This is a genomic window from Halovulum sp. GXIMD14794 (genome assembly GCF_054457455.1).
Map to the genome: position 1 here is coordinate 57036 of NZ_JBTLNF010000009.1, position 55412 is coordinate 112447.

The following is a 55412-nucleotide window of genomic DNA, read 5'->3' on the forward strand; positions in this document are numbered from 1 at the left end:
CCGAACCGCAAGAGTCACGGCAGTTGACATTCCCCCGCGCAACGGCGTCAAAGGGCGGATATTTCTCGGAGTCATTCCATTCCCGACCGTTCCATCACGCCGACCGTTCCGGCGCGAGGTCCAAGCCGCTCGGAAAGCGGCAAGGGCATCGCGGTCATGGCGCTTGGCATGTTCCTCTTCGCCGCGGTCGACACGATCGCGAAACTGCTGACCGACAGCCTGCACCCGGTGCAGATTGTCTGGGTCCGGCAATCCGGTCTGCTGATCGGCGTTCTCTGCCTGCTGGCATTGCGCGGACCCAAACTGTTGCGCAGCCGCAGTCCCGGTTTGCAGATGGCGCGCGGGGTATTGGCCGCGGGGTCGGCAACGATCTTTACCCTCGCGCTTGGGTTCGTCCCGTTGGCAGACGCGGCCGCCGTGGCCTTCGTCGCCCCTTTCATTGTCACGGTTTTGGGGGCGATCCTGCTGGGAGAGCCGGTAGGACCTCGGCGCTGGACTGCAGTGACCATCGGCTTTCTGGGGACGCTCGTCATTATCCGCCCGGGAATGGGCGTGATGCACCCGGCGGTCCTTCTGGTGCTGATCTCGGCGTTGTTCTTCGCGCTGCGCCAGGTATTGTCGCGCGTCCTCGCCAATGGGGATTCGATCGAGACGACGATCGCCTATACCGCGCTCACCGCGAGTGCCGTTCTGACCGTTCCACTGGCGTTTGTCTGGCAATGGCCGACGACAGGGCAGGAGGTTGCGCTGCTCTGCGGGATCGCGCTGCTCGCGGCGCTGGGCGAGATCTGCGTGATCAAGGCGCTGCAACTTGCGAATGCGGTGATCGTGGCGCCGTTGCAGTACTCGCTCATCATCTGGGTGACGAGCTACGGCTATTTCGTGTTCGGAGACTTCCCGGATCTGTGGACCTGGGTGGGCGCGACCATCATCGTGGTGTCGGGCCTCTACACGTTCTGGCGGGAAACGGTCGTCGCCCGCCAGAAGAAAAAAACGGGCAAGGCCTAGGCCAGCGCGGCGTCGACCTCTTCGCGGCTGGGCATCGAGGCCCCGGCGCCGGGGCGCGTGACCGAGATACCTGCCGCCGCGCAGCCCTGTCGGACCGCATCGAGCGGCGCAAGACCGGCGGCCAGTCCGGTGGCGAATGCGCCGTTGAACGCGTCTCCCGCGCCAGTCGTCTCGACCACCGGTCCGGCGGCGCGGGCAGGGATCACCTCGCTGGTCGTGGCGTCATGGTAGAGCGCGCCGCGTTCGCCCAGGGTCATCACCACTGCGCCGACGCCCTTGGCAAGCAGCGCGTCCGCCGCGCGGCGGGCGTCTTCAAGCGAGGCTACGGGCAAGCCGCTCAACGCCTCCGCTTCGGTCTCGTTCGGAGTCAGGTAGCTGCAAAGCGGCAGCATGCCCTCGGGCAGGTCCGCGGCAGGGGCGGGGTTCAGGATCGTCGTCACACCGGCCTCCCGCGCCAGGGAAAGCCCGTGCATCGCCGCGTCCAAAGGCTGTTCCAGCTGGGTCATGAAGACCGCGGCGCTCTCAATCTGGTCGCGTACAGCGTCGAGATCCGAAGGCGCGATCCGCCCCGCCGCGCCGGGCGTGACGATGATCGCATTGTCGCCGGTGCCCTCCTCGACAAAGATAAAGGCGGCGCCCGTGAAACTGTCCGGGTCCTCGGTCACCAGCGGCGTTACCCCGGCGTCGGCCCAGGTCCGGCGCGCGATCTCGGCAAAGTTGTCACGGCCGAGCCGGGTGACCAGGCGCACGTCTGCGCCCAGCCGGGCTGCCGCTATCGCCTGGTTCGAGCCCTTGCCGCCCGGACCCAGCGCGAAGCCCTTGCCGAGGATCGTCTCGCCCATGCGCGGCTGCCGATCCGCACGATAAGCAGTGTCTGCCACGAAGACACCGAGAACGATAATGTGGCCCATCTCAGTCCGCCGGTGGGATGACGCCCTTGCGCAGGGCGAAATTGCCGTAGAACCGCGTTTCCTGCGTCTGGATCACCGCGAAAGCGGCGCGGGAGCGGTCGTAGAAGGCGAACCGTTCGATCGGCAGCAGAGGCCAGGACTTGCCCTCGGCGGCGTCGATCACGGCCTGCACTTCCTGGTGGACCGGCGGGTTGGCGTTCGGGTCGTCGCCCACCTGCATTGTGGCGGCGGCGTCATCGACGAAACTGTCAAGCGGGTAGACCGATAGCACGGCCCGCGCGACGCGCGGCGCCGGCATGTCGATACGCAACAACTCACCCCACATGCTGTCGCGCGCAACCGATTCCGCCGGAAAGTTCGTGTCGCACAGGATCAGGTCGTCGCCGTGCCCCATCGCGCAGAGCGCATGAAGAACCTCGGCATTCAGAAGCGGGTCCAAACCCTTGAGCATTCGTTTTCCTCCCCTTTTTCGGAGGCGACAGTAGGGGGCGGCCTCGTTCCGCGCAACCAGTGCGGATAACCGCTCTACCCGAACGGCCAGCGGCCTATCCGAAAGGATAGGTGCATCATCCCATTGCCCGATTTCCTTCGCAGCGACTTCGACTATTTTCAGGGCAAGCCCCGGTTGGATGCAGCCATTTATCCGGGCGAAACGTCCAGGCTTCCCGACGTACCCCCCAAGGCGGACGGGACAGCAAGGGCGGAGTGAAACGGGCCTTCGGGTCCGTTTCACGCACCTGCCCGGTCGGCGCGTACGGGCCTCTTGCGTTGTCGAGGTCCATGCACGCCGGCCGGGGCTTTCCTTTCCCGGCCACGCCCTTACACTCCGCCCCAAAATCATAGGGGGGATTCATGACATTCGCGTCACGGGACTGGGACCGCATCGGAAATGGCGGGGTGAAGCTGACGGAACTTGGGTTCGGGACTGCGCCCTTGGGCAATCTCTACAAGGCTATCAGCGACACCGAGTCGGATGCCATCCTTGAGGCCGCCTGGAACGGCGGTGTGCGGTATTACGACACCGCGCCGCTCTACGGTTTCGGTCTGGCCGAAACGCGGCTCAACCGGTTCCTGCGGGACAAGCCGCGGGATGAATATGTTCTGTCGACCAAGGTCGGGCGTTTGCTGCGGGCCTGCCCACCGGACCAGCGCGACGGGAACGGCAAGTTCTTTGACGTGCCCTCCCGCCAGGAGATCTACGACTTCACCTATGACGGGGTGATGCGCTCGTTCGAACTGAGCCTGGAGCGGCTGGGCGTGGAGCGGATCGACATCCTCTATGTCCACGATCTTGATGTGCGAAACCAAGGCTCGCAGGCCGAGGTGAACGCCAAGATCGACCAGCTGATGGCGGGCGGCTACCACGCTTTGCGCACGTTGCGCGACGAGGGGGTGATCAAGGCCTTCGGTGCTGGCGTCAACGAATGGCCGGTCTGCCAGCAGATGGCCGAGCGCGGCGATTTCGACTTGTTCCTGCTGGCCGGCCGCTACACGCTGCTGGAGCAGGAGGCGCTCGAGAGCTTCCTGCCGCTCTGCGATGCACGCGGCATCGGCATCGTGATCGGCGGCCCCTACAATTCCGGCATCCTGGCGACCGGTCCGGTCGAGGGGGCGTACTACGACTACACCGCCGCGCCGCCCGAAATCCTAGACCGCGTCGCCCGCATCCAGAAAGTCTGCGAGGCGCACGATACGCCGCTTATCCGTGCCGCCTATCATTTCCCGCTGAGCCATCCGTGCGTGCTGTCGGTGATCCCCGGCGGGCAGAGCGTCGCGCAGATGCAGCAGAACCTCGAGATCGCCGGTGCTTCCGTGCCCCGCGAACTCTGGTCAGCGCTCAAGGCCGAGGGCTTGATGCGCGATGACGCCCCGACGGAGTAATCCTCATGCAGATCGACGCCCACCAGCACTTCTGGCACCCCGCCCGCGGCGATCACGACTGGATGCCCAAAGGCCATCCGATCCTCGACCGACCCTATGGGCCCGCCGACCTCGCGCCGCTGCTTGCAAGGCACGGGATCGACCGCAGCGTGATCGTGCAGGCCGCCGCCACGGTCGAAGAGACCAATTACATGCTAGGGCTGGCCGACGCGACGCCGTCGGTCGCCGGGGTGGTCGGCTGGATCGATTTCGAGGATCCCTCGCACCGGGTTTACCTGGAGCGGCTAGCCTCGCATCCGAAGTTCCTTGGCGTGCGTCCGATGATCCAGGACATCCCCGATACCGACTGGATGCTGCGCGACGATATCGCCTGGGCCTATGACGCGCTCGCCGACCTGGGCCTGACCTTCGATGCACTGGGCTTCCCGCGTCATCTGGCCAATTTCGCGACGATCATGGCGCGGCATCCGAAGCTGAAGGTGGTGGTCGACCACTGCATGAAGCCGCAGATCCGTGATCACTCCGAGGCCAACCTCTCCACGTGGTCCGAGGGCATGGCCCGGTTGGCGCATGCCGGGGCCTACGTGAAGCTCTCCGGCATCGTGACCGAAGCGAACGAGGCCTGGACTGTCGAAGACCTGCGTCCCTACGTCGCCGAAGTGCTTAGGCTCTTCGGTCCCGAGCGGGTGATGTGGGGCAGCGATTGGCCGGTGTGCCTGAACGCGGGCAGCTACTCGGACTGGCGCGAGGCGGCAGAGACGCTGACAGCCGATCTGGACGCGGAGGCGCGGGCCGCCGTTTTCGGCGGCACCGCGGCCCGGTTCTACGGTATCTAGTCGTCGAACCGGCTGACCGGCGCGCCCGCCACAGGAGAGGGCATGGCGAAGACACCGCCCGAGTCCGGCGCGGCGGCCAGGACCTCGTCGCTGAGGTTCACCCGGATCGAGGTGAAGTAGATCGTCTTCAGATCCTCGCCGCCGAAACAGACCATGGTCGGGCGGGGCACCGGGACAGGCAGTTGCTCCAGCAACTCGCCCTGCGGCGACCAGCGGTTCAGGACGCCCGCCGAGACGCCCGCCGACCAGTAGTTGCCGTCGATATCGCAGGCCCCGCCGTCCGGGCGGCCCTGCTGTTCGGTCGGCTCGGCGATGCGGGTGCGGTTCTTCATGCTGCCCGAGGCAGGATCGAAGTCCCAGCGCTCGATCCACTGGCTCTTGCTGTCGGCGTGGTACATGGTCATGCCGTCCGCTGACCAGGCGAGGCCGTTGGTGGTTCGCAGACCCTCGATCCGTTTCTCGACACTGCCGTCCGCGCCGACGCGGAACAGCGCGCCCATCGGACGGTCGAAGTCGGCATTCTCCTGCATGGTTCCGACCCAGAACGCGCCGTCGGGACCGACCTTGCCGTCATTCGCGCGGCTGCCGGGGGCCGCATCCAGCGTGGCGATCACTGTGCGCGCGCCAGTGGCGCGGTCGAAGATCATCACCTCCAGCCCGGCGGCGACGATCAGCTTGCCGCTGCGCGTCAGCCCCATGCTGCCGGTAGGGCCGTCGAAGGTCCACTCGTGCAGTGCGCCGGTCACGGTCTCGAGCGCGTGGACCTTGTTTGCCGGAATATCGCACCAGTAGAGGGTGCCTGTGTCCCCGTCCCACACGGGGCTTTCGGACAGGGCGAAGGGGCCTTTGGCCACGCAGTCGATCGTCATCGTTCGGTTCCTGGAAAGTCTGAAGGAGGGGAAAAAGGCTGGTTGTTCGATCTTGGAAGTGGCGGGCGCGGTTCACACCCCGATATCGGGGCCATCGCAGGCCAACGGGGCAGGGGTCTTGCTGGCAAGCCGCAGCTCCGAGGGATCGCCCGCCGAGGCTCCGGCCACACGTGCGAAGAAATTGTTGCCCCGCCGGCTGAACAGCCAGCATTGCGGCCCGGGGGCGTCGTCATAGACGAAGCACAGCGTGTCGCCCTGCGGATACCAGAAGCCGTTCACGCAGCTGCCGTCCGAATATTGCCAGATGACCTGCCGGTCCTCGAGATACTGCTCGGCGCCGTAGACCGCGCCGCCCTGGCTGAAGCGCAGGGTCAGGCCCTCGCTCATGTCCTCGAAACTCTCGGCGCTCAGCAGGTCCTCGGCCAACACAGGCGAGGCGATGGCCAGAACCAGCGCTGTCAGGACCGCGCGCATCAGCTGGTCAGTTCCGGCCCGCAGGAGGCCGGGACGTCCGAGATCTGCGTCACCGTCTGGATCGTGCCGAGCCCGGTGCCGTCCTCGAGCACCGGGATCACCAGGATCGAGCCTTGCGAGCGGACGTGGCGGAAGCAGCTGAACTCGCCGCTCGACCAGGCGTAGCAGTAGACGCCGTCGTTCCAGGTCCAGACGCCGTCCATACAGGTGCCGTCAGCCAGCCGGATCCAGACCGTGTCGCTGCCGGTGTCATAGGTCTCGCGCGCCCAGACATCGCCGCCGATGCTGTATGTCACGGTGCGCCCGCGCACCATCTCGCGCCAGTCCTCGAAGGGAATGTCCTGCATGCCGATGGCATCGTCGCCGGGCACCTCGTCCAGAAGACCGCCGTCGCCGATGTCGGCATCGGGCGTGGTCTCGGCCGGCAGGATCTGCGCCAAGGGCTTGGCGGGCGCGAGGCCCGGCAGGGCCAGCAGCAGGATGAATGGCAGGATGAAGCGCATCGGTCCCCCTTCGATGTCGTTCATATGTCCGCTCTTGTGCGCCGCAGGTCAAGCCACGTGGCGGTTTCCGATCGTGACAGGCGGGCGCGGATCGGGGCGGGCGGTTCACGGCGCAGGTCCGAAGCGGGCAATGGGGCGTCGCTTTGGGGCTAGGAACCCGGGCGCCGCGCGGCCTAGTGTGCCCCAGACAAAAGCGGAAAGACGGCGACGATGGCACCACTCGACGAAAAGCAGGGCGTCTGGAAACAGGGGCGTGGCAAGGGCCGCCCCACGCCGAAGGGCCGTCAGCTGCAGGACGAGGCGCTGGCCGAGGTCCGCCGCCTGCTGGGCGATCGTCCGCGCCGGCGCGACCTGCTGATCGAGCATCTGCACCTGATCCAGGACGCGCACGGCCACCTGTCGGCGACGCACCTCGCCGCGCTGGCCGACGAGATGCGCCTCGCGCAGGCCGAGGTCTACGAGGTCGCGACGTTCTACGCCCATTTCGACGTGGTGAAGGAAGGCGAGACCCCGCCGCCCGCGCTGACAATCCGGGTTTGCGATTCGCTATCTTGTGAACTCGCCGGGGCGCAGGCGCTGAAGTCGGCGCTGGAGACGGGCGTGGATCCGGCGCAGGTGCGCGTGGTCCGCGCGCCCTGCATGGGCCATTGCGACACCGCCCCAGTGGCCGAGGTCGGGCATCACTTCGTTGACCACGCGACCCCCGAGTCGGTGTTGGAGGCGGTGGCCGAGGGGCGCACGCACGCGCAGGTGCCCGAGTACGAGCGGCTCGACGCCTATCGTGCCGGCGGTGGCTACGACGTGCTGATCGAGTTGCGCGGCGGCGGCGATCCAGAGGCGGTGCAGGACAAGGTTCTCGCCTCGGGCCTGCGCGGGCTTGGCGGTGCAGGGTTCCCATCGGGAAAGAAGTGGAGCTTCGTGCGCGCCGCCGAGGGGCCGCGGTACCTCGCCGTGAACGGCGACGAAGGCGAACCGGGCACGTTCAAGGATCGGTACAACCTGGAGCGACAGCCGCATCTGATGCTGGAAGGCATGCTCGTCGCCGCCTGGGCCGTCGCTGCAGAGCGTTGCTACATCTACATGCGCGACGAATATCCCGGCGTAATGGAAATCCTGCGCCGCGAGATTGCCGCGCTTGAGGCTGCGGGCCTCGCCCAGCCCGGCTACATTGACCTGCGCCGCGGCGCGGGCGCCTATATCTGCGGCGAGGAAAGCGCGATGATCGAGTCGATCGAGGGCAAGCGCGGCCTGCCGCGCCATCGACCGCCCTACGTCGCGCAGGTCGGGCTCTTCGACCGACCGACGCTTGTCCACAATGTCGAGACGCTCCACTGGGTCACGCGCGTTCTGAGGGAAGGGCCCGGGGTGCTGTCCTCGGTCGAGAAGAACGGTCGGAAGGGGCTGCGCAGTTTCTCGGTCTCGGGGCGGGTGGCGAAGCCGGGTGTCTACACGCTGCCGGCGGGGTCGACGATCACGGATGTCATCGAAGCGGCGGGCGGCATGGCCGAGGGCCATGTCTTCAAGGCGTTTCAGCCGGGCGGCCCGTCCTCGGGTCTCCTGCCGGCGAGCTTCGACGACGTGCCGTTGGATTTCGACATGCTGCAGCCGCATGGGACGTTCATCGGCTCGGCCGCCGTCGTGGTGCTGTCGGACCAGGACAGCGCCAAGGCAGCGGCCCTGAACATGCTGCGCTTCTTCGAGGACGAAAGCTGCGGCCAGTGCACACCGTGCCGGGTCGGCTGCGAGAAGGCGGTGAAGCTGATGCAGGCGGACGTGTGGGATAGCGAATTGCTGGAAGACCTGTGCCATGCGATGGCCGACGCCTCGATCTGCGGCTTGGGGCAGGCGGCGCCGAACCCGATCCGGCTGGTGCTCGCGCATTTCCCGGACGAAGTCTGAGGGATCCGGCGGAGCGCCGCTGCGCGGCGCAAGTCTTTTGCTGGAGCGGCTGCGGCCTGACACGCGAATGGTCGGAGGTCTCGGGGCCTCCGGGCTTCCATCTTGCACGCCGGCGTATTAGGTGGTTCGGGATTGGATAAGGGGCGCGTGCGATGGCGTTTTTCAGCAAGCTCAAGGACCGGCTGTTCAAATCCTCGACGAAGCTCGAGGAGGGTATCGATGCGCTGGTCGAGGAGGCACTGGCCGCGCCTGAGACGGAGCCCGAAGCGCCTGCCGTCGATGTGCCTGCGCCTGCCGGTCCGGCTGCCGCGCCGCGTTCGGGGTTGCTGGGGCGGCTGACCGGGCGCGCGCCTGCCGAGCCGCAACGGGTGCTGGACGACGCCATGCTCGAAAGCCTCGAGGAGCTGCTGATCAGCGCAGACATGGGGGTCGAAACCGCGCTGAAGGTCTCGTCGAACATGGCCGAAGGGCGGTTCGGGCGGAAGCTGGGCGCGTCCGAGATCAAGCGGCTGCTGGGCGACGAGATCGCCGCGATCCTCGAACCGGTCGCCCGGCCCATGCCGCTGTTCCCGAAGAAGCCGCAGGTCGTGCTGGTCGTGGGCGTGAACGGCTCGGGCAAGACGACGACCATCGGCAAGCTGGCGAGCCAGTTTCGCGACGCGGGCAAGAAGGTGGTGATCGCCGCGGGTGACACGTTTCGCGCCGCCGCCGTCGAGCAGCTTCAGGTCTGGGGCGAGCGCGCGGGGGTGCCGGTGATGACCGCGCCCGAGGGATCGGACCCGGCAAGCCTCGCGTTCGACGCGCTGGCCCGAGCCGAGGCCGAGGGCGCGGACCTGCTGATGATCGACACCGCCGGGCGCCTGCAGAACCGCAAGGACCTGATGGAGGAACTGGCCAAGATCGTCCGGGTTCTGCGCAAGCGCGACCCGGAGGCGCCGCACAACACGCTGCTGGTGCTGGACGCGACCACCGGGCAGAACGCGCTGGAGCAGGTGCGGATCTTCCGTGAGGTGGCCGATGTGACGGGGCTGGTGATGACCAAGCTCGACGGCACCGCCAAGGGCGGGGTTCTGGTGGCGCTCGCCGACCGGTTCCGGCTACCGATCCATGCCATCGGCGTGGGCGAGCAGATCGACGATCTGCAGCCCTTCGATCCGGCCGAATTTGCCGCCGCGCTGACCGGGCAGGATGCGCAGCCCGGGGCCGCCGGCTAATCCCAGCCGAACTGGTGTTTCATCCAGCGCAGCGCGGCCAGCACGATAAGCACCAGGACCGCGGCGATGGCGCCGAGGACGAGGTTGCCCGAGCCGCACGCCAGCCCGATCGCACCCGCGAGCCACATGCTGGCCCCTGTGGTCAGCCCCTTGACCTTTCCCCCAGACGTGATGATCGACCCCGCCGCAAGGAAGGCGACGCCCGAGGTCACGGCCTCGATCAGGCGCAGCGGGTCGATCCTCAGGCGGCCGTCGCCGTCGACTGGCTCGGGCATCGCAAGCATTTCGAAGGCGATCAGCGTGAACAGACAGGCCGCGAGGCTGATCGAGATATGTGTCCGAAGCCCGGCGGGACGGTCCCGGGCTTCGCGCTCGAATCCGATGACGCCGCCGAGAATCATCGCGGCGAACATGCGCAGCACCACCACCTCGAGGGGCAGGCCGCTGTAAGGCATGAAGAAATCCTGGCTCAACATGCCGGATCAGTATGGATCGGCGCGGGCGCGCTTCAAGGGAGCGGCGGACAATGGCCGAGCTGATCCAGGGTCTGGAGGGCACACCGGACGGCGCGACGCTGGCGATGGCCCTGGCGCTGCTGTCGGCGTTCTCGCACGCGATTTTCGGCGCGCTGCAGAAATGGCGCTTCGATCCCTGGGTCACGCGGGGCGCGATCGACGGGTTCTACGCGCTGGGCGCGCTGCCGGTGGCGCTGTTCGTGGTGCCGCGCCCGGAGCCGGCGGTCTGGGGCATCCTGGCCGGGGCTTTCGTGATCCACACCGCCTACAAATACGTGCTGGCGATGGCCTACGAGCGGGCGGCCTACACCGTGGTCTACCCGGTCGTGCGCGGCACCGGGCCGCTGATAACCGTGCTGGGCGCCTGGGTTGTCTTCGGCGAGGCGTTCACACTGACGCAATGGGGCGGGGTGCTGCTGCTTTCGGGCGGAATCTTCGGGCTGGCGGCCTGGAACCTTTCGCGGGCGCAGGTCGACCTGCCGGCCCTGCGGGCGGCGCTGGCGCTGGCGTTCGGGACCGGAATCATCGTCGCGGCCTACACGGTCTATGACGCCTGGGGGATACGCTCGACGGCGAATCCCTTCACCTTTCTGGCGTGGTTCTTCGTTGTGGACGGGCTGGCCTTCCCGTTCCTGGCGATGCGCCGCTGGCGGCGGATGGCCGACCGGCCCTCGCCGGGGCCGCTGCTGGCGCGGGGTTTTCTGGGCGCGCTGATCGCCTATGTCAGCTTCGGCTCGGTGATGCTGGCGACGCGTCTCGACAAGGTGGGCGAAGCCGCGGTACTGCGCGAGACCTCGGCGGTGTTCGCCGCGCTGATCGGCTGGCTGTTCCTGAAAGAGACGGTCGGCCCGGTGCGCGCGCTGCTGATGGCGCTGATCGCGCTGGGCGCAGTGGTGGTGGAATTCGGCGGAAGCTGAGAAGACGGAGGACGCATGGCGGTCAAGGAACTGAACCCGCTGATGAAGATGGCGCTCGAGCTGGGGCCGGTCGCGGTCTATTTCCTGGCCTACCAGTATTTCCAGGACCGCCCTGTGGAGTTCGGCGGGCAGACCTACGGCGCCGTCGTCGCTGCGACCGCGGTTTTCGTGCCGCTGATGCTGGCGAGCCTTGGGGTCAGCTGGGCGCTGACCCGGAGCCTGCCGCGGATGTCGGTCTTTACCGCGATCGTCGTGGTGCTGTTCGGGGGACTGACCGTCTGGCTGAACGACGACACGTTCACCAAGATGCGGCCGACGGTGGTCTATGGCCTGTTCGCGCTGATCCTCGGCGTTGGGCTGTGGGGGCAGGGACGGTCCTATCTGCAGTACCTGATGGGCCCGGTCATGCCGCTCAGCGACGAGGGCTGGATCGCCTTCACCCGCAACTGGGTGCTCTTCTTCGTGTTCATGTCGGTCTTCAACGAGTTCGTCTGGCGCGTGCTGGGCGAGGAGGCTTGGATCTGGCTCGACACCTTTGGGCAGTTCATCCTGACCGTGGGGTTCCTGGCGACGCAGTACCCGCTGCTGCGCCGGCATATGCCCGAGGAAGACTGAAGCGGGCGCGGCGCTGACGCGCCGCGTGCCTCCGGCGGGGATATTTGAGGAAAGTGGAAGGCGGGGCGTGCCGCCTTCGGGTCAGTCGAGCGCGACGTTCAGCAGCGGGGCGAAGCGCTTTTCGTAGATGTCGCGGGTGATCGGGCCGGGGTGGCGCAACAGCACCTTTCCTTCCGAGTCGATCACGAAGGTTTCGGGGACGCCGTAGAGGCCCCAGTCGATGCCGGTGCGGCCGGTATCGTCGACACCGACCGACGCGTAGGGGTTCCCGAGTTCCCGCAGGAAGCCGCGCGCGTCGCCGGGCTGATCCTTGTAGTTCACGCCGATGATCGGAACGCCCACGTCCGCCATCGCTTCGAGCGTGGGATGCTCGGCGCGGCAGGGACCGCACCAGCTGGCCCAGAAGTTCACCAGCTTGATGCCGTCGGCGGTCAGCGCCTCGGGCCCCGGTGCGGGGCTGTCGAGGCCTTCGAGCGGCGGCAGATCAAGCGCGGGCGCCTGCCGCCCGGCAAGCGCGGAGGGCAGCTCGTCCGGGGCTTCGCGTCCGAGGCCCAGCAGCAGCACGCCGGCGAAGGCCAGGAAGGCCAGGGGCGGGATCAGCAGCAGCCAGTTGAAGCCGCGGCGGGTCGGTTCGGTCTGCTGTTCAGACATGGGTTCGTCCTTCCTTCGCCTCGGCACGGCGCAGGGCGGCGCGGACCCGGCGTGCGCGCAGCACGCTCAGCACCACCAGCCCGCCGATCAGCACGCCCGAGGCGGCATAGGCGCCCAGAACGGCGCCGGCATAATCTCCGAGATCCGGCATCAGGCGGCTCCTTCCGCGACGCGGCCGGCGCGCAGCTCCAGCGCACGCAGGCGGCGCAAGCGGATCTCGGTCCTTGTACGCAGCAGCACCAGCGTCACGAACAAAAGAACGAAGCCCGCCATCGACACCAGAAGCGGCAGGTAGAACACGTCTGCGACGTTCTCTTCCTTGTCGAGCGACAGTGACGCGCCCTGGTGCAGGCCCTGGTTCCAGAACAGGACCGCGTAACGCGAGAGCAGCGCGAAGACCGATCCGACCATGGCCAGCGCGGCGGTCAGGTCAGCGGCCTTTTCCGGGTCCTCGACGGCCTCCCACAAGGCCATATAGCCGAGGTAGAAGACGAAGAGGATCAGGAAGCTGGTCAGCCGCGGGTCCCAGGCCCACCAGGTGCCCCACATCGGCTGGCCCCAAAGCGCGCCGGTCACCAGCGCGACGAGCGTGAACGTCGCACCGACCGGGGCCGCCGCCCGCGCCGCAAGCGCCGAAACGTGGTGCCGCCGGATCGCCCAGATCAGCGAGGCGACGAGCATCATGATCCAGGCGTTGATCGCCATCAGTGCCGCCGGAACATGCAGGTAGATGATCTTGACCGTGGAGCCCTGGCGGAAATCGTCGGGGGTGAAGAAGAAGCCCCAGACCAGCCCGATGCCCAGGCACGCCGCCGTCAGCGCCCAGAGCACGGGCATCGCCCGCCCGGACAGGCGCATGAACTCGACGGGATTGGCGTATCTCCACAACGACATGGCCAAGAGGTAGTCCGAGCGTTCGCCGCGCGCAATGCGGCATGGCTCACCTTGCGGCGATTTGCGCGCCCGGCCCGGAAGCCGGGCGCGCCCGGCTCATTCCTGAATGGACTCCAGGTAGTAGGCGAGCGACAGCACACGGCCGCGGATCGCGAGTTCGGCGCCATACGGGCCCGCACTCTCGCCGATCTCGACGGCATAGCGGTCGCCCCAGAGCGGCATCGGTCCGCCGTGACCGCGCACACCGGTGCGGCCATCGATGATCTGGATCACCTCGAGCATCGGAAACTCGCCGTCGTTGCGCGCGGCAATCGTGGTCAGGTCCGGGATGTCGACCGTAAGCAGTTCGGAGATCTCTCCACCGCCCTTGCCTCCGGCGCCGTGGCAGGCCACGCAGGAGTTCATGTACTCCCGCTCGCCCAGTTGCTCGGCCGAGGCGGCCCCGGCGATCGCCACCATGGCGATGCCCAGAAGTGCAGTTCTTTTCACGAGTAGTCCCTCCCACAACGGCGGCCCGTGCGGTGGACCGCAAGGAAAGTCTGGGCGCGACATGGCCTGCGCGCCTTGATCCCCGTCAAGGCAGGGTCAGCGGATCTGGATGCGCAGGATACGGGCGGTGGCGAAGGGAGCGAGGGCGAGAATGCCCAGGGTGAGCGCCGCTGTCAGCGCCAGCGCGGGGATCGGGTCCTGACCTTCGGCGGCTGCGACGACCGTGCGCGCGCCGAAGATCAGCGTCGGGATATAGAGCGGCAGCGTCAGCACGCCGGTCAGCAGCCCGCCGCGCCTCAGGCCCAGGGTTAGCGCCGCGCCGATCCCGCCGAGGAAGCTCAGCGCCGGGGTGCCCACGGCAAGTGCAGCGATAAGCCACGGATATGCGGGCCCCGGCAGTTGCAGGGTCAGCGCGAGCAGAGGTGCGATCACCGTCAGCGGGAGGCCGGTCGTCAGCCAGTGCGCTGCCGCCTTGACCCCGGCCACGGCTTCCAGCGGCAGCGGCGAGAGCGCCAGCGCATCCAGGCTGCCGTCCTCGAAATCGGTCTGGAACAGGCGATCCAGCGTCACCAGGCACGACAGCAGCGCCGCGATCCAGAGCGTGCCGGGGGCGACGGTGGACAGCGCGCCGGGCTCCGGCCCGACGCCGAACGGGACCAGCAGTATCACGATCAGGAAGAAGACCAGCCCCTGCGCCGCGCCGCCTCCGGCGCGCAGGGCAAGCACGAGTTCGCGGCTCAGCAGCGCGCTCATGTCTCAAGCTCCGCCAGAAAGGGGTCGGCCTCGTGGCCTGGCTCCATCATTGGGGCGAGCGGCTCCAGCCGAAGCGTCGCCGCTTCGACCGGGACCGGCAGGTGGGTCGCGATCAGCGCCATGCCGCCCCGCGCCTGATGATCGGAGATCACGCGCCCCAGCGCCTCGGTGTTCTCGGCATCCAGCGAGACCGTCGGCTCGTCCAGCAGCCACAGCCGCGCGCCGTCCACCGCAAGCCGCGCCAGACCCAGTCGCCGCTTCTGCCCGGCCGATAGCCGCCCCGCCAGCCGGTCGCGGAAACTGCCGAGCCCGAAGGTCTCCAGCGCAGCGCCGACCGCCTCGGGGCGGCCGTGTAGCGCAGCCCAGAAGCCAAGGTTCTCGGCAACGGTCAGGCCAGGTTTGATCGCGTCGAGATGGCCGGTGAGCGCGACGGCGCCGTCCTGTTCCCACGGCGCGGCGCCGTCGATCGCGATTCGCCCCTCGGGCCGCGCGCCCAATCCCGCGATGGCCCGCAGCAGCGTCGTCTTGCCCGCACCGTTTGGGCCCTGGAGCAGCAGCGCCCCGCCATCCTCGAGCACGAAAGAGACGGGCGCGAACAGGCGGTCCGCACCACGGCGGCAGGTCAGATCTTCGGCCGTCAGGGTCATTGCGCCAGCCATACCCGGAACGCGGCGCTTGGCAAGGGCTGGACGGCAAGTGCGATTTTCTGTATGCAATCGTACACAAATTGTTTCGCCCGCCTTGCTAGGCCCCCGTGAAAGGGGATAGAGAGGCGCCGAGCCAGCCTTACACCAGCCATCCAGCCAGAGAGGGGTGTCCAATGCCGATTACCGTCGGGACCGACAGCGCCAACACCCGCCGCACGCTCAGCGTCGGCGGCAAGGAAATCGCCTATTACTCGATTGAAGCCGCCGAGAAGGCCGGCCTGGGCGACTTCAGCCGCCTGCCCGCCGCACTCAAGGTGGTACTGGAGAACATGCTGCGCTTCGAGGACGGCAAGACCGTCTCGACGGACGACATCAAGGCATTCTCGGAGTGGGCCGAAAAGGGCGGCAAAAACCCGCGCGAGATCGCCTATCGTCCGGCCCGCGTGCTGATGCAGGACTTCACCGGCGTTCCCGCTGTGGTCGACCTTGCCGCGATGCGCGACGGCATCGTGGCCCTGGGCGGCGATCCCGAGAAAATCAACCCGCTGAACCCGGTCGACCTGGTCATCGACCACTCGGTGATGATCGACGAGTTCGGCAACCCGCGCGCCTTCCAGATGAACGTGGACCGCGAGTACGAGCGGAACATGGAGCGCTACACCTTCCTCAAGTGGGGGCAGAAGGCGTTCAACAACTTCCGCGTCGTGCCGCCGGGGACCGGCATCTGCCACCAGGTGAACTTGGAATACCTCGCGCAGACCGTCTGGACCGATGCGGACCAGAACGGCGTTGAAGTCGCCTATCCCGATACGCTGGTCGGCACCGACTCGCACACCACCATGGTCAACGGCGCAGCCGTTCTGGGCTGGGGCGTGGGCGGTATCGAGGCTGAGGCCGCCATGCTGGGCCAGCCGATCTCGATGCTTATCCCCGAGGTCGTCGGTTTCGAGCTGACCGGCGCGATGGTCGAGGGCACCACCGGCACCGACCTGGTGCTGAAGGTCGTCGAGATGCTGCGCGAGAAGGGCGTTGTCGGCAAGTTCGTCGAATTCTACGGCGCCGGCCTCGATCACCTGCCGTTGGCGGATCGTGCCACCATTGCCAACATGGCCCCCGAATATGGCGCGACCTGTGGCTTCTTCCCGATCGACGACGAGACGCTGCGCTACCTGCGCAACACCGGCCGCGACGAGGACCGCGTGGCGCTGGTTGAGGCCTATGCCAAGGAGAACGGCTTTTGGCGCGGCGCGGATTATGCCCCGGTCTACACCGACACGCTGCACCTCGACATGGGCACCATCGTGCCCGCGATCTCGGGTCCGAAGCGCCCGCAGGACTACATCGCGCTCGACAATGCCGCCAAGGCGTTCGGCGAGTACGTGAAGGGCCAGCGCGCGGGCAAGGACGCCTCCGAAAGCGCCGAGGTCCGCTGGGAAGGCGAGGGCGGCCAGCCCGAGCCGGTCGACATCCCCGGTGACGAGGGCCACCACAAACGTGGTTTCGTCGCGACCGAGGAGCACGGCTACCAGATGCACGACGGCTCGATCGTGATCGCCTCGATCACCTCGTGCACCAACACCTCGAACCCCTATGTGATGATCGGCGCCGGCCTCGTCGCCCGCAAGGCGCACGAGCTTGGCCTGACCCGCAAGCCCTGGGTGAAGACCTCGCTGGCGCCAGGCTCGCAGGTCGTGTCCGCCTACCTCGAGGCCGCCGGTCTTCAGGACGATCTGGACGCCATCGGCTTCAACCTGGTCGGCTATGGCTGCACCACCTGCATCGGCAACTCGGGCCCGCTGGCGCCCGAGATATCGAAGTGCATCAACGACAACGACCTGATCGGCGTCTCGGTGCTGTCGGGCAACCGCAACTTCGAGGGCCGGATCAGCCCCGACGTGCGCGCCAACTACCTGGCCTCGCCGCCGCTTGTCGTTGCCTACTCGCTGGTGGGCGACATGAACGTCGATATCACCACCGCGTCGCTGGGCAAGGACAAGAACGGAAACGACGTCTACCTCAAGGACATCTGGCCGTCGCAGGCTGAAATCGCGGAACTGGTCGAGAAGACCGTGACGCGCGAGGCCTTCCAGTCCAAGTACGCCGACGTCTTCAAGGGCGACGAGAAGTGGCAGGGCGTCGAGACCACCGACCAGAAGACCTACGACTGGCCGGCTGCCTCGACCTATGTGCAGAACCCGCCGTACTTCCAGGGCATCACGATGGAGACCAAGTCCATCGAGAACATCGAGGGGGCGCGGATGCTGGCCCTTCTGGGTGACATGATCACGACGGACCACATCTCGCCCGCCGGGTCGTTCAAGGACACCACGCCCGCCGGCAAGTACCTGACCGAGCGCCAAGTGCCGGTGCGCGACTTCAACTCCTACGGCTCGCGTCGCGGCAACCACGAGATCATGATGCGCGGCACCTTCGCCAACATCCGCATCAAGAACGAGATGCTGGATGGCGTCGAGGGCGGCTACACCAAGGCTCCGTCGGGCGAGCAGGCGGCGATCTTCGATGCGGCGATGGAGTACCAGAAACAGGGCACCCCGCTGGTCGTGATCGGCGGCGAGCAGTACGGCGCCGGGTCGTCCCGCGACTGGGCGGCGAAGGGCACCGCGCTGCTGGGCGTCAAGGCCGTGATCGCCGAGAGCTTCGAGCGTATCCACCGCTCGAACCTGGTGGGCATGGGTGTGATCCCGTTCGAGTTCACCGGCGGCGACACCCGCAAGACGCTGAACCTGACCGGCGCGGAGACCTTCGACATCAAGGGGCTCGATACCGTCAAGCCGCTGTCGGAAGTGCCCTGCACGATCACCTATGCGGACGGCACTAAGAAGGAGATCACCCTCAAGTGCCGGATCGATACCGCGGTCGAGATCGAGTACATCGAGAACGGCGGCGTGTTGCACTATGTGCTTCGGAACCTGGCCAAGGCGGCCTGATTTACGCCAGCCGAAAGCATCGGAAAGGCCGGGCCTAGCGCCCGGCCTTTTCGTTTTCGGGGCGACGGTTTCATCGTGAAAACTGGCGATTTCATCGTGAAAACCCCCTTAAGCCTTTGATTTTAAAGCGTGTTAGTTCCTTAAAACTTCATGAACGGCGCATTTGGGGCCGGAATCTGTTAGGGTGGCTTTCTGGGAAAGGAGTTTGCGCCATGCCCGAAGCCGCCCGTTTCCACCCGCAGGAGCCCGGCCTTCTCTATCTCGCCGAGGGCGGGACCGAGACCGAGATGATGTACCGCCACGGCCACCCCTTGCGGGAGTTCGCCATGTTCGAGCTGGTCGACGTCGCACAGGCGATGGAGGACCTGCGGGGCATGTACCGCCGCTATCTCGACCAGGCGGCGGAGCACGGATTCGCTGCGCTGATGGCGGGGCTGGACTATCGCGCCAGCCCGGATTGGGGCAGGAAGCTGGGCTATTCCGACGAAGCGCTCGCCGACATGCAGGTTCGCTGCATCGACTTCCTGCGCGAGGTGGCGCGGCCCTACGAGGGGCATCTGCCGCGGATCGCGATCTGCGGCAGCGTCGGGCCACGCGGCGATGCCTATGCGCTGAACCGTGACATCACCGAGGAAAGCGCCGAGGAATACCACGCGACCCAGTTGGAGACCCTGCGCGCCTGTGGCGTCGACCTGGTCTGGGCCGCGACCTTCAACAACATCCCCGAAGCGGTGGGCCTGAGCCGCGCCGCGGCCTCGGCCGGGCTTCCGGTGAACCTGTCGTTCACGCTGACCGGGGACTCGCGCCTGCGCTCGGGGCCGTCGCTGCGCGAGGCGATCGAGGAAACCGACGCTCGGGCCGGAGAGGCGGCGCCGGAGTCCTACGGGATCAACTGCTCGCACCCGCTGGAGTTCGAACCGGCGCTGGAGCCGGGAGACTGGAGCCGGCGGCTTCGCTCTCTGCGGCCGAACGCGGCGAAGATGGAGAAGGTGGCGCTGTGCAAGCTGGGCCATATCGAGGAGGGCGACCCCGAGGAGCTGGCCGCGATGATGGGGGATCTCGCCCGGCGCTATCCGCAGGTCGACATCTGGGGCGGCTGTTGCGGCAGCTGGGACCGGCACCTTGGCCTGATCGCCGAGGCGGTACGGGCGGCGCGGCTGGAGGCTGTCGACTGATCCGGCGGGCGCGGCGCGGCCGGGCCATCGGGGGCCTCCGGCGGGAGTATTTTGGAGGATAGAGAAAGCGGGATCACCGCCGGGCGGACGTCTCGGCGCGCAGTTCGGCGAGAAACTGTTCGGTGCAGGGCAGCATGGTGCGGCCCGCGTGGCGGATCACCCCGGCCTTGCGCGACCAGCCGAGCCAGTCGGCGTTGAGGCGCACCAGCCCCTCGGGCAGGGCGTCAAGCGCGAGGTCCGGCATGATCGAGACCATGTCCGAGCCACGCAGCAGATCGAACACCAGGTGGCGCGAGAGCGCCTCGACGCGCGGCTCGGGCGGTTCGAGGTCGAAATCGGTGAAGGCGTAGCGCACCGTCGGGTCCGGGCTGGGCGGCAGGATCCAACCGTAGTCGTGCAGTTCCGCGCGGCTGGGATCGCGGCCAAGCCGGGTCAACGGGTGATCCTTTCTGGCAATCAGGTACATGCCGACGCGGGCGACCGACTCGCCGACCAGCCCGTCGGGCAAATCGTCGGTGATCCGCCCCAGCATCAGATCGGTGTCGCCGTCGCGCAGGTGCTGGATCAATTCCTCGCGCGGGCCGGTGCGAATGCGGACCTGCACACCCGGCGCGCTGGCGGTCAGGCGCAGGATCACGTTCGGCAGGATGCGCCCCAGCCAGAACTGCCCGACGCCGACCGAGACGGTGCCGGTCAGGCCCTGCTTGCGCGACCGGATCTCGGCTGAGAGGGCCTGCATCTCGTCCTCGACGCGCTCCATTCTGGCGAGGAACAGCTCTCCGAACGGGGTCAGCGTGACGCCGCGCGGGTTGCGGTCGAAGAGCTTGGCGCCCATCAGGTCCTCGACGCGGGAGACGATCTTGGTCAGCGCCGGCTGCGTCAGCCCGAGGCTGCGCGCGGCGCCCGAGATGTTGCCATGCTCGGCGATGGTGCGGACGAGGGCGATGTGCTGGGTTTCCATGCCGCGAGCATAGGCGGGGACGCGGCGGGCGAAAAGCCCGGTATTCCGGTTCGGCATGTGATGCGGCGACAAAGCCGGTAACGGTGGATGGGTCTTGGATCTAGGCTGGAGCCATATCGAAGGAGGATTGTCCGTGCCCGAGCCGCGCCCGCAGAACCTGTTGTTCATCCTGTCCGACGAGCATCACCCTCGGGTGCTGGGCCGCGCCGGGCATCTTGTTCGGACGCCCAACCTGGATGCGCTGGCGGCGCGCGGTACGCGGTTCACCAGCGCCTATTGCAACAGCCCGATCTGCGTGCCCTCGCGCGCCTCGCTGGCGACCGGGCGCTATGTTCACGAGGTCCGCTGCTGGGACAATGCGACCCCCTATACCGGCACGCCGGAAAGCTGGCATGCGGCGCTGGGCCGGCAGGGCGTCGACGTCGGGCTGGTGGGCAAGCTGCATTACCGGGGCGGCGACGACTACGGGTTCTCGGACGAGTTGCTGGCGCTGCATGTCGTTGACGGCAAGGGCGATCTGAAGGCGCTGTTCCGCGAAGAGCTGCCGCCCAAGGCCGGAAATGCCGACATGGCGCGAATGGCGGGGCGCGGGAGCAGCAGCTACTCGGAGTATGACACGCGGATCGCGGCGCGTGCGGCGGAGTGGCTGCGGGCCCGCGCGGCCTCGGGCGATGCGCGGCCTTTTGTGCTCTGCGTGCATTTCGTGATGCCGCATTTCCCGCTGATCGCGCCGGAGGCTTGCTACGACCTTTACGAGGGCGTCCCGCTGGCGGAATTGCGCGCCGGGCTGGATGCGCCGCCCGCGGACCATCCGACGCTGAACCGGATGCGTGGCTTCATGGACTACGACCGGTATTTCGACGACGAGCGGCGGGCCGTCGCACTGCGGGCCTATTTCGGCATGGTGACGCGGATCGACCAGTTGATCGGCGATCTGCTGCGCGTGCTGGAGGAGACCGGGCAGGCGGGCGGCACGCGGGTGCTTTATAGCTCGGATCACGGCGATAACCTTGGCAGCCGGGGGATGTGGGGCAAGTCGGTGATGTACGACGATTCCTGCGGCGTGCCGATGATCCTGACCGGAGCGGATGTGCCCGAGGGTGCAGTCGTTGACACGCCCGTGTCGCTGGTGGACGTGGCGCCGACGGCGGCGCAGGGGACTGGTTGCGCCGGGGACGGGGCCTGGGTCGGGCGGTCGCTGATCGAGTTGGCTCGGGGCGCGGACCCGGACCGGGCGGTATTCGCCGAGTATCACGCGGCCGGCGCGGATACTGGTGTGTTCATGCTGCGCAAGGGGAAGTGGAAGCTGGTGTACTATGTCGGGCAGCGGGCTCAGCTGTTCGATCTGGAGGCGGATCCGGGCGAGCGCGCCGACCTGGGGGCCGATCCCGGGTTCGAACGGGTGCGCGCCGCTATGGAGGCGGAGTTGCGCGCGATCTGCGATCCCGAAGAGGTCAACGCCCGTGCATTCGCCGACCAGGCGCAGGTGATTGCGGCCAATGGCGGGCGCGAGGGGATCCAGGGCAGTGCCGATATCCCGTTCACGCCCGCGCCTGCCTAGCGGGTGAGAAGGCCTCCATCGACCGGGATCGAGGTGCCGTTCAGGAAGGCCGATGCGTCCGACAGCAGGAAGGCGATGATCGAGGCGATGTCGCCGGTCTCGGCGAAGCGGCCGAGGGGGATGCGGGCGAGCATCGGCTCGGACTTGGCCGGGTCGCTCCACGCTTCGGCGGCGAGGTCGGTCCAGGTGACCGTGGGGTTGATGCAGTTGACGCGGATGCCGTGGGGGCCAAGCTCGTTGGCCATGACCCGTGATAGACCGTCGAGCCCGGCTTTCGACGCGCAATAGGCGGCGTGGTCCGCGAATCCCACCAGCGCCGACATGGACGAGACGTTGACGATCGCCCCGCCGCCGCCCGCCGCGATGCGGGCGCGGGCGTATTCCTGCGCGACGATATAGGCGGCGCGGGTGTTGACGGCGTAGACCCGGTCGAACGCCTCGTCGGTCATCTCGAGGAAGGGCTCGAGGATGTTCATGCCCGCGCAGTTGACCAGCAGGTCGGCGGGCAGAGCGTCCTTCGCGGCCCGGCGGGCCTGCGCGGGATCGCCGAGGTCGGCGGCGATGGTGCGCGCACCGGTTTCGGCCGCCAGCGCATCGAGGTCGGCTTGCGTGCGGGCGATGGCGACGATCTGCGCGCCTTGCGCGGCGAGGTGGCGGGCGGTCTCCAGCCCAATTCCCTTGCCGGCGCCGGTGATGATAACTGTCTTGCCGGTGAAGCTCATGTCCGCCGCCGGGTGCCGCTCACGCGGCTCTGGATCAGGATCACCACGAACAGGAAGGCGCCCCGGATCACCATCTGCCAATAGGCCGAGAGGCTGATCGTGCCGCGTCCGTTTTCGAAATTGAGCAGATTGAAGACGAGACCCAGCACCAGCGCCCCCGCCACCGTGGCGGGGACCGAGCCCATGCCGCCCGTTAGCAGCGTGCCGCCGACGACCACCGAGGCGATGGCCGAGAGCTCCCAGCCGATGCCTTCGAGCGGTTGACCCGCGCCATAGCCCGAGGCGAGGAACACGCCCGCAAGCCCGGCGCAGCCGCCAGAGAACATGTAGACGAAGGCCTTGGCGCGGTTCACGCGCAGGCCCATCAGGTCCGAGGCTTCCTCGGAGCCGCCGATGGCCAGGATCGTGCGGCCGAGCGAGGTCTGCTCCAGCAGGATCCAGGCGGCGAGGGTGACTGCGATGACGATCAGGATCGTCCACGGCAGCAGGCCAAAGGCGCTGCCCATGCCCATCTTGGTGAAGTTCGACGTCCAGTCGACCGAGATCGTCTGCGCCCCGGACAGCACCAGCGCACCGCCTTTGGCGCCCAGCATCGCCGCGAGTGTCGCGATAAAGGGTGGCACCCTGAGCACGATGATGATGAAGGCGTTCACCGCGCCGATGGCGACACCGGCCGCCACGCCTGCGGGCAGGGCGATCTGGATGCCGTAGGGCGACATGTAGGCCGCGACGACCGAGGTGAAGGCCGCGACCGATCCGACCGAAAGGTCGATGCCGCCGGTCATGATGACGAAGCACATGCCGATGGCGATCAGCACGAACATCGAGTTGTAGTTCAGGAACGAGACGATGTTGTAGCTGCCGCCGAAGTTCTCGTAGCGGAACAGGCCGAAGGCGATCAGCAGGGCCAGCGCGATCCAGATGCCGATGGATTGCGGGTTGCGGCCTATATGGCGGCGCAGGTCGATGGCGTAAGCGTCCATGTCAGTCCCTTCCGGCCTGCTGGATGGCGACGGCGGCGACGATGATCGCGGCCTTGGCGATCAGCGCGACCTCGTCCTCGACCCCGTTGGCGAGCAGGGTGTATTTCACCAGCTGGATGATGACCGCGCCCAGCACCGCACCGAAGATCGGCGCGCGGCCGCCCTGAAGCACCGCGCCTCCGACGACGGCGGCGGCGATGGCGTCAAGCTCCATCAGGTTGCCGTTGCGCCCCGCGTCCGAGGCCGAGTTGATCGCGACCACGATCAGCCCCGCCAGCCCGGCGAGGGTGGCGCAGAGCATGTAGGCGCCGATCTTGACGCGGCGCACCGGGGAGCCGGACAGTTTCGCCGCCTTCTCGTTGCCGCCGATGGCCAGCAGGTAGCGTCCGAAGAGCGTGCGGTTCACGGCCCAGAACACGGCGATGGCGATGACCAGCGTCAGCCAGCCCTGAAAGGGCAGGCCGAGGATCCGCCCGGTTCCGAGGTAGTCGAACATCGGGTTGGAAAAGGTCTGCAGGTTGCCGTTGGTCAGCACTTGCGCGACGCCCCGCCCCGAGATGAACAGGATCAACGTCGCGATGATCGGCTGCACGCCGACATAGCTGACCAGCGCGCCGTTCATCGCGCCGCACGCTGCGGCGACCAGCAGCGGGATCAGGATTGCGGCGGCGACGCCCAGCACCGGGTAGGCGAGGCCGAAGCTGGACCCGAAGATCAGCGGGGCGAGCGCGCCGGCCAGCGCCATGACCGCGCCGACGCTGAGGTCGATCCCGCCGGTAGCGATCACGACCGTCATGCCGATGGCGACGATGGCGATGGTCGCGACCTGGCTGATGTTCACGAACAGCGTCTGCAGTTCCAGGAAGTTGGGCGTTACCGCGATGTTGAAGACCAGCAGCACGGCCAGCGCGATCAGCCCGGCGTTGTTGCGCAGCCATGGGCCCGAGAACACGGGGCTTCGGCGCGCGGCGGGGCCGGGGGCGGCTTCGATGCTCATTGCGCGGGCTCCTCTGCGGGATCCGTTTCGGGGTCGTAGTGGTGGGCGATGGCGTGGACCAGCTCGTTCTCGGTCAGGCCGGGGTTCTCGAGCACGGCGACCGAGCGGCCCTCTTGCAGGACCACGATGCGGTCGGCGCCCTCGATCAGTTCCTCGAACTCGGACGAGATCAGCAGCACGCCGCGGCCCTGTTCGACGAATTCGCGGATGATCGCCTGGATCTCCAGTTTCGCGCCCACGTCCACGCCGCGCGTGGGTTCATCGAGGATCAGCAGGTCCGGCTCGGTCGCCAGCCAGCGGGCGAACAGCACCTTCTGCTGGTTGCCGCCCGACAGTTCCTTGATTGGCTGCTCCATGTCGGCGGTCTTGATGCCGAGCGTCTCGATGAAGCGGGCGACGATCTCGCGTTCCTGCGCGCGGTCTATGGTGACGCCGTTGGTCAGTTTGGGCAGCAGCGCGAGCGTCAGGTTCTCGCGCACGGACATGTCCGGGATGATGCCCTCGGCCTTCCGGTCCTCGGTCAGGAAGCCCATGTGCGCGGCGATGGCCTTGGCGGGGGCGGCGGGGGGCTGGTCGGTGCCCTTCACGCGCACCTCTCCGGCGGTCAGCGGGTCGATCCCGAAGAGCGCGCGTGCGGCCTCGGTCCGGCCCGAGCCGAGCAGCCCGCCAAGCGCGACGATCTCTCCCCGGCGCACGTCGAGGTCGACGCGGCGCAGGCGCGGACCCGAGGCGATGCCCTTGGCCTCGATCAGCGTCTCGCCCAGTTCCAGCGCCTGGCCGCCGAGGTCGGTCAGACCCGAGGCGCGGACGTCCTCGATCTTGCGGCCCAGCATGTCGGCGATCAGCTCGATCTTGCTGGTGGTGCCGAGGTCGCGGCAGGCCACGTCGCGTCCATCGCGCATGACCGTGACGCGGTCGCAGACGCGGAACAGCTCGTCCAGGAAATGCGAGACGTAAAGGACCGAAACGCCCGAGGTCTTGAGGTCGTGGATCACCGAAAACAGCACCTCGGTCTCGCGTTCGTCGAGCGAGGAAGTCGGCTCGTCCATGATGACCAGTTTCGCATCCAGCGAGACCGCGCGGGCGATGGCGACAAGCTGCTGGATGGCGGTGGAATAGCTGCCCAATTGGGCGGTCACGTCGATGTCTATGCCGAAGCGGGCGAGGATCTCGCGGGTGCGCCGGTTCGCCTCGGGCCAGTGGACGAGCCCGCCCCAGCGGCGCGGCTCGTAGCCCATGACGACGTTTTCGGTGACGCTGCGCTGCGGGACCAGGTTCAGTTCCTGGTAGATGGTCGAGATGCCGTTCTCCTGCGCCTCACGCGTGCCGGAGATGGTCGAGGGCTGACCGCGGAAGGTGATCTGCCCGCCGTCGCGGCGGTAGACGCCGGTCAGGATCTTGATGAGCGTGGATTTGCCCGCGCCGTTCTGGCCGATCAGCGCGTGGACCTCGCCCTCGGCGACGGAAAGGTTCGCGTCGGCAAGCGCGGTCACGCCGGCGAACGCCTTGGTGACGTTCTGAATGTCGAGTAGGGGCCGCATCTGGGTCCTGGTGGCGGGCGCGCGAGAGGCCGCGCGCCCGGCCGTGCCTCAGTAGGCTTCGTCGATGTGGTCGGCGGCGTTTTCGGCCGTGAAGATCCGGTCCTCGACCTTCACCCAGGGCTCGATCTCCTCGCCGGCGGCGTAGCGCTTCATCACGTCACAGGCGAGCGGGCCGAAGAAGGGCGAGCTTTCGACCGTGACGCCCATCTTGCCGTCGATGATCGCCTGCAGCGCGTCGCGGGTGCCGTCGATCGAGACGATTGTTACGTCCTCGCCGGGCTTGCGGCCGGCAAGCTCCAGCGCCTGGATCGCGCCGATCGCCATCTCGTCGTTGTGGGCATAGACCACGTTCACGTCCGGGTGCGCCTGAAGCAGCGTCTCCATGACCTGACGGCCCAGGTCGCGGGCAAAGTCGCCGGACTGGCTGGCGACGATCTCGAACCGGTCATCCTGCAGGATGCGGTCGTCGAAGCCCTTCTTGCGGTCGTTCGCGGGCGAGGAGCCGGTGGTGCCCTCAAGCTCGACGATCACGCCCTTGTCGCCCTCGAAGTTCTCGATCAGCCACTCGGCGGCGCGGTTGCCCTGCTCGATGAAGTCCGAGCCGAGGAAGGCGATGTAGTGCGTGCCCGCCTGCGCCACCGCCGGATCGACCGAGCGGTCGACGAGGAAGGTCGGGATGCCGGCGGCCTTGGCCTTCATCACGGCGGGGATCAGCGGCTTTTCCTCGCGCGGGGGCAGGAACAGCACGTCGATGCCCTGCGCGATCATCGAGTCCACGTCGGCGACCTGCTTGGCGGCCGACCCGGCGGCGTCGGTCGCGATCAGGTCCCAGCCGCAGCTTTCGGCGGTGTCGTGGAACGACTTGGTCTCGGCGATGCGCCAGGGGTTGTTCGATTCCATCTGGCTGAAGCCGACCTTGTAGCGCTCTTTCTGCTCCAGCTTGGGCATGTCCTGCGCCAGGGCGCCGCCGGAAATCGACAGCGCCGCGACGGCTGCAGTGATCTTGAGAATGTTCATCCGTTTCCTCCGCATGTGGTGCCCGGCTTGCGCGGGCCTGGTCTGGTTCTCCCGCCCCTCGGGAAAGGGGCTTGCGGCGGGGTTTGCCCCGCTTCTGGGCGTACGCTAACGCGGCTTTCGCAGGCGCATGGTGCCGGCTTTGTAACAAATTGCTGCACGGCGCTGTCTGGAAATGTATTGTTACACCAAAATCGCCGGATACAGGCGAGTTGGGGAGAAAAGCGACCGATGACAGGGACTTGCCATATCCTGATCGTGGACGATGAGCTGGAGATCCAGCGCCTGACCAAGCGTTTCCTCGGTCAGTACGACCTTCGGGTGAGCGTCGCCGGCAGCGGAGACGAGGCGCTCAGGGCGCTTCAGGAATGGAACATCGACCTTGTGGTTCTGGACATCATGCTGCCCGGCATGGACGGGTTCGAGACCTGCCGCATGATCCGCCGCACCTCGCGGGTGCCGATCATCATGGTGACGGCGGTGCGCGACGACGCCGACCGGATCATGGGGCTGGAACTGGGCGCCGACGACTACATGACCAAGCCGTTCAACCCGCGCGAGTTGGTCGCCCGGATCCGCGCGGTGCTGCGCCGCGCCGCCGACCGGGCGCAGGGCGGCGAGGTCTCGGGCACGCGCGTCGGTTTCGACGGCTGGGCGCTGGATCTGGAGCGGCGCGAGCTGCGCGCCCCCGACGGCAGCCTCGTGACCCTGTCTTCAGGCGAGTTCTCGATGCTGCAGGCGTTCATCCGAAACCCGATGACCCCGCTCAGGCGGGAACAGCTTTGCGACATGGTGCAGGGCCGTGAGCCGGGCGCCTTCGACCGCTCGGTCGACGTGCAGGTCAGCCGGCTGCGCCGCAAGGTCGAGGCCGATCCGAACCACCCGGCGCTGATCAAGACGATCCGCAACGTTGGCTACCAGTTCTGCGCCGAGGTGCAGCCGATCGCCGAGTCCGGCACCCGGTGAGGCTGCGCCATCGCCTGATGCTGCTGGCCGCGCTGGCGGCGCTCTGCGGGGCGCTTGCGGCGGGAGCCGGGGCCTGGGCCTATGGCGAACGCCGCGAGGCGCGGCTGCTGGCAGCGGTCGCCGGTGCGGAACTGGCGCGCCTGTTGGCCGAGCCGGGGGCGGCGACGCGGGTGATCCGCGAGGCTCCGCCTGCGCTGCATGATGGCACGCAGGACATTCCCCTGCCGTTGGCCCGCGAGGGCGGCGACTGGCCCGCGCAGGTCATCGTGCACGGCGCGGCGCTGCCCGAGCCGGTGTTGCAAGCGCTGCACGCGCTGTCACGGCCTCAGGAATACTTCTCGGAGATCTCATTGGCGCTGGCGCTGATCCGCCGCGATGCCTCGCTGGAGGTCGATGGCCGGGTTTTTGTCGCGCCGTCGCTCTGGCGGGCGCGGCCCGATCCGCGCGCGTTGGCGGTGGGCCTCGGGGCCGGGGCGCTGGCGCTGGCGGCGCTGCTTGCTGGGGCGTCGCTCTGGCTTGCCCGACCGGTCGAGGCGCTGGCCGGTCCGGTGGACGGCCCGTTGCCGCCCGGCGACGAGGCGCGGCGCATCGCCCGCCGGATCGAGGAGGTCCGTGCCGAGGTCGACGAGCGCGACCGGCAGCAGCTGCAACTGGTCGCCGCCATGTCGCATGACTTGCACACGCCCTTCACGCGGCTGCGGTTGAAGGCCGAGTTCCTTTCGGCACCCGAGCGCGACTCGATGCTGGGCGATCTCGACGAGATCGACACGATGCTGACCGAGACCCTGCGCCTGCTGCGCGGCGAGGATGCGCGCGAGCCGGCGGTGATGGTCGACATGACCTCGATGGTCGAGACGGTCTGCGACGAGTTGCAGGACATGGGCCAGCCGGTGACCTGGCACCCGCCGCCGCCGCGCGCGGTGCGCGACGTGGAAAGCCTTACGGCGGGCGCGACGGTCGAGCCCGGGCCCGTCCGCCGCGTCAGCCTGCATGGTCGCCCGGTCGCGTTGCGCCGCGCGGTGGTCAACCTGATCCAGAACGCGATCAAGTACGGTGGCAGTGCCGATGTGTTCCTGACCGAAAGCCACAAGGCGGTGCGGGTCGAAGTCATCGACCGCGGCCCCGGTATCGCCGTGCAGGACTGGGAGCGGGTCAAGCAGCCCTTCGTGCGGCTGGAGAAATCCCGCGACCGCCGCGCCGGGGGCTCGGGTCTTGGCCTGGCCGTGGTCGCCTCGGTCGCCGAGGCGCATGGCGGCACGCTGACTTTTCACCGCGTCCGGCACGGGTTCATGGTGCGCCTGTCGCTCCCCCGTGAGGCCGGCTAGGCGCCGTGTGTCAGCCGCCGCAGGACTTGATGGCGTCGCGGTGGGCGCGCCCGACGGTGTTCATGCGGGAGGTCAGACCGCTCGACACGCCGCGCGCCTCGCCGACCTTGTCGGCGGCGGCGTCCCAGGCGTCGGCCCAGGGCGTACCGGAGGCATAGCGGCCGACGAATTCCATGCCGATCGCGCTGTAGATCTCGAGATCCCCGGCGTCGACGTCCGCTGCAAGCGCTTCGTCGGCGCAGCGGCAGATTTCGGGCGTTTCGCGCGCGGCGCAGATCGCGAATGAACCGCTTTCGATCTCCTGCGCGGTCGCAAGGGCGGGAAGTGCCGTGCAGGCAAGAGCGATCAGGTAAGTGGAGTGTCTGGTCATATTGAAATCCCGAGCATGAAATGTCGGGGCAGGGTGCATGCAGACGCTGGTTGGATCAACCGCGCCGTTCCGATTGGGCGGCGCGGTCGGGACTGTCGTCAAGCCGCCAGCATGTTCAGCGCGGCTTCGGCGGCTTCTTTCGTGCTGGCAGTGCCGCCGAGGTCGCGGGTCGGGGCGGCGCCGGTCTCGACCGCGCGCTCGACCGCCTCGCGCAGGCGGGTGCCGTCGCGGCGCATGGCCTCGATCCCGTGGCTGACGCCCAGCCAGTCCAGCATCATCGCCGCTGACAGGATCATCGCCTGCGGGTTGGCGACGCCCTGGCCTGCGATATCCGGGGCCGAGCCGTGGCAGGGCTGGAACACCGCGTGCTCGTCGCCCACGTCCGCCGAGGGGGCCAGGCCCAGCCCGCCCATCAGCCCCGCGCCGAGGTCCGACAGGATATCGCCGAACATGTTCTCGGTCACCATGACGTCGAACTCCCACGGCTTCTGCACCATCCACAGGGCCATCGCGTCGACATAGGCGTGATCGGCGGTCAGATCGGGGTATTTCGCCGCCTGCTCGTCGAAGATCTTGCGGAAATAGGCGAAGGCGCGGAAGACGTTGGCCTTGTCCACGCAGGTCACGCGGCCCTTGCCCCGGCCCGCGTCTCGGCGCTGGCGGGCGTGCTTGAAGGCGAAGCGGAACAGCTTCTCCGAGGTTTTCCGGGTGATGCGCAGCGTCTCGCGCGCGTCCTCGTCCGTCACCTCGCCCTTGTTCATCGACCAGAACAGGCCCTCGGTGCTTTCGCGGATCAGCATGAAGTCGATCTCACGCCCCTCGGGGATCTTGAGCGGGCTGTCCTGGCCCGGCGCGACGCGTACCGGTCGCAGTCCGGCGTAGAGGTCGAGGGCGAAGCGCAGCTCGATCTGGGGCGAGATTTCTGTCCCATCAGGGTAGCGCACGCTGGGCAGGCCCATCGCCGACAGCAGGATCGCATCCGCCGCGCGCGCCTTGCGCAGCGCATCCTCGGGCAACGACTCGCCGGTCTTTGCGTAATGCGCGGCACCTGCGGGAAGTGTTGCGAAATCAAGCGCGTAAGCGTCACTGCGTTGCGATATCGCCTGCAGGATGCCCACCGTCGGTTCCATGATCTCGGGGCCGATTCCGTCGCCCTCGAATACCGCGATGTTGAACGTCTTGACCATGCTGCATCCCGTTTGTGCCGTTGACAGGTTATCCCTTAACGTATACGCAAACAAATGCAACACTAAATTCATTTGTGCGGAGGCAATCCGCATCGGGAGGAGAGTACCATGACTTACAGAAGAACGCTCATGCGTGCTGCGGCGGCGGCCGCGATGCTGGCGGCGCTGGGTACAAGCGCGGCGGCGCAGGATGTGCTGCGCTTCAGCCATACCGACAACCCCGGCGGCTCGCGGCAGGCCGCGGCGGAAGTCTTCGCAGAGAAGGTGGCCGAGTACACCGAAGGCCGTTACGAAGTGCGGATCTTCCCCGCAGGGCAGCTGGCGAACGATCCCAAGGCGATCGAACAGCTGCAGCTGGGTGGCATCGACTTCACTGTCTCGGCGACCGGCAGCTATGCCACTCACCTGCCGAGCCTGAACCTGACCGCAATGCCGTTCCTCGTCGACAGCTACGAGCAGGGTTGGGAGCTTTATGACAACTCCGAATGGCTGCAGGGCGAGTTCGACAAGCTGCCCGAGAAGGGCTTCCGCGTGCTGGCGACCTGGGAGGCGGGCTTCCGCAGCTTCACCACCAAGGAGCCGCTGACCAGCCCGACAGATGCGGAAAGCATGAAGATGCGGGTGTTCCCGAACGACATGATCCGCTGGACGATGGAGGAGATTGGCTTCCAGACCGTCGTGATGCCGATCACCGAAGTATACCTCGCGATCCAGCAGGGCACCGTGAGCGGGCAGGAAAACCCGGTCGACACGATCAAGTCGCTGCGCTTCTACGAGGTCGCGCCAAACATCACGCTGACACGGCACGTCTACAGCCCGCTGCCGCTGACGATTGCCGAGGCGACCTGGGAGAAGTTCTCGGACGCCGACAAGGAGGCCGTCACCCGCGCCGCGCAGGAGGCTGCCGCCTTCAGCCGAGACCTGGTGAAAAGCTCGGTCGACAGCCAGCTGGAAGAGATGAAAGCCGAAGGGGCGACCGTATCGGTCCCCGAGATCGGCCCGTTCCGCGAGGCTGTCGCCCCGGTCTACGACAAGGCGCGCGAGGTCTATGGCGCCGAGGCCGTGGACAAGATCCTGGCCGACGCCAAGTCGATCCGCGAAGCGATGCCGACGTCGAACTGACATTCGGCATGACGTCACCGCCGGGCCTCCCTCCCGGCGGTGACCGTTTGGAGGCGTAATCTTGGATTACAGGCAATTCTATCCGGCCGCCCTGCGCTGGCTGAGTGCACTGATCGACCTGTGCCTCGTGCTGGGCGGGCTGTCGATCGTCACGCTGGTCTTCGTCAACGCGGCCCTGCGCGGCGCGGCGGGGTTCGACCTGGCCTGGTCGCTGGAGGTCACCGCCTTCCTGCTGCTCTGGACCACGTTCCTCGGCTGCGCGGCGGCGATGGCGCGCGGTGCGCACATGCGCGTCACCGAGATCGTCGAGAACTTGATCCCGCACGCGGGCCAGCGCGTGCTTGCCGTGCTGATCGATCTGGCCATCGCCGCGATGCTGCTGAGCCTGATCTGGTACGGCTGGGCCATCGCCGCGCGCACCTGGGACCAGGAGACGACCGTGCTCTACTGGCCGGTGGGGCTGCTCTATGCCTCGATGCCCGTGGGCATGGCGCTGTCGCTGGTCTTTCACATTTTCAACTCGTTTCATGACCTCCGCCACCCGCACGCCCTGCACGCGGCGCAAGTGGACGGCGGCGAGGAGCTGACATGATCCTGCTGTTCGTCGTGGCGGTGTTCCTTGGCACTGTCTTTCTGGGAGTGCCGCTGGTCTGGGCGATCCTGATCACTGCGGTGCTGCCGATCCTGGTATTCGATCTCGGCTATCCGCTGCAGGCGCTCTATCTGAACTTCATCGGAGGGGTTGAGCCGAACCACTTCCTCGCCATTCCGCTGTTCATCGTTGCGGGTGAATTGATGTCGCGTGGCGGGGTCGGCCTTCGGATCATCGAGTTCGCCCGTGCCGCTTTCGGCTTCATGGCGGGCGGCCTCGGCATGGTCGTGGTGGGCGCGTCGATGATCTTCGGCGGCATCTCAGGCTCGGCCATCGCGGACAGCGCGGCCATCGGTTCGGTGATGATCAAGAACATGAGCCGTGAAGGGTACTCGACTGCCTTCTCGGCCGGGCTGGTGGCGGCGGCGGGGACGATCGGGATCATCATCCCGCCGTCGATCCCGATGCTGATCTACGGCTTTGTCGGCAATGTCTCGGTGGCCGAGCTGTTCCTTGCGGGCATGGTACCGGGCATCCTGTTCGGCCTGTTCTTCATGGGCGTCTGCTATTGGGTCGGCAAGTCCACCGGCTGCGACCCCGGCGGCCGCACGACCAGCGCGAAAGAGTTGACCCGGTCGTTCATCGGTACGGCGCCGGCGCTGTTCATGCCGGTCCTGATCCTGGGCGGTATCTTCACCGGCTGGGTGACCCCGACCGAGGCCGCCGCCTTGGCCGTTGTCTACGGTCTGGCCGTGACCATGTTCGTCTACCGCGATTTCCGCATCCGCGACCTGCCGAAACTGATGGTCGACGCCTTCGTCACTTCGGCCGTGGTGATGGTGGTGATCGGGGCGACGACCGTGCTGGGCTGGCTGATCACGCTGGAGCAGATGCCGCAGATCCTGGTCGCCTTCGTGCAGGAGGTCAGCTCGGGGCCGTGGATGTTCCTGCTGCTGGTCAACGTGGTCCTGCTTGTGCTGGGGCTGGTGCTGGATCCGGTGCCGGCGATCCTGCTGACCGCGCCGCTGTTCCTGCCGACCGCGCAGGCCTTCGGCGTGGACCCGGTGCACCTGGGCGTCATCATGACCTGCAATGTGGCGGTGGGCCTGTTCACGCCGCCGGTGGGGGCAACGCTGTATGTGGCCTCGCGAATCTCGGGGGTCGGGGTGATTTCCATCGCGCGGGCGATGGCGCCGCTTTACCTCGCTGCGATCTCGGCATTGCTGCTGGTCACGTACGTTCCGGCGGTTTCGATGAGCATGGTGCAACTCTTCCGTTGACGTTCGCGGCACCCTTGCGGGTGCCGCTTCGCCTTGCGTTCAAGTGATATCCGGGGTCTTGTGGGTGCAACGACAACCTTGGGTGGGAAAACGGGAATAGTGAACAAGGACGTCAGCCGGCCGCTTTCGAACACGGCGCGCGCCGCCGAGGAACTGCGCGAGATGATCTTTCGCGGCGAGCTTGCCGCAGGGTCGAACCACCTGGAAAGCGAACTGGCCGAACGGTTGGGGATGTCCCGCACCCCGGTCCGCGAGGCGACCCTTATGCTCGAGGGGCAGGGGCTGCTCGAGGTCCGCCCACGCAAGGGTGTCCGGATCCTGCCGCTGTCGCCGGACGACATGCGCGAGATCTACGAGGTGCTGACCGAGCTTGAAAGCCTGGCTGCCGAACGGGCTGCGCAGTCGAAGCCGGACGATGCCGGACTGGCCGAACTCAGCGCCGCGATCGAGGCGATGGAGCAGGCGCTGGAGGCCGAGGACCGCGAAGCCTGGGCCGAGGCCGACGACCGCTTCCACGTCGAACTGGTCCGCCTGGGCGGCAATTCCCGCGTGCGCGCCATCGTCGCAATGATGGCCGACCAGGTGAGACGGGCGCGGGCCACGACGCTCTACATGCGCCCCTTGCCGGTGAAGTCGAACGCGGATCACCGCGGCGTGCTCGAGGCGATCCGCAAGGGCGATGCTGAGGCCGCGCGCCGCATCCACAGGGCGCACCGGACGGAGGCCGGGCGGGTGCTGACGGAACTGCTGGAAAAGCATCGCCTGCGGCATCTCTGAGGCGCGCGCAGACCTCGAAAAATCTTTTCATCGCGGAGGGTTCGCGGGCTTGAACGGCTCTCGTACCCTCCCCACGTCCGCCGACGGGGCGTCTTTCGATACGCGATGGCGCGGGTCCGCCCCGGAGGCCGTGGGCGTGTCCCGCGTTCATACCCCGATATGATGCACAGCCAGATCGAGGGGCCGCTCAGCCCGGCCAGCCCCTATCCCTTTTCCCGCTGGCGGGTCTTTGGTTTCAGCGTGAGCCTCGCGATGCTGGCGCTGGGCATCGGGATGCTTGCGCTGCGGGGTTTGAACCTCGGCCTCGATTTCACGGGCGGCACGCTGATCGAAACGCGCGGCGCGGTGCCTTGGGACCTGGCCGAACTGCGCGCCGCGCTGGGCGCCGCCGGTCTTCCCGATGCGGTGATCCAGTTGAGCGAAGGCGGGCGCGAGGTATTCATCCGGCTTGCAGAGGAGGGCGCCTCCGCCACCGAAAGCGTGCGCCGTGCGATCGGACCTGGCGCCACTATCCTCAGCGAGGCCTCGGTCGGGCCGAAGGTCTCGGGTGACCTGCTGCGCTCGGGGCTTCTGGCGAGCTTCTCGGCGGTCGCCGCCATCGGCGTCTACGTCTGGCTACGGTTCGAGGCGCGCTTCGGTCTGTCGGCCTTCCTGACCACGCTGCACGACGTCGCGATGATGGTCTGCTTCTTCGCCATCACCGGCCTGCCGTTCGATCTGACCAGCATCGCGGCCTTGCTGATGATCGCTGGCTATTCGATCAACGACACGGTCGTCGTCTTCGACCGGATGCGCGAGGTGATCCGGCGGCACCGGACGATGCCGTTGGAGCTGGTGATCGACACCGCGGTGACCGACACGTTGCGCCGGACGCTGATGACCTCGGGCACGACGATTGTCGCGGCGCTGTCGCTGCTGATCTTCGGTGGCCCGGTGCTGTTCGGTTTCGCTGCCGCGGTCACTTTCGGCGTGCTGCTGGGCACGTTCTCGAGCATCTTCGTCGCGGCGCCGCTGCTGCTGCATTTGCCGGGGCCGCTGCCGGGGCAGGAGCTCCCCGACCCGGTCGAACCCGTGCTTTGAGGAAACGCAGATGCTTCTTTCCATTCTCGCCGGTTTTGTTCTGCTTCTGATCGGCGGCGAACTTCTGGTGCGGGGCGCCGTGCGGACGGCCTCGGCGCTGGGGGTCTCGCCTCTGGTGATCGGCTTGACGCTGGTCGGCTTCGGCACCTCGACACCCGAGCTGGTGACCAGCATTCGCGCCGCCTTCGCCGGTTCCCCCGGTATCGCGGTTGGCAATGTCGTGGGCTCCAACATCTGCAACATCCTGCTGATCCTCGGGCTGGCCGCGCTGATCCGTCCGATTGCGACGACCAGGGCCAGTCTGAAGCGCGACGGGCTGGTGTTGGCGGCGGCGACGGTGATCTGCGTGGGCGTGCTGTTGTCCGGTTCGGCCGGGCGGGTCGTCGGTTTGGCCTTCATCGCGATGCTGGTCGGCTACATTGTCTGGGCCTACCTTTCCGAGCGCGGCACCGCGACGCCCGAGACCGAGGCGTTCGAAACGCCCGAGCGATCGGCGGGGATGCTGTTCGCTGTGCTTCTGGCGGTCGCCGGGATCGTGCTGGTGATCCTTGGCGCGGGCTGGCTGGTCGACGGAGCGGTGAGCCTTGCCGCACGCATGGGCGTCAGCGAGACGGTGATCGGCCTGACCATCGTAGCCGTGGGCACCTCGCTGCCGGAGCTTGTCACTTCGGTGATGGCGGCGCTGCGCGGCCAGGCGGGGATCGCCTTCGGCAACGTTGTCGGCTCCAACATCTACAACATCTTCGGGATCCTCGGCGCGACGGCGCTTGTCCTCCCGCTCGAGATCCCGCCAGCCATCGCCGCCTTCGACGGCTGGGTGATGCTGCTGGTGACCGCTGCGCTGATCCTTTTCGCGCTGACCGGCGCGCGGGTCTCGCGGCGCGAGGGTGCGGTGTTCCTGCTGGGCTATGTCGGCTATTCCGGCTGGCTTGCCGTGGGCGCGCTCTAGGATGGACCTGATCGACCTGGGCGCGGCCGCGCCCTGGGCGGCAATTGCGCTGATGCTGACGGTGTTCGCCGCCCTTGTGCTGGAATTGCGCCCGGCCGAGGTGACAGCGTTCTGCGGAGCGACGGCGGCGCTCGCGCTGGGCCTTGTGAGTACCGAGGACGTGCTTGCGGCCATCGCGAACCCGGCACCCGCCACCATCGGTGCGATGTTCCTGCTGAGCGCCGCGCTGGTCCGGACCGGGGCGCTGGATGCGGCGGTTACGCGGATGCAGGGGCTGGCCTCGCGCCGCCCGCTGTTCGCGCTCCTGGCCTTCTTCGCTGCGGCAGCGGCGGCTTCGGCGGTGATGAACAACACGCCAGTCGTCATGGTCCTGATCCCGGTCGCCATAGGGCTGGCCCGGCAGCTCGGGACGGCAGCCTCGCGGCTGCTGATCCCCTTGTCATACCTGGTCATCCTGGGCGGCACGCTAACCATGGTCGGGACTTCGACCAACCTGCTGGTCGACGGTGTCGCGCGCGAGTTGGGGCTGGCCCCGTTCGGCCTTTTCGAGATTGCCCCCGTGGGCCTTGCCGCCGCGCTGGCCGGCGGCGCGTTCCTCGCGGTTTTCGGGCGGCACCTGCTCCCCGAGCGCGACCCTGCCGCGGTCTCGGGCCCCGGCGAGCGCGCCTGGCTGGCCGAACTGTTCGTCCCCGCCGCCTCGCCGCTGATCGGGCGTGTGGTCGGCGATGTGCCCGAGTTCCGTCGTGGCGGTGGGCGTGTCATCGACGTGATCCGGGGCGACAGGTCGCTGCGGCGGGACCTGCCGGGCGTCATGCTCGAGACGGGAGACGTCGTCGTCCTGCGCCTCGCCGATGCCGAACTGATGGGCTTTCGCGACGGTGGCGGCCGTGCCGCGCAGGTGCCGGGCACCGAGACCGCCCGCGCCCGGCGCAGCGCGCTGGTCGAGGTGCTGGTCGGGCCCGGCAGCGCGGCGGCGGGTCAGCGTCTGTCGGCGCTGCGGTGGCGGCGGCGCTACGGCGTCTACCCGATCGGAATGCACCGAGACAGCGAACGCACCGGGCGGCTCGAGGACACGCGGCTGGCGGCGGGTGACATCCTGCTGCTCGACGGGTCGGCTGCGGATATCGGACGACTGGTCGAGGACATGCGCCTGACCGTACTGCATTCCGCCCGCACCCGCGCGTTCCGGCGAAGCCGCGCCCCGGTTGCCATCGGCGTGCTTGCGGCGGTCGTGCTTCTGGCCGCGTTCGGCGTCGCACCAATCCTGCCGCTGGCCCTGATTGGCGTGGCGGTGGTGTTCCTGTCAGGCTGCCTCGACGCCGAAGAGGGGCTGGAGGCGATGGACGGGCGGCTACTGCTGCTGGTGATCTCGATGCTGATCCTGGGTGCGGCGATCGACAACTCGGGCGCGCTTCGCCTGATGGTCGATGCGATCTCGCCTGCTATGGCCGGGATGCATCCGCTGCTCGCCCTCGCGCTGGTCTATGCGCTGACCTCGGTCCTGACCGAGTTGGTGACCAACAATGCTGTCGCGGTGTTGATGGCGCCGATCGCGGCCGGGCTGGCGGCAAGCCTCGGGCTCGACCCGAGGCCCTTCGTCGTGGCGGTGATGTTCGGCGCCTCGGCCAGTTTCGCGACGCCCATCGGCTACCAGACCAATACGCTGGTCTACAACGCGGGCGGCTACCGCTTCGCGGACTTCCTGCGGGTTGGCGTGCCGATGAACCTGATCGTCGGGCTGGTCACGGTGCTGACCATCCCGCTGGTGTGGCCGCTGGAGGGCTGATGTTCAGGTGACGCTGACCGACAGGCTGCCGACGCCCTCGATGTTCGCCTCGAGCCGGTCGCCGCGCTGGACCGCCGCGACGCCCGACGGGGTACCGGTCAGGATCACGTCGCCCGCGTGCAAGGTGAAATAACGCGACAGCTCGGCGATCATCTCGGGGATCTTCCAGATCATCTGGTTCAGATCGCCCTCCTGCCGCAGCTCTCCGTTGACGGTCAGCGCGACGCGGCCCTGGTCCGGGTGGCCAATCTCGCTGGCCGGGTGCAGGGGGCCGATGGGGGCCGAGCGGTCGAAGGCTTTCGCGACCTCCCACGGGCGGGCGCCCTTCTTGGCCTGCGCCTGAAGATCGCGCCGCGTCATGTCGAGCGCCACCGCATAGCCGTAGACGTGGGACAGCGCATCCTCGGGCGCGATGTCCACACCGCCTGAGCCGAGCGCAACGGCCAGCTCGATCTCGTGGTGCACGTCCGAGGTTGCGGGCGGGTAGGGAAAGCTGCCCGAACTGTCCAAGGCGTCGGCGGGCTTGAGGAAGAAGAACGGCGGCTCGCGGTCCGGGTCGTGGCCCATCTCGACAGCGTGGGCGGCGTAATTGCGCCCGATGCAGTAGACCCGGCGCACCGGGAAGGTCAGCGGCGTGCCCGAGACGGGCAGCACGGGCCGCTGCGGCGCGGCGATCACGTAATCAGTCATGGGAAAAGGCTCCGGATCGGTTCTGCCGCAGCTTTGCGGCAAAGCGTGGTGCACATCAAGCCGGGCCTTTACCGGATCAGCCGCCGGTGTGCTCGGGTTTTCCCTCGCGACTGGTGCCAGCCATTTCCTCGAGCTCGCCTTTGGTCATGTGTTCGTACATGTCCTTCGAGGCGCCCTGCAGGTCCGAGACCTCGGTCTCGCCGCGCTTGGCGGAGAGCGCCGCGCCTGCGGCTTTCTGCTGTGCTTTCGACCTGGCTTCCATAAGGGGCTCCTTTTCCTGTCAGGGTTGGTTCGGGTCGACGACATTCGACGGTCGCTGCCCCAGCGAGCCGCCCAGCGTCGGACTTGCGCCGGCATGAATAGCCAAGTTCCGGCAGTACTCCATTCCCGCAGTGCGGGCAGGGGCAGGAGGTTGACGATGAAGAACCTTGCTTTGCCGGTCAGGCCCAGCAGCAGATGCCTCCAACCGCAGTCGCACGCCAGCGTCGCGCTCGGATCGGGAAGCGGGCGGGGACAGTCGCGAACGGTCATGCCGGTGTCCTGAGCGGGCCTATGGTACGGTCAATCGTGCGGTGCGTATCGCCCCTGAACGCGCGAAGACGGCGTTTGGTTCCCATGCGCGGAGCGTCCCGCGATCTTCTTCAAACGGCGGAACTTTTATGCCCGCCCCGGCCTTCTTCCAGTAACCGCGCCGCCCAAGGTTGGCGACAGATCGAAAAGGCGGGTCGCTGATTTTCGGCGATGCCTTCGGATTGTCCGCACGCCACCGCGCCGGGACGACGAATACTTTTTGCACCGGAAGGGAGATCAGCCATGACTGCCACACCGACGGAAATGGACATGAAAAACGCCGCCGACAATGCCCGCGATGCGGCGCATGGTCTGCGGGACGAAGCCGCCAGCCGTCTGGCGCAGGCCCGTGACGCCGCCGTTACCGGCGCCGCCGCCGGGGCCGAGACCGCGAAGAACCGCGCCGCCGACGAGGTGTCCTCGGTCGCGACGGCGTTGCGCCGCGCCTCGGCAGAATTGCGCGCGGGCTCGCCGCAGGAGCGCAGCTTCGGCCAGGTTGCCGAGGTCCTTGCCGAAATGTCGGACGGCATCCGTGACAAGGACCTGCGTGACCTGGTGAGCGAGGCTTCGGGCTATGCCCGCCGCAACCCGCTGGCTTTCCTCGGCGGCGCTGCGTTGCTGGGCTTTGCCGCCGCGCGCTTCGCCAAGGCGGGGCAGGACGACGCCCATGGTGTGCAGGCCGATAGTGGTCACTCTCACGGTGATCATTATCGCCCCGAGCCGCACGAGGCAGCCGAGCTCAACATGCCCCCGCGCAGCGCCGCGCCGGCCGGCGCCTGGCCGTCGGACCCGAAAGACCTGGAGACCTCGTGATGTCCGGCGACGCAAGGGGATCCGCCTCGACAGCCGGACTGCTCAGCGATCTGCTCGGCCATGTCCACGGCATGGTCCGCAACGAGGTCAACCTGGCCCGCGCCGAGATATCCGAGAGCGTGAACCGCGCCACCGGCTCGGCGGTCATGCTGATCGTCGCCGCCGTGATCGGCCTGACGGCGCTCGACGTTCTCGCTGGAGCCGCCGTTGCCGGGCTGGCCGAAGCCACCGAGCTTGGCGCCGGCTGGTCGGCGCTGATCGTCGGCGGCGTGCTGGCGCTAGTCGCGCTGATCCTGGTCCTGCGGGGCCGCAGCAATCTGAAATTTTCCAACCTCGCGCCCAAGCGTACCGTACGGAACGTGCGCCGCGACGCGAATACGGTGAAGGAGATCTACAATGCCGAATGACACCCGAACCGCCTCCGAGATCGAGCGCGACATCGAACTTGAGCGCGCCCGCTTCCGCTCGACCGCCGAGGCCCTGCAGGATCGGTTCCAGCCCGAACGCGTGTTGCGCGAGCTGGGCGATGGGCTGCGGGACTACGGCTCGGACTATGGCCGCGCTGCTGCTCGTGCGGCGCGCGACAACCCGGTGGGCCTGGCGTTGACTGGCATCGGCCTTGCGTGGCTGGCATTTGGCGGTCGCGGCGGCAAAAGCGCGGATCGTTCGGCCTATCGTGACAGCGTGCGCTTCGGCCGCAGCGCCGATCCGTTCCTGATGGACGAGGACGTGCTACGCGAAGACGAGGCCGCTTTGTATCCGGCGGGCAGGGATTTCCCGTCCTGGGCACGGGAACACGACCACTACAGCGACCCTTGGGCCGACGAGGACGAGGGACGTCTGGGACGCGCCCGCGCGGCGGTCAACGATGCCGCCGGTCAGGCTGGTGACACGGTGTCCGGTGCCTACGCCGACGCCCGTGGTCGCATCGGTGCGGCGGGCGAGCGCCTTCGTCGCGGTGCGGCAGATACCCAGGCAGGGTTCCAGGCCCGTGTCGCCCGACTGCGCGAGCGCCTGTCGCGCGGTACCGAGGACTTGTCGGAAGAAGCGCGTGAGCGTGTGATCCGCGCCCGTGCCCGCGCAATCGAGGCCCGGGACCGCGCCAGCCGTGCAGCACGAGGCGGGCAAGCCGCCGCCGGGGACTTCTTCCGCGAGCAGCCGCTCGTCGCCGGTGCACTTGCGGTCGCCGCTGGCGCGGCGCTCGGCGGTGCCCTGCCGCGCAGCCGCACCGAGGACCGTTGGATGGGCGAGCACAGCGACGCGCTCTACCGCGAGGCGGAGGCGATCTATCGCGAGGAGCGTGCGAAGCTTGAACGCGTCGCCGAAGCTGCCGGCGAGGAAGTGCGCAATGTCGCGGATGACGCCGCCACCGACCTCAAGCATAGCGCCGAGGCCGTGCGCGAGAAGGCCGAGGAGGCTGCGAACCGCGTCGGCGAGGCCGCTAAGGACGAGGCCGACAATCAGAACCTCGGCGACATCCGCCACTGACCGCAACCATAGGCGGCGCGCCCCCAACCGGGGCGCGCCGTTTCGCGCTCGAGGAGCCCTCATGTCCCATCCCGGAGAATTCGCCACCTCTCCGTTCGCGATCCCGCGCGCCGGCTGGAAAGCCGTGCTGCTGCGCGTGAAGGACGAGATCTCGCGCGACCGGGTCGGACTGGTGGCCGCCGGGATCGCGTTCTACGGGCTGCTGGCCCTGTTTCCCGCCATTGCCGCGCTGGTCGCTGTCGCCGGTCTGATCGTCGAGCCCGAGGCTGTCGCCGAGCGCATTGACGACGCGGTCGCGATGATGCCCGACGCTGCCGCCGAAATCGTGACCTCGCAGGTCAACGAGTTGGCCGCCACCGGAGAAACCGCGCTGGGGCTTGCGGCGCTCGCGGGTATCCTGCTGGCGGTCTACTCGGCCTCGAAGGGGGTGAGCGCGTTCATGCAGGGGCTGAACGTCGCCTACGAGGAGGAAGAGACGCGCGGCTTCCTGCGTCGCACGCTCACGGTGCTTGTGCTGACCCTGGTGATGGTGCTGGGCGCTGCCGCCGGGATCGCGGCGGGGCCGTTGGTCCCGGCGCTGCTGGCGCTGGTGGAATTGGGCGCGGTCACCGAGTTACTGGTCGCGGCCGCACGCTGGCTTGTGCTGGCGCTGGTCGCGACGTGCGGGATTGCGGTGCTCTACCGCTACGGCCCCAGCCGGGCGCCGGCACAGTGGACCTGGCTGATGCCGGGGGCGCTGCTGGCGTCTGCACTGTGGCTGGCGGCTTCGGTCGGCTTCTCGATCTATGCCGAGAACTTTGCCACGTACAACGAGAGCTTCGGCGCGCTGGCCGGCGTTGTGATCCTGCTGATGTGGCTATGGATCTCGGCCTATGTCCTGCTGCTGGGGGCCGAGCTCAACGCCGAGGCCGAGGCGCAGACCCGTCACGACACGACCGCGGGACGCGGTATGCCGATGGGCGAGCGCGGCGCGCGCAAGGCGGACATTCTGGCGGAGAGCGGCCACGGTTGACCCTTCGTCACCGCGGTCTATGGATTCCCGGGAAAGGATACTGTACCGTCCGCCCCGAGGCGCCTCGTTCCGGCCCGTCTTCCATCTCCCCGCCTGGTTTTCACGCCGGGGACCGCTTTTCTGGACCTGCCCGGTGACCGGCTTCCGCTGATGCGGAAGTCTCGACCAGCGCCCCGTCATCGCCATCCGCCGCGTTTCGCTGTCGGCGGCCCGGGCAATTTCCGCCCGCAAGAACGCCCCGAACCCCAAGCAGGCTCGAGGTCAGACCGAAGAGGAATGCGTCCGTGACCGCCACGATCTCCGCCCCGCAACCGAAGCAGATCGATGCTCTGCGCCATGTGAAGGCCGCCGACTGGGGGCAGGGTCTGGGGGCGCTGGTGCGTATCACCCGGCTGTGCTTCCGCCATCCCTGGCAGGCCGGTGCCGCGATCCTGGCGACCGTGGTCGCCGCGACGTTGCAACTGCTGATCCCGCAACTTCTGGGCCGTGCGGTGGACCAGACGCAGGCGATCGTCGCCACCACCGGCAATGCGGCGGATGAGGCGCTGATGGCGACTGCGCTGCTGCTGCTGGGTGTCAGTGTGGCGCGCGGGCTGTTCACGATGGTCCAGAACTATTTCGGCGAAAGCGTCGGCCACCATGTCGGCTATGAGCTGCGGCTGGCCTGTTATGAAAAGATCCAGCGGCAGAGTTTCTCCTTCCACGACCGGATGCACTCGGGCGAGCTGATCACCATCGGCATGCTCGATCTGGAGGGCGTGCGGATGTACTTCTCGACCGCGTTCATCCGTGTCGTGCTTCTGGGCATCCTGATCGGCGTCGGGGCCTACCTGCTGCTGTCGATGGACGTGGTGCTGGGGCTGGTGGCGCTCAGTTTCGTGCCCTTCGTCGGCTGGCGCTCGGCGGTCTCGCGGCTGAAGCTGCGCGCGACATGGCTTGAGTTGCAGGATCGGTTGTCTGTCCTGACCCGCGTGATGGAGGAGAACCTTGGCGGCATCCGCGTGGTGCGCGCTTTCGCCGGGCACCGCTACGAGATGTTCAAGTTCGACCGCGCCTCGAAATCCGCGCTGGGTCTGGCGCATGAACGTGTCGGCCTTCGGGTGCGCAACACGTCGATGATGACCTTCTCGTTCTTTGCGGCGATGGGGCTGGTGCTGTGGGTCGGCGGCAACAAGGTCAGCGCCGGGACGCTGACCGTGGGCGAGCTGGCCTCGTTCCTGGCGTTCATGACGATCCTGCAGATGCCGGTGCGCCAGCTCGGCCTGATGGTCAACGCGTTCGCTCGCGCCTCGACCTGCGGCGCACGGCTGTTCGCTTTCCTCGACATGCCGGTCGAGATCGCCGATGCGCCGGATGCGAAACCGCTGGAGATCACCGACGGCACGCTGCGCTTCGAGAACGTGGGCTTTTCCTATCCCGACACCCCCGGCAAGCCGGTGCTGGAGGGGATCGATTTCGAGGTCCGCAAGGGCCAGACACTGGGTATCGTGGGGGCGCCGGGCAGTGGGAAATCGACGTTGGTGCACCTGATCCCGCGGTTCTACGACGCGACCGAAGGGCACGTGACGATCGACGGGCAGGACGTGCGCAAGGTGCCGCTGCATGACCTGCGGCAGGCGGTGGCGCTTGTGCAGCAGGACAGCTTCCTGTTCACCACGACGATCGAGAACAACATCGCCTACTCCGACCCTTGGGCCGACGACCGGCGAGTGCAGGGGGCGGCGGCCTCGGCGCAGCTGCACGACTACATCCTCGGGTTGCCGGGTGGCTATGGCACGGTGGTGGGCGAGCGGGGCGTCTCGCTGTCTGGTGGCCAGCGGCAGCGCCTGTCTATCGCGCGCACGGTGATGCAGGAGCCGGCGGTGATGATCTTTGACGACTCGACTGCCGCCATCGACGCGGCGACCGAGCAGCGGATCCGCTCGGCGATGAAGGACTACGCCAAGGACCGCGCGACCATCGTGATCGCGCACCGGCTAAGCTCGGTCATGCACGCCGACGAGATCCTGTTCCTCGACGGCGGCCGCATCGTCGAGCGCGGCACACACGAGGAGCTTCTGGCGCTGGGCGGCCGTTATGCCGCCCTGCACGACCTGCAGGTGCGCCCCGACGAGGATGCGCTGGACGATATCGAGGGGGCCGCGGAATGAGCGCGACGGGCGAACTGGAAGTCAACGTCAACGATGTGCGCGACGACGGGCGGCGGCCGTTCCGTGCGGTGGTCGGCTCTCACCGGGTCGAGGAAAAGATGTTCGGCCGGGTCTTCGACGGCAAGGTCGTGGGCCGCATCTGGGCGTTCGTACAACCCTACCGCAGCCGTGTCATGCTGGCCGTGGCTGCCGTGCTCGCCTTCACCGCGATGCAGTTGCTGATCCCGCTGATCATTCGCTACGCCATTGATGACGGCATGGCCGAGGGCGGGTCGCTGGGCTGGTACGCCGTAATCTTCGCGGTCGCCGTGGTCATCAACGCGGGCGCAAGTTACCTGCAGGAGAATACTGTCGGGCAGGTGGCCGAGAACGTGCTGTTCGACATCCGCCGAGCGATGTTCCAGCACCTTCAACGGATCTCGTTGTCGTTCATGGACAAGACCGAGGTCGGACGGCTGATGTCGCGGCTTCAGGGCGACGTGAACTCGATGCAGGAATTCCTCGAGACCTGCGTTCTGTCGGTGGGCGATATCGTCCTGCTGGTGGGCATCGTCGTCGTGATGCTCTGGATGGATGCGCAACTGGCCGCGTTGGTGCTCGCCGTGCTTCCGGTGCTGTTCCTGGTGCGCATCGTCTGGCTGCCGCGCGCCCGCAGGGCGTTCATGGCCGCGCACGAGACGAACTCGTTGGCCAACGGTGCGCTGGCCGAGGCGATCCACGGCGTGCGCGCGGTGCAGGGCATGGACCGGCAGGGCGTGAACTTCACCCTGTTCAACGAACTGGCGCGCAAGAACCTCAAGACGCATCTGCACGCCAGCCGTATGGCGCAGATCATGGTGCCCATCGTCGACAGCCTGACTGGTATCGCGATGGCGCTGCTGGTTGTCGTTGGTGGCGCGATGGTGCTGAACCAGACGCTCGAGGTGGGCGTCATGGTTGCCTTCATCTTCTACATCCAGCGCTTCTTCGACCCGATCCGTTCGCTGACCATGCAGTACTCGGTGATGCAGCGCGCGATGGCATCCGGGCAGCGACTGACCGAGGTGCTGGACGTGGAACTGGACGTCACCGACAAGCCCGGCGCGGTGGAACTTGGCCCGGACATGGACGGCTCGGTCGAGTTCCGCGACGTGACCTTCGGCTACGATCCGAAGCACCCGGTACTGCAGGATGTCAGCTTCCGGGTCGCGCCGGGCGAGACCGTGGCTCTGGTCGGGCCGACCGGCTCGGGCAAGTCGAGCGCCATGGCGCTGGTGCACCGGTTCTACGACGTGCAGGGCGGGCAGGTGCTGGTCGGCGGGCACGACGTGCGCGACGTGACGCAGGACAGCTTGGGCGCGCAGATCGCCATGGTGCTGCAGGAGCCGTTCCTCTTCACCGGCACGGTCATGGAGAACATCCGCTATCGCAAGACCGACGCGACCGAGGAGCAGGTGATCGAGGCCGCCAAGGCCGTCGGCGCCCACGGCTTCATCGAGGCGCTACCGGACGGCTACCAGTCCATGCTGGGCGAGCGTGGCGGCAACCTTTCACTGGGCCAGCGGCAGCTGATCAGCTTTGCGCGCGCGCTGGTGGCAGACGCCAAGATCCTGGTGCTGGACGAAGCGACGGCGAACATCGACAGCTATACCGAGGCGCAGATCCAGAAGGCGCTGGTGACATTGCTGAAGGGCCGCACTGGCCTTGTGATCGCGCACCGGCTGGCGACGATCCGCGGCGCGGACCGGATCATCGTGCTGCAGAAGGGGCAGCTGATCGAAAGCGGCAAGCATGACGAACTGATGGAAAGCGGCGGGCTGTACTCGCGGCTCTACCGGTTGAACTACGCAAGCTTCGACGACATCCCCGACGACGCGGTGAAGGCCGAGGCGCAGGCGCGCTCGTCGAGTTGAGCGTCCGCGCGCCTCGGTCAAAAAGCTTGCTCGGAAAGGTAATTCGCGAGATGCTCTGGCCGATGGAAAACCATCGGGGGAGGGGTAAAGAGTGTCTGTTTTCGAGAAAATGCATACGGCCATAGAGAACTCGGACGTGGACGGCTATATCGGGCTTTACGCCGACGACGCCGTTTTCGTCCGGCACCAGTCGGGCCAGAAGATGGACAAGGCCAGTTTCGAGGCGCTGATCCGGAAGATGTTCGCGTCGCCCGACATGACCTTGGGCGAGCGGCGCTGCCTCTATGAAAACGACGACATCCTCGTCGTGCACTCGATCAACGATTATCCCGACGGCACCCGCGAGGCGGTGCTGATGGCCTGCATGCTGAAGGACGGCAAGATCACGCGGGTCGAGACGGGGGCGACGCCGCTCACCAAGTAAGCCGTCGCAAGGCTACCGGGCTGTGCCCCGAGGCAGAGTCCCGGGGTGCCGTGTCGGCGAACGGACGGACGCGGACAGGGCCTTTGTGCGCAGGAACGCTTGTTGGCGCCGGCGAGTCGGGGGCAATGGCGCTGTGCACCGGTCCTACGACATGCAGGACGGCCTAGTGTTGGTCGGTCGCCGCTGCGGGCGTCGCGACGCAGGACAGCCTGTACGAGCAGATTTTCATAGTCCTGCGAAAGGCGCACCTCTTCACCGGCAAGGTCATGGAAAGTATTGCTATCGCGAGGCCGACGCCACTGAGGAGCAGGTGATCGAAGCCACCATGGCCGCTGGGGCCCCCAAGCCTCTGCGAGGCGTTGCCTTTCGGCTATCAATGGATGCGCCGCGAACGCTGAGGCAACCTTCGCTCGGTCAGTGCCAGCTGATCGAAAACGACCAGCGTGACGAGTTGATTTAGCTCGGAGGGTTCTTGCCGCGTCTGAATTGGCTGAGCCACGTGAGCTTCGACCAAAACCTGTTGGGGCGCCGGCCGATAGCCGCCTTCTTGCCGTGATCGCGTCGTTCGTCCGCCATGAAGGTCTTGTTTTACCTCTCTGATCCGCTCGTTCAGGGCGCGCAATTGGGGGCGAGACATGTCTGGAACAATGCGACGAACCATAGGTGTTAGCTCCCTCGGGGCAGCAATCCTTTACGTGTGCGCGACAGGTGCCGTGGCCGAGCCCTACATGGCCGACTTTCGCTGCGTCGCCACGAACTATTCGGTGCCGGTTCACTATGCGCGCAAAGGCGGGCTGGCGGTCTCGGTTTCCGCTACGGGCACTGATCTGGAAAAGCAGAACGTGATGACCTGTTCCGGGAACACCTGCTATTCGGTGAGCGGCGATCCGGAACTGATCCAGTACTCCACGATCCTGGAGGTGTTCCGTGACGAGAAAGGCGTGCTTTCGGCGAAGAACACGTTCGTGATCTATCCCTCCGAGGCGATGAATGATCCGGGCGGAGTTACCGTGAACTTCGAGACCTGGGACTGCTCCTGAGATTGATCCGGGGCTGTCCCGTCACAAAGGTTTAACCCCCGATCCCAACCGGCTATCACTTCGGAAACGACAGTGGAGAGCCGACATGTTGCGAAACGACCAGCTCGACGCATGGGACCGCGAGAGTTTCCTGCATCCCTCGACCCATTGGGGTCAGCACGCGCGTGGCGAGAGCCCGAACGCGATCATCACGGGGGCCAGCGGGTCCTACATTGAGGATCGCAACGGCACCAAGCTGCTGGACGCGTTTGCCGGGCTCTACTGCGTCAACGTCGGCTATGGGCGCACGCAGATCGCCGAGGCGATTGCCAAGCAGGCGCATGAGTTGGCCTACTATCATTCTTACGTCGGGCACGGCACCGAGGCTTCGGTGACGCTGGCGCACATGGTTCTGGAGCGGGCGCCGGCGCATATGAGCAAGGTCTATTTCGGCCTTGGCGGCTCGGACGCGAACGAAACCAACATCAAGCTAGTCTGGTACTGCAACAACATTCTCGGTCGGCCCGAGAAGAAGAAGATCATCAGCCGCTGGCGGGGCTATCACGGCTCGGGCCTGATGAGCGGCTCGCTGACCGGGCTGGACCCGTTCCATCGCGCCTTCGATCTGCCGCTGAGCCAGGTCGTGCACACGACCGCGCCCTACTACTACCGCCGCGAGGACCTGGGCCAGAGCGAAGAGCAGTTCTCGGCCCAATGCGCCGCCGACCTCGAAGCGCTGATCGAGCGAGAGGGCGCGGACACCATCGCAGCCTTCATCGCCGAACCGATGCTGGGCACGGGCGGCATCGTTCCCCCGCCCAAAGGCTATTGGGAAGCGATCCAGCCGGTGCTGGAGAAGCACGATATCTGGCTGATTGCCGACGAGGTGGTCACCGGGTTCGGGCGGCTCGGCACGATGTTCGGTTCGGACCACTACGGGATGAAGCCTGACATCATCACCATCGCCAAGGGACTGACCTCGGCCTATGCGCCGCTTTCGGGGTCCATCGTGTCCGAGAAGGTCTTCCGGGTATTCGAGAAGGGCACCGACGAGATGGGGCCGATCGGGCATGGCTGGACCTATTCGGCGCATCCCATCGGGGCTGCAGCCGGGGTCGCGAACCTGAAGCTGGTCGACGAGTTGGGACTGGTCGAGAATGCCGGGACCGTCGGTGCGCATCTGCGCGCGGCGCTGGCCGATGCGGTCGGGGATCATCCGAACGTCGGCGAGATCCGGGGCGAGGGTATGCTCGCCGCGGTCGAACTGGTTCAGGATCGCGATGCGCGCAAATTCTTCGATCCGGTCGGAAAGACGACCGGCGCTGTCGTTGCCGCCATGCGCGAGCGCGGGGTGATCGCCCGCGCCATGCCGCAGGGCGACATCATCGGCTATGCGCCGCCGCTGAGCCTGAGCCGCGAAGAGGCCGAGAAGATTGCCGGCGTCACCGCGCAGGCGCTGAAGGCGGCGTTGGGCTGAGACCCAGCGCGCGCGCGATCCGGGCCCGCAGGCGCGCGGGCCCGTCATCCTGCGCCATCTGCCCGGCCACGCGTCCGGCGGCCTCGGCGTAAGCGGGGGTTCCGGTCAACTCGTCGAGCCGTTCGGCAAGCAGCTTCGGTGTCAGGCGTTTCATCGGCACGGGCGCTGGGCCGGTTCCCAGTTTCCGCGCGCGGTCGGCCCAGAAATGGTTGTCGAACACAATGGGCGTGATGAACGTCGGTCGCCCCGCCGCGAGGCCCGTGTGCAGCGTGCCCGCGCCCCCGTGGTGAACGACAGCGGCGGTCATCGGGAACAGTTTCTCGTGCGGTTGCGGGCCGGTCAGGAATAGCCTTTCGTTCTGGGGCAGCTTCAGTTTCGCGCCGCCCTTGAAGAGGATCGCCCGTCCGCCCCAACGCGCCAGCCCTTCGGCCAAGGCGCTGCGGGCGTGGCGCGGGACATAGGGCAGCGAGCCGAAGCCCAGATAGACCGGCGGCGGCCCGGCATCGAGGAAGCGTTGCAGATCGTCTCCGGGTGTCCAGCCCTGGCCGAGGTGCAGGGGGAACGCGCCGCCCACCTCGGTACCCTCGGGCAGGGTCAGGCCCGGCGGCAGAAGCGCCGGGCTGCAGGCGAGGAAGGCAGGCGTGCCCGGGGGGAACGGATGCGAGAACCGGCTTAGCGGCGGCAGGCCCAGCCCCTTGCGAAAGTCGTTGAACGCGCCGCGCAGCAGCAGCGAGGGCAGGCGGGGCAAGTGGTGGCTGACCCGGTTGAGCGGACCGCCGAGGCTGGCGGCGGGCACGACCGGCAATGCGTGTGCCGGGGTTGCGCCGACGGGCTGCGGCGCGACCATGAGCGCGGGCTTGCCGCGCGCCTGGGCCACCCAGGCGGCGAAGGGCAGGAACCAGTGCCAGAGCACGAGATCCGCGTCTGATGCGGCCTCAGCCGTGCGCGCCATCAGCCGCCCGACGTGGCGCTGCGCCATACCGCGCATCCGGGGGATGTTGCGCAGAGTGCCCAGTACGCCCGCGCCGGCCAGCCTGGCAACCGAGTCGTCTTGTAGCGCGTCGCCCGCGTCGTCTGCGTTGAGTGCGACGAACTCCAGCCCGCACCGCTCGGCCAGGCGTTGGCCGGTCGTGGGCGCGACCAGGCGGAAGCGGTAGCCGTGGGCGACAAGGTGCATCCCCGCTGCGCAGAACGGCGCGACGTCGCCGCGGGTTCCCAGGGTGACGGCGACGATCAGGGGGCGGTCGGTGCTCATGCCGCAGCAATAGCCGGGCGCAACCTCATGTGCCAGCTTGCGTTTCCGCGCGCTGGCGTCGGCGGTGTTTGCCGCTAGGATGCCGGGGCGGCGGACGGCACGGAAGGGCCAGGCATGAACAGCGTGAAGACGACGGTGATCGGCGGGGTCATCTTCCTGATACCGATGATATTCCTCGCCATGGTCCTGGGGCATGCGTTCCAGATCGCGCTGAAGGTTGCCAAGCCCGTCAGCCGGGTGATGCCGGTCGACAGTTTCGCAGGCGTCGCCATGGCGAATATCGTTGCGGCGCTGTTGATCGCCTTCGTGTGCTTCCTTGCCGGACTTGCGGCGCGCAGCGCCGTCGTTTCCGGGCGGATGGCACGTCTCGAGACCAGGCTGATCGAGGCGTTTCCCGTCTACCAGACCACCAAACGCTCGATCACCGACGCGGTGCACAACAGCGCGCAAGAGGACAACTGGAAGGTCGTTCTGGTCGGCAGCGAGGACGGCCAGCGGTTTCTCGGCTACGAGATCGAGGTGCTGGAGGCAGGGCTGTCGGTCGTGTTTCAACCGCTCACGCCCAATACAAAGACCGGGTTCGTCTGGACCGTGCCGCAGGCGCAGTTGCGTTACCTCGACCTCAATCCGCGGGACGTCGCCAAGAGGTTGCGGAGCTACGGGATCGGTCTGTCGACGCTTGAGATGGAAGCTGCCGCGCGGAGGGACGGCCCGGCCTGAAATTGGGTGGGGGAAGGGGGTTGCGGGAATGGCTCCATAATGTTCTTTAAGCAAAAAGCACATTATGCGAGGTTCCCATGCGCCGCCCGAATATCCTTTACATCATGTCCGACGATCATGCGGCGCAGGCCATCGGCGCCTATGGCTCGCGGCTGAACCGGACGCCCAATATCGACCGGATCGCGCAAGGCGGCGTCCGGCTCGATAATTGCTTCGTTACCAATTCGATCTGCACGCCCAGCCGGGCGGCGATCCTGACCGGGCAGTATAATCATGTGAACGGCGTGACCACGCTGACCACGCCGTTCGACAACCGCCGCCCGCATCTTGCCAAACACCTCCAGCAGGCCGGCTATCGCACGGCGATGGTGGGCAAGTGGCACCTCGGCGAGGGTGCGGAGCATCAGCCCACCGGGTTCGATCACTGGTCGGTGCTGCCCGGCCAGGGAGACTATTTCGATCCGCTTTTCATCGGCCCCGAGGGGGCGGCCCGGGAGCCGGGATATGTCACCGACATCATCACCGACAAATGCCTCGACTGGCTGGGGCAGGGGGATGACCAGCCCTTCTTCCTGATGTGCCATCACAAGGCGCCGCATCGGAATTTCGCGCCGCATCCGAAGTACCGGGACCTCTACGCCGACATCGACCTGCCGGTGCCCGAGACTTTCGACGACGACTATGCAACCCGCTCGCGTGCGGCGCATGAGGCGCGAATGCGCGTACGGACGGATTTCGAGTACGAGGATCTGGGGCTGGCGCAGCCCGAAGGCGGAGCCGAGGTCGGGCCTTTGCACGTCGAGCATCGTCCGGGCCGCAAGGTGCCGCACCCGGAGGACCCGCGCGATCTGCGGCTTGTGGACGTGAACACCGGCGAGGTCTTCACCTTCGAGACGCAGGAGCAACTCTCGCGCTTCAAGTACCTGCGCTACATCCGCCGCTACCTGCAATGCGTCGCTTCGATCGACGAGAGCGTGGGTCGGCTCTTTGACCATCTGGAGGCGACCGGGCAGGCCGAGAACACGATCGTCATCTACACCTCGGATCAGGGGTTCTTCCTGGGCGAGCACGGCTGGTTCGACAAGCGCTACTTGTACGAGGAATCGCTGCGGATGCCCTTCCTGATGCGCTACCCGGCGGGGCTGGAGGCGGGCGGCGTCGTAGATGACATGATCTGCAACGTCGATTTCGCGCCGACGCTTCTGGACTATGCCGGAGCGCCGGTGCCCAGCTATATGCAGGGGCGCAGTTTCCGGGGCTGTCTAGAGGGTGCGGCCCCCGAGGACTGGCCGGAGCAGGTTTATCACCGCTACTGGATGCACCGGGACAACAGCCACCAGGCCTTCGCGCATTACGGGCTGCGGACCCGGCGGCACAAGATCATCTACTGGTACAATGACGGGCTCGGCCATCCCGGCAGCGGTGCCCGTAGCGATCCGCCGGAATGGGAGCTGTTCGACCTCGAATCGGATCCCTCCGAGCTGCGTAATCTTTGGGACGATCCGGCGGCGGCGGAGGTAAGGGACGAGATGGTCGCAGCGCTCGAACAGCAGATGGCTACGATCGGGGATATCCCGGAGCATGTCCGGGGTGCGGCGTAACGCGCTGGAATAATTTCTAAAAAACCTCCAGAGCATCGAATGTCCTAAAACCATAAAAAACGCTTTACCCGACTCGGGCACCTGTCATAACGTTTTTACGAAAACCGACGGCAGTACGGGCGGAACGTCGCCGTCGGCAAGCGAACAACAACGAACCAACACCGCCACGGAGGAAATGATGACCGAACACACCGCGACCTTCCGCGCCGGACGGCGCAGGCTGCTGGGGGCGCTCGCCGCCGGCACGATGCTGACGCCGCTGGCCTTCGGCACCGCGCAAGCCGATGTTTCGGGTGAGCTGGTGATGATCAACTGGCTGTCCGGCTCGCAGGGCGAGATGATGGAGGCGCTGCAGGCGGACTTCGCCGAGAAAAACCCCGGCATCACCTTCCGCAACATCATTCCCGCCACCTCGGGCGATACCCGCGGCGGTATCCGCACGGTGCTTCTGGGCGGTGAGCAGGCGGACATTCTGATCAACACTTGGCCAGCCTTCCGGCAGGAGCTTCTGGATGCCGGTCTGATTCAGCCGGTGGATGAAGCATGGGAGGCCAACGGCTGGTCCGAGTATCTTTCGGACGGGTGGAAGGACCTCTCCAGCATCGACGGCGTGAACTACGGCGTGACCTACACGTTCGGCGACCGTTCGGGCCTGTGGTTCCGGCCTGACACGCTGGAAAAGGCCGGCCTGACGCCGCCCGAGACCTGGGAGGACTTCATCGCCGGGTTCGACAGCCTGAACGCCGAGGGCGTGACCCCGCTGGCGATCCCCGCGAACATCTGGGCGCACGCCGAGTGGTTCGAGTCGATCCTGCTGCGCCTTGCCGGAGCGGATTTCGTCTCGAAGCTGGCCGCACACGAGGTGCCGTGGACCAGCGACGAAGTGGTCGCCGCGTTCGGCCGGCTGGGCGAGATGATGAACGCCAACTGCTGCCGTGACGCCAACACCATGCTGGCGACGGATTGGCAGGCGGCCGCCGACGCCGTGCTCAAGACCGGCGATGCGGGCTATCTGCTGCTGGGCATGTGGGTAAACACGCGCGCCAAGCAGGATTACGAGCTGAACGCGGGCGAGGATTTCCACCTGCTCCAGTTCCCGGATTTCGGGATGGGCTTTGACGACCAGTCGATGGTCGACGCCAAGGAGTTCAACATCCTCAGCTCGGTCAAGAACCTCGAGGGCGCGAATGCCTTCATGGGCTACATGCTGACCGCCGACGCGGCCGCGATCATGGCCGAGTATGGGCTCGCCTCGCCGTCGAGCGCGGTCGATCCGTCGATCTACGATCCGGTGATCCAGCGCTCGGTCAACGAGGTGAACAGCGCGACGCAGGTGCAGTTCGTTCTTGGCGACCTGCTGCCTGGCGATCTTGTCAGCGAGTATCGCATCCAGATCCAGAAGTTCCTTCAGGATCCCAGCGACGAGACCATTGCCGCCGCCGTCGAGCGGCTGGAAGAAGTCGCGAACGCGTCCTACTGAAAATGACCGAGATCACCGCAACTTCCGTGGACGGGCTGAAAGGCCCGTCCGCCGGCGCCCTGCGCCCGCCGCGCCAGCTGTCCCAGCGCCGCGCGGCCCTGATCCTTCTGGCGCCGCTGCTGATCTTCTTCGGCGTGTCGGTGGTCTATCCCGTGATCGAGACGATCCGGCTGAGCTTTTTCGAGATCAAGGGCCTGGCCCCGCCCAAGCCGGTCGGGTTCGGCAACTACATCAAGCTTTTCAACGACGAGAACTTCCTGCGGGCGCTGCGCGTGACCTTCGTCTGGTCGGTCTCGGCGACCGTGTTTTCAGTGGCCATCGGCTGGGCGCTGGCCATGGCCTGCGCGATGAAGCCGCGCGAGACGCTGATCTTCCGCGTCATGATCTTCGCGGCCTACGGTGTCAGCGA

At 67.2% G+C, this 55412-nt stretch carries 55 protein-coding genes (1 of these 55 only partly in view); 32 read left to right on the forward strand and 23 right to left on the reverse strand.

Annotation, left to right across the window (positions count from 1 at the left end):
- Nucleotides 1-156 precede the first annotated feature (156 nt).
- Nucleotides 157-1008, forward strand: a complete 852-nt coding sequence (locus ACW9UR_RS21005; RefSeq protein ID WP_458919026.1) for a DMT family transporter — start codon at nt 157-159, stop codon at nt 1006-1008.
- Here the strand turns inward: ACW9UR_RS21005 and rbsK are convergent.
- Together rbsK and ACW9UR_RS21015 are read right to left on the reverse strand one after the other, a co-directional pair.
- The gene (gene rbsK / locus ACW9UR_RS21010) at nt 1005-1919 is read right to left on the reverse strand and encodes a ribokinase (RefSeq protein ID WP_458919027.1); all 915 of its coding nucleotides are present in this window, start codon (nt 1917-1919) and stop codon (nt 1005-1007) included. The two genes, ACW9UR_RS21005 and rbsK, sit on opposite strands and share 4 nt — an antisense overlap.
- A 1-nt stretch (nt 1920) precedes the next feature.
- Nucleotides 1921-2370, reverse strand: coding sequence for an RbsD/FucU family protein (locus ACW9UR_RS21015; protein ID WP_458919028.1), 450 nt, complete (start codon nt 2368-2370; stop codon nt 1921-1923).
- 401 nt (nt 2371-2771) lie between these two features.
- On the opposite strand from ACW9UR_RS21015, the gene ACW9UR_RS21020 reads away from it, so the two are divergent.
- Nucleotides 2772-3800, forward strand: a complete 1029-nt coding sequence (locus ACW9UR_RS21020; RefSeq protein WP_458919029.1) for an aldo/keto reductase — start codon at nt 2772-2774, stop codon at nt 3798-3800.
- 5 nt (nt 3801-3805) lie between these two features.
- A complete protein-coding gene (locus ACW9UR_RS21025; protein WP_458919030.1) occupies nt 3806-4636 on the forward strand; it encodes an amidohydrolase family protein in 831 nt (276 codons plus the stop codon).
- Here the strand turns inward: ACW9UR_RS21025 and ACW9UR_RS21030 are convergent.
- From ACW9UR_RS21030 to ACW9UR_RS21040, 3 genes are all read right to left on the reverse strand, one after another.
- Nucleotides 4633-5505: an SMP-30/gluconolactonase/LRE family protein gene (locus ACW9UR_RS21030; RefSeq protein ID WP_458919031.1), complete on the reverse strand. Its 873-nt coding sequence runs from the start codon at nt 5503-5505 to the stop codon at nt 4633-4635. The two genes, ACW9UR_RS21025 and ACW9UR_RS21030, sit on opposite strands and share 4 nt — an antisense overlap.
- Before the next feature lie 72 nt (nt 5506-5577).
- On the reverse strand, nt 5578-5979 hold the full coding sequence (locus ACW9UR_RS21035; RefSeq protein ID WP_458919032.1) for a hypothetical protein: 402 nt from the start codon (nt 5977-5979) through the stop codon (nt 5578-5580).
- On the reverse strand, nt 5979-6506 hold the full coding sequence (locus ACW9UR_RS21040) for a hypothetical protein (RefSeq protein WP_458919033.1): 528 nt from the start codon (nt 6504-6506) through the stop codon (nt 5979-5981). Before ACW9UR_RS21040 ends, ACW9UR_RS21035 begins: the two co-directional genes overlap by 1 nt.
- A gap of 186 nt (nt 6507-6692) precedes the next feature.
- Here ACW9UR_RS21040 and ACW9UR_RS21045 point away from each other — a divergent pair, with 186 nt between their 5' ends.
- Nucleotides 6693-8381: an NAD(P)H-dependent oxidoreductase subunit E gene (locus tag ACW9UR_RS21045; RefSeq protein WP_458919034.1), complete on the forward strand. Its 1689-nt coding sequence runs from the start codon at nt 6693-6695 to the stop codon at nt 8379-8381.
- Between the two features lie 152 nt (nt 8382-8533).
- Nucleotides 8534-9595 (forward strand): signal recognition particle-docking protein FtsY, encoded by a 1062-nt coding sequence (ftsY, locus tag ACW9UR_RS21050; protein WP_458919035.1) that lies wholly within the window; start codon nt 8534-8536, stop codon nt 9593-9595.
- Here the strand turns inward: ftsY and ACW9UR_RS21055 are convergent.
- Nucleotides 9592-10050, reverse strand: a complete 459-nt coding sequence (locus ACW9UR_RS21055; protein WP_458919036.1) for an MgtC/SapB family protein — start codon at nt 10048-10050, stop codon at nt 9592-9594. The two genes, ftsY and ACW9UR_RS21055, sit on opposite strands and share 4 nt — an antisense overlap.
- A 71-nt stretch (nt 10051-10121) precedes the next feature.
- Between ACW9UR_RS21055 and ACW9UR_RS21060 the strand changes: the two genes are divergently transcribed.
- Nucleotides 10122-11027, forward strand: coding sequence for an EamA family transporter (locus tag ACW9UR_RS21060; RefSeq protein WP_458919037.1), 906 nt, complete (start codon nt 10122-10124; stop codon nt 11025-11027).
- Between the two features lie 15 nt (nt 11028-11042).
- Complete coding sequence (locus ACW9UR_RS21065; RefSeq protein WP_458919038.1) at nt 11043-11642, forward strand: inner membrane-spanning protein YciB; 600 nt, start codon at nt 11043-11045, stop codon at nt 11640-11642.
- Nucleotides 11643-11723: 81 nt separating this feature from the next.
- Here the strand turns inward: ACW9UR_RS21065 and ACW9UR_RS21070 are convergent, their stop codons facing one another.
- From ACW9UR_RS21070 to ccmA, 6 genes are all read right to left on the reverse strand, one after another.
- Nucleotides 11724-12293 (reverse strand): DsbE family thiol:disulfide interchange protein, encoded by a 570-nt coding sequence (locus tag ACW9UR_RS21070; protein WP_458919039.1) that lies wholly within the window; start codon nt 12291-12293, stop codon nt 11724-11726.
- Entirely contained in the window at nt 12286-12444 is a 159-nt protein-coding gene (ccmD, locus tag ACW9UR_RS21075; RefSeq protein WP_458919040.1) for a heme exporter protein CcmD, read from the reverse strand. Before ccmD ends, ACW9UR_RS21070 begins: the two co-directional genes overlap by 8 nt.
- Nucleotides 12444-13187: a heme ABC transporter permease gene (locus ACW9UR_RS21080; protein WP_458919041.1), complete on the reverse strand. Its 744-nt coding sequence runs from the start codon at nt 13185-13187 to the stop codon at nt 12444-12446. The genes ccmD and ACW9UR_RS21080 overlap by 1 nt, the downstream gene beginning before the upstream one ends.
- 96 nt (nt 13188-13283) lie before the next feature.
- Complete coding sequence (locus tag ACW9UR_RS21085) at nt 13284-13676, reverse strand: c-type cytochrome (RefSeq protein WP_458919042.1); 393 nt, start codon at nt 13674-13676, stop codon at nt 13284-13286.
- Nucleotides 13677-13772: 96 nt separating this feature from the next.
- Nucleotides 13773-14429 (reverse strand): heme exporter protein CcmB, encoded by a 657-nt coding sequence (gene ccmB, locus ACW9UR_RS21090; RefSeq protein ID WP_458919043.1) that lies wholly within the window; start codon nt 14427-14429, stop codon nt 13773-13775.
- Nucleotides 14426-15076 (reverse strand): heme ABC exporter ATP-binding protein CcmA, encoded by a 651-nt coding sequence (gene ccmA / locus ACW9UR_RS21095; RefSeq protein ID WP_458919044.1) that lies wholly within the window; start codon nt 15074-15076, stop codon nt 14426-14428. Before ccmA ends, ccmB begins: the two co-directional genes overlap by 4 nt.
- Nucleotides 15077-15249: 173 nt before the next feature.
- Here ccmA and acnA point away from each other — a divergent pair, with 173 nt between their 5' ends.
- Both acnA and ACW9UR_RS21105 read left to right on the forward strand, forming a co-directional pair.
- A complete protein-coding gene (gene acnA / locus ACW9UR_RS21100) occupies nt 15250-18024 on the forward strand; it encodes an aconitate hydratase AcnA (RefSeq protein ID WP_458919045.1) in 2775 nt (924 codons plus the stop codon).
- Between the two features lie 212 nt (nt 18025-18236).
- Nucleotides 18237-19199: a homocysteine S-methyltransferase family protein gene (locus ACW9UR_RS21105; RefSeq protein WP_458919046.1), complete on the forward strand. Its 963-nt coding sequence runs from the start codon at nt 18237-18239 to the stop codon at nt 19197-19199.
- Nucleotides 19200-19272: 73 nt separating this feature from the next.
- Here ACW9UR_RS21105 and ACW9UR_RS21110 read toward each other — a convergent pair whose 3' ends face one another.
- Nucleotides 19273-20217, reverse strand: a complete 945-nt coding sequence (locus ACW9UR_RS21110) for a LysR family transcriptional regulator (protein ID WP_458919047.1) — start codon at nt 20215-20217, stop codon at nt 19273-19275.
- Between the two features lie 76 nt (nt 20218-20293).
- Here ACW9UR_RS21110 and ACW9UR_RS21115 point away from each other — a divergent pair, with 76 nt between their 5' ends.
- Nucleotides 20294-21721 carry a sulfatase-like hydrolase/transferase gene (locus ACW9UR_RS21115; RefSeq protein ID WP_458919048.1) on the forward strand — a complete coding sequence of 476 codons (1428 nt, stop codon included), beginning with the start codon at nt 20294-20296 and terminating at the stop codon, nt 21719-21721.
- Here the strand turns inward: ACW9UR_RS21115 and ACW9UR_RS21120 are convergent.
- Genes ACW9UR_RS21120 through ACW9UR_RS21140 form a run of 5 tightly spaced genes read right to left on the reverse strand, consistent with a single transcriptional unit; the run spans nt 21718 to nt 26981 of the window.
- Nucleotides 21718-22443: an SDR family oxidoreductase gene (locus ACW9UR_RS21120; protein WP_458919049.1), complete on the reverse strand. Its 726-nt coding sequence runs from the start codon at nt 22441-22443 to the stop codon at nt 21718-21720. The genes ACW9UR_RS21115 and ACW9UR_RS21120 overlap by 4 nt on opposite strands.
- Complete coding sequence (locus tag ACW9UR_RS21125; RefSeq protein WP_458919050.1) at nt 22440-23426, reverse strand: ABC transporter permease; 987 nt, start codon at nt 23424-23426, stop codon at nt 22440-22442. The genes ACW9UR_RS21120 and ACW9UR_RS21125 overlap by 4 nt, the downstream gene beginning before the upstream one ends.
- Before the next feature lies 1 nt (nt 23427).
- Nucleotides 23428-24423: an ABC transporter permease gene (locus ACW9UR_RS21130; protein WP_458919051.1), complete on the reverse strand. Its 996-nt coding sequence runs from the start codon at nt 24421-24423 to the stop codon at nt 23428-23430.
- Nucleotides 24420-25964: a sugar ABC transporter ATP-binding protein gene (locus ACW9UR_RS21135; protein WP_458919052.1), complete on the reverse strand. Its 1545-nt coding sequence runs from the start codon at nt 25962-25964 to the stop codon at nt 24420-24422. The genes ACW9UR_RS21130 and ACW9UR_RS21135 overlap by 4 nt, the downstream gene beginning before the upstream one ends.
- A gap of 48 nt (nt 25965-26012) precedes the next feature.
- Nucleotides 26013-26981, reverse strand: a complete 969-nt coding sequence (locus ACW9UR_RS21140) for an ABC transporter substrate-binding protein (protein ID WP_458919053.1) — start codon at nt 26979-26981, stop codon at nt 26013-26015.
- Between the two features lie 228 nt (nt 26982-27209).
- Between ACW9UR_RS21140 and ACW9UR_RS21145 the strand changes: the two genes are divergently transcribed.
- Entirely contained in the window at nt 27210-27944 is a 735-nt protein-coding gene (locus tag ACW9UR_RS21145; RefSeq protein WP_458919054.1) for a response regulator, read from the forward strand.
- Nucleotides 27941-29269 (forward strand): sensor histidine kinase, encoded by a 1329-nt coding sequence (locus ACW9UR_RS21150; protein WP_458919055.1) that lies wholly within the window; start codon nt 27941-27943, stop codon nt 29267-29269. Before ACW9UR_RS21145 ends, ACW9UR_RS21150 begins: the two co-directional genes overlap by 4 nt.
- Nucleotides 29270-29279: 10 nt before the next feature.
- On the opposite strand, the gene ACW9UR_RS21155 is transcribed toward ACW9UR_RS21150, so the two are convergent.
- Entirely contained in the window at nt 29280-29639 is a 360-nt protein-coding gene (locus ACW9UR_RS21155) for a hypothetical protein (RefSeq protein ID WP_458919056.1), read from the reverse strand.
- A gap of 98 nt (nt 29640-29737) precedes the next feature.
- Nucleotides 29738-30826: an isocitrate/isopropylmalate dehydrogenase family protein gene (locus ACW9UR_RS21160; RefSeq protein WP_458919057.1), complete on the reverse strand. Its 1089-nt coding sequence runs from the start codon at nt 30824-30826 to the stop codon at nt 29738-29740.
- 108 nt (nt 30827-30934) lie between these two features.
- On the opposite strand from ACW9UR_RS21160, the gene ACW9UR_RS21165 reads away from it, so the two are divergent.
- The 7 genes from ACW9UR_RS21165 (at nt 30935) to ACW9UR_RS21195 (ending at nt 38412) form a co-directional block, all read left to right on the forward strand.
- Entirely contained in the window at nt 30935-31948 is a 1014-nt protein-coding gene (locus ACW9UR_RS21165; RefSeq protein ID WP_458919058.1) for a TRAP transporter substrate-binding protein, read from the forward strand.
- 61 nt (nt 31949-32009) lie between these two features.
- Nucleotides 32010-32540, forward strand: coding sequence for a TRAP transporter small permease (locus ACW9UR_RS21170; RefSeq protein ID WP_458919059.1), 531 nt, complete (start codon nt 32010-32012; stop codon nt 32538-32540).
- A complete protein-coding gene (locus ACW9UR_RS21175; RefSeq protein ID WP_458919060.1) occupies nt 32537-33820 on the forward strand; it encodes a TRAP transporter large permease in 1284 nt (427 codons plus the stop codon). Before ACW9UR_RS21170 ends, ACW9UR_RS21175 begins: the two co-directional genes overlap by 4 nt.
- A 99-nt stretch (nt 33821-33919) precedes the next feature.
- The gene (locus ACW9UR_RS21180; RefSeq protein WP_458919061.1) at nt 33920-34597 is read left to right on the forward strand and encodes a GntR family transcriptional regulator; all 678 of its coding nucleotides are present in this window, start codon (nt 33920-33922) and stop codon (nt 34595-34597) included.
- A gap of 159 nt (nt 34598-34756) precedes the next feature.
- Nucleotides 34757-35677 carry a protein translocase subunit SecF gene (secF, locus tag ACW9UR_RS21185; RefSeq protein WP_458919062.1) on the forward strand — a complete coding sequence of 307 codons (921 nt, stop codon included), beginning with the start codon at nt 34757-34759 and terminating at the stop codon, nt 35675-35677.
- Between the two features lie 10 nt (nt 35678-35687).
- Entirely contained in the window at nt 35688-36626 is a 939-nt protein-coding gene (locus tag ACW9UR_RS21190) for a calcium/sodium antiporter (RefSeq protein WP_458919063.1), read from the forward strand.
- A gap of 1 nt (nt 36627) precedes the next feature.
- Entirely contained in the window at nt 36628-38412 is a 1785-nt protein-coding gene (locus tag ACW9UR_RS21195; protein WP_458919064.1) for an SLC13 family permease, read from the forward strand.
- A gap of 3 nt (nt 38413-38415) precedes the next feature.
- Here ACW9UR_RS21195 and ACW9UR_RS21200 read toward each other — a convergent pair whose 3' ends face one another.
- Both ACW9UR_RS21200 and ACW9UR_RS21205 read right to left on the reverse strand, forming a co-directional pair.
- On the reverse strand, nt 38416-39102 hold the full coding sequence (locus ACW9UR_RS21200) for a fumarylacetoacetate hydrolase family protein (protein WP_458919065.1): 687 nt from the start codon (nt 39100-39102) through the stop codon (nt 38416-38418).
- A gap of 76 nt (nt 39103-39178) precedes the next feature.
- Nucleotides 39179-39364, reverse strand: coding sequence for a DUF3008 family protein (locus tag ACW9UR_RS21205; RefSeq protein ID WP_458919066.1), 186 nt, complete (start codon nt 39362-39364; stop codon nt 39179-39181).
- Between the two features lie 551 nt (nt 39365-39915).
- Between ACW9UR_RS21205 and ACW9UR_RS21210 the strand changes: the two genes are divergently transcribed.
- The 9 genes from ACW9UR_RS21210 to ACW9UR_RS21250 all read left to right on the forward strand — a co-directional run bounded on the left by ACW9UR_RS21210 (nt 39916) and on the right by ACW9UR_RS21250 (nt 49947).
- Entirely contained in the window at nt 39916-40485 is a 570-nt protein-coding gene (locus ACW9UR_RS21210) for a hypothetical protein (RefSeq protein ID WP_458919067.1), read from the forward strand.
- Nucleotides 40485-40892: a phage holin family protein gene (locus ACW9UR_RS21215; RefSeq protein ID WP_458919068.1), complete on the forward strand. Its 408-nt coding sequence runs from the start codon at nt 40485-40487 to the stop codon at nt 40890-40892. The genes ACW9UR_RS21210 and ACW9UR_RS21215 overlap by 1 nt, the downstream gene beginning before the upstream one ends.
- The gene (locus ACW9UR_RS21220; RefSeq protein ID WP_458919069.1) at nt 40882-41973 is read left to right on the forward strand and encodes a DUF3618 domain-containing protein; all 1092 of its coding nucleotides are present in this window, start codon (nt 40882-40884) and stop codon (nt 41971-41973) included. The genes ACW9UR_RS21215 and ACW9UR_RS21220 overlap by 11 nt, the downstream gene beginning before the upstream one ends.
- A gap of 61 nt (nt 41974-42034) precedes the next feature.
- Nucleotides 42035-42985: a YihY/virulence factor BrkB family protein gene (locus ACW9UR_RS21225; RefSeq protein ID WP_458919070.1), complete on the forward strand. Its 951-nt coding sequence runs from the start codon at nt 42035-42037 to the stop codon at nt 42983-42985.
- A gap of 284 nt (nt 42986-43269) precedes the next feature.
- Nucleotides 43270-45135, forward strand: coding sequence for an ABC transporter ATP-binding protein (locus ACW9UR_RS21230; RefSeq protein ID WP_458919071.1), 1866 nt, complete (start codon nt 43270-43272; stop codon nt 45133-45135).
- Nucleotides 45132-47027, forward strand: a complete 1896-nt coding sequence (locus ACW9UR_RS21235) for an ABC transporter ATP-binding protein (RefSeq protein WP_458919072.1) — start codon at nt 45132-45134, stop codon at nt 47025-47027. Before ACW9UR_RS21230 ends, ACW9UR_RS21235 begins: the two co-directional genes overlap by 4 nt.
- A 91-nt stretch (nt 47028-47118) precedes the next feature.
- The gene (locus ACW9UR_RS21240; RefSeq protein WP_458919073.1) at nt 47119-47451 is read left to right on the forward strand and encodes a nuclear transport factor 2 family protein; all 333 of its coding nucleotides are present in this window, start codon (nt 47119-47121) and stop codon (nt 47449-47451) included.
- 728 nt (nt 47452-48179) lie between these two features.
- Nucleotides 48180-48491, forward strand: coding sequence for a hypothetical protein (locus tag ACW9UR_RS21245; RefSeq protein ID WP_458919074.1), 312 nt, complete (start codon nt 48180-48182; stop codon nt 48489-48491).
- 85 nt (nt 48492-48576) lie between these two features.
- Nucleotides 48577-49947: an aminotransferase gene (locus ACW9UR_RS21250; protein WP_458919075.1), complete on the forward strand. Its 1371-nt coding sequence runs from the start codon at nt 48577-48579 to the stop codon at nt 49945-49947.
- On the opposite strand, the gene ACW9UR_RS21255 is transcribed toward ACW9UR_RS21250, so the two are convergent.
- Entirely contained in the window at nt 49913-51202 is a 1290-nt protein-coding gene (locus ACW9UR_RS21255) for a glycosyltransferase (protein WP_458919076.1), read from the reverse strand. The genes ACW9UR_RS21250 and ACW9UR_RS21255 overlap by 35 nt on opposite strands.
- Nucleotides 51203-51316: 114 nt before the next feature.
- On the opposite strand from ACW9UR_RS21255, the gene ACW9UR_RS21260 reads away from it, so the two are divergent.
- From ACW9UR_RS21260 to ACW9UR_RS21275, 4 genes are all read left to right on the forward strand, one after another.
- Entirely contained in the window at nt 51317-51922 is a 606-nt protein-coding gene (locus tag ACW9UR_RS21260; protein WP_458919077.1) for a DUF502 domain-containing protein, read from the forward strand.
- Between the two features lie 77 nt (nt 51923-51999).
- Entirely contained in the window at nt 52000-53523 is a 1524-nt protein-coding gene (locus ACW9UR_RS21265; RefSeq protein ID WP_458919078.1) for a sulfatase family protein, read from the forward strand.
- Nucleotides 53524-53701: 178 nt separating this feature from the next.
- The gene (locus tag ACW9UR_RS21270; RefSeq protein WP_458919079.1) at nt 53702-55003 is read left to right on the forward strand and encodes an ABC transporter substrate-binding protein; all 1302 of its coding nucleotides are present in this window, start codon (nt 53702-53704) and stop codon (nt 55001-55003) included.
- Between the two features lie 2 nt (nt 55004-55005).
- Nucleotides 55006-55412: the start of a carbohydrate ABC transporter permease gene (locus ACW9UR_RS21275; protein WP_458919080.1), read on the forward strand. 532 nt of this gene lie beyond the right edge of the window; 407 of the gene's 939 nt are visible here — the first part of the coding sequence; the start codon lies at nt 55006-55008; its stop codon lies off the right edge, out of view.

Excerpts from the sequence above, each read along its gene's own strand:
- ccmA (WP_458919044.1), bottom strand. The coding sequence starts at position 15,076 with ATGACCCTGACGGCCGAAGATCTGACCTGCCGCCGTGGTGCGGACCGC.
- ACW9UR_RS21020 (WP_458919029.1), top strand. The coding sequence starts at position 2,772 with ATGACATTCGCGTCACGGGACTGGGACCGCATCGGAAATGGCGGGGTG.
- ACW9UR_RS21160 (WP_458919057.1), bottom strand. The coding sequence starts at position 30,826 with ATGGTCAAGACGTTCAACATCGCGGTATTCGAGGGCGACGGAATCGGC.
- ACW9UR_RS21135 (WP_458919052.1), bottom strand. The coding sequence starts at position 25,964 with ATGCGGCCCCTACTCGACATTCAGAACGTCACCAAGGCGTTCGCCGGC.
- ftsY (WP_458919035.1), top strand. The coding sequence starts at position 8,534 with ATGGCGTTTTTCAGCAAGCTCAAGGACCGGCTGTTCAAATCCTCGACG.
- ACW9UR_RS21015 (WP_458919028.1), bottom strand. The coding sequence starts at position 2,370 with ATGCTCAAGGGTTTGGACCCGCTTCTGAATGCCGAGGTTCTTCATGCG.
- acnA (WP_458919045.1), top strand. The coding sequence starts at position 15,250 with ATGCCGATTACCGTCGGGACCGACAGCGCCAACACCCGCCGCACGCTC.
- ACW9UR_RS21060 (WP_458919037.1), top strand. The coding sequence starts at position 10,122 with ATGGCCGAGCTGATCCAGGGTCTGGAGGGCACACCGGACGGCGCGACG.
- ACW9UR_RS21025 (WP_458919030.1), top strand. The coding sequence starts at position 3,806 with ATGCAGATCGACGCCCACCAGCACTTCTGGCACCCCGCCCGCGGCGAT.
- ACW9UR_RS21055 (WP_458919036.1), bottom strand. The coding sequence starts at position 10,050 with ATGCCTTACAGCGGCCTGCCCCTCGAGGTGGTGGTGCTGCGCATGTTC.
- ACW9UR_RS21225 (WP_458919070.1), top strand. The coding sequence starts at position 42,035 with ATGTCCCATCCCGGAGAATTCGCCACCTCTCCGTTCGCGATCCCGCGC.
- ccmD (WP_458919040.1), bottom strand. The coding sequence starts at position 12,444 with ATGCCGGATCTCGGAGATTATGCCGGCGCCGTTCTGGGCGCCTATGCC.
- ACW9UR_RS21080 (WP_458919041.1), bottom strand. The coding sequence starts at position 13,187 with ATGTCGTTGTGGAGATACGCCAATCCCGTCGAGTTCATGCGCCTGTCC.
- ACW9UR_RS21035 (WP_458919032.1), bottom strand. The coding sequence starts at position 5,979 with ATGCGCGCGGTCCTGACAGCGCTGGTTCTGGCCATCGCCTCGCCTGTG.
- ACW9UR_RS21175 (WP_458919060.1), top strand. The coding sequence starts at position 32,537 with ATGATCCTGCTGTTCGTCGTGGCGGTGTTCCTTGGCACTGTCTTTCTG.
- ACW9UR_RS21220 (WP_458919069.1), top strand. The coding sequence starts at position 40,882 with ATGCCGAATGACACCCGAACCGCCTCCGAGATCGAGCGCGACATCGAA.
- ACW9UR_RS21265 (WP_458919078.1), top strand. The coding sequence starts at position 52,000 with ATGCGCCGCCCGAATATCCTTTACATCATGTCCGACGATCATGCGGCG.
- ACW9UR_RS21130 (WP_458919051.1), bottom strand. The coding sequence starts at position 24,423 with ATGAGCATCGAAGCCGCCCCCGGCCCCGCCGCGCGCCGAAGCCCCGTG.
- ACW9UR_RS21120 (WP_458919049.1), bottom strand. The coding sequence starts at position 22,443 with ATGAGCTTCACCGGCAAGACAGTTATCATCACCGGCGCCGGCAAGGGA.
- ACW9UR_RS21250 (WP_458919075.1), top strand. The coding sequence starts at position 48,577 with ATGTTGCGAAACGACCAGCTCGACGCATGGGACCGCGAGAGTTTCCTG.
- ACW9UR_RS21270 (WP_458919079.1), top strand. The coding sequence starts at position 53,702 with ATGACCGAACACACCGCGACCTTCCGCGCCGGACGGCGCAGGCTGCTG.
- ACW9UR_RS21210 (WP_458919067.1), top strand. The coding sequence starts at position 39,916 with ATGACTGCCACACCGACGGAAATGGACATGAAAAACGCCGCCGACAAT.
- ACW9UR_RS21040 (WP_458919033.1), bottom strand. The coding sequence starts at position 6,506 with ATGAACGACATCGAAGGGGGACCGATGCGCTTCATCCTGCCATTCATC.
- ACW9UR_RS21145 (WP_458919054.1), top strand. The coding sequence starts at position 27,210 with ATGACAGGGACTTGCCATATCCTGATCGTGGACGATGAGCTGGAGATC.
- ccmB (WP_458919043.1), bottom strand. The coding sequence starts at position 14,429 with ATGAGCGCGCTGCTGAGCCGCGAACTCGTGCTTGCCCTGCGCGCCGGA.
- secF (WP_458919062.1), top strand. The coding sequence starts at position 34,757 with ATGATGCACAGCCAGATCGAGGGGCCGCTCAGCCCGGCCAGCCCCTAT.
- ACW9UR_RS21005 (WP_458919026.1), top strand. The coding sequence starts at position 157 with ATGGCGCTTGGCATGTTCCTCTTCGCCGCGGTCGACACGATCGCGAAA.
- ACW9UR_RS21235 (WP_458919072.1), top strand. The coding sequence starts at position 45,132 with ATGAGCGCGACGGGCGAACTGGAAGTCAACGTCAACGATGTGCGCGAC.
- ACW9UR_RS21260 (WP_458919077.1), top strand. The coding sequence starts at position 51,317 with ATGAACAGCGTGAAGACGACGGTGATCGGCGGGGTCATCTTCCTGATA.
- ACW9UR_RS21200 (WP_458919065.1), bottom strand. The coding sequence starts at position 39,102 with ATGACTGATTACGTGATCGCCGCGCCGCAGCGGCCCGTGCTGCCCGTC.
- ACW9UR_RS21215 (WP_458919068.1), top strand. The coding sequence starts at position 40,485 with ATGTCCGGCGACGCAAGGGGATCCGCCTCGACAGCCGGACTGCTCAGC.
- rbsK (WP_458919027.1), bottom strand. The coding sequence starts at position 1,919 with ATGGGCCACATTATCGTTCTCGGTGTCTTCGTGGCAGACACTGCTTAT.
- ACW9UR_RS21165 (WP_458919058.1), top strand. The coding sequence starts at position 30,935 with ATGACTTACAGAAGAACGCTCATGCGTGCTGCGGCGGCGGCCGCGATG.
- ACW9UR_RS21125 (WP_458919050.1), bottom strand. The coding sequence starts at position 23,426 with ATGGACGCTTACGCCATCGACCTGCGCCGCCATATAGGCCGCAACCCG.
- ACW9UR_RS21030 (WP_458919031.1), bottom strand. The coding sequence starts at position 5,505 with ATGACGATCGACTGCGTGGCCAAAGGCCCCTTCGCCCTGTCCGAAAGC.
- ACW9UR_RS21155 (WP_458919056.1), bottom strand. The coding sequence starts at position 29,639 with ATGACCAGACACTCCACTTACCTGATCGCTCTTGCCTGCACGGCACTT.
- ACW9UR_RS21190 (WP_458919063.1), top strand. The coding sequence starts at position 35,688 with ATGCTTCTTTCCATTCTCGCCGGTTTTGTTCTGCTTCTGATCGGCGGC.
- ACW9UR_RS21255 (WP_458919076.1), bottom strand. The coding sequence starts at position 51,202 with ATGAGCACCGACCGCCCCCTGATCGTCGCCGTCACCCTGGGAACCCGC.
- ACW9UR_RS21245 (WP_458919074.1), top strand. The coding sequence starts at position 48,180 with ATGGCCGACTTTCGCTGCGTCGCCACGAACTATTCGGTGCCGGTTCAC.
- ACW9UR_RS21045 (WP_458919034.1), top strand. The coding sequence starts at position 6,693 with ATGGCACCACTCGACGAAAAGCAGGGCGTCTGGAAACAGGGGCGTGGC.
- ACW9UR_RS21110 (WP_458919047.1), bottom strand. The coding sequence starts at position 20,217 with ATGCCGAACCGGAATACCGGGCTTTTCGCCCGCCGCGTCCCCGCCTAT.
- ACW9UR_RS21195 (WP_458919064.1), top strand. The coding sequence starts at position 36,628 with ATGGACCTGATCGACCTGGGCGCGGCCGCGCCCTGGGCGGCAATTGCG.
- ACW9UR_RS21070 (WP_458919039.1), bottom strand. The coding sequence starts at position 12,293 with ATGTCTGAACAGCAGACCGAACCGACCCGCCGCGGCTTCAACTGGCTG.
- ACW9UR_RS21140 (WP_458919053.1), bottom strand. The coding sequence starts at position 26,981 with ATGAACATTCTCAAGATCACTGCAGCCGTCGCGGCGCTGTCGATTTCC.
- ACW9UR_RS21065 (WP_458919038.1), top strand. The coding sequence starts at position 11,043 with ATGGCGGTCAAGGAACTGAACCCGCTGATGAAGATGGCGCTCGAGCTG.
- ACW9UR_RS21105 (WP_458919046.1), top strand. The coding sequence starts at position 18,237 with ATGCCCGAAGCCGCCCGTTTCCACCCGCAGGAGCCCGGCCTTCTCTAT.
- ACW9UR_RS21205 (WP_458919066.1), bottom strand. The coding sequence starts at position 39,364 with ATGGAAGCCAGGTCGAAAGCACAGCAGAAAGCCGCAGGCGCGGCGCTC.